Here is a 57,671-nt window from a genome sequence, read left to right as displayed (position 1 = left end):
TTTGAGGACGCCACATCACCTACATGGATGAATGTGATAAATGGACAAATTAATTTAAAGGATGCGATTCGCCGTCAAATTGATTTTCAAGGTGACAACGGAAAACAGTATTCATTGAACGAGCAAACAGCTGTTATTATTGTTCGTCCTAGAGGGTGGCATCTTGAAGAAAAAAACATCACGATTAACGGTAATTCGTTATCAGCTAGCTTAGTAGATTTTGGCCTTTATTTTTTTCATAATGTAAAAGAGTTGTTGGAACGTAGAACAGGACCATATTTTTATTTGCCCAAAATAGAGAATCATTTAGAAGCACGTCTATGGAATGATGTCTTTATTTTTGCCCAGAATGAACTTGGAATTTCTCAAGGAACAATTAAAGCCACTGTATTAATTGAAACTATAACAGCTGCATTTGAAATGGATGAAATTTTGTATGAGTTGCAAGACCACGCTGCAGGCCTAAATTGTGGGCGGTGGGACTATATTTTTAGTTATATAAAGAAGTTTCAGCAGCACCCTGAAGTGATATTGCCAGACAGGTCGGTGGTCACAATGGAAACCCCTTTTATGCGAGCATATTCATTACTGGCTATTCAAACGTGTCATAAACGGAATGCTTCAGCAATCGGTGGGATGGCTGCGCAAATTCCAGTTAAGAACGATGATGAGGCAAATCAGGAGGCTTTTCAAAAAGTTCGATCAGATAAGGAACGTGAGGCAAAAGATGGCCATGATGGAACATGGGTAGCACATCCGGGAATGGTTGACATAGTAAGGGAAATTTTTGATCAGCAAATGCCAACCTCCAATCAAATTTTTATGAAACGGGAGGATGTAAAAGTTATACAAGAAGATTTGCTGGAGATCCCTAAAGGAAAGATTACCGAGAAAGGCTTGCGGACAAATATCAATGTAGCCATCCAGTATATTGCTGCATGGCTACAAGGTAGGGGGGCTGTTCCACTAAATAATTTAATGGAAGATGCAGCAACAGCGGAGATTTCCCGTGCTCAAGTCTGGCAATGGGTGCGACATCCTAAGGGTATTTTGGAAGATGGACGAAATATAACGTATGACCTTGTTGAACAAATTACAAAAGAAGAGCTAGCTAAAATCCAACAAAATACAGATGATATAAAGAACATGAATCAAGCAGCTAAACTGTTTGATGATTTAATACACCAAAAGAGTTTCGCTGAGTTTTTAACCATACCTGCATATGAAAATTTAATTAGAGGGGGAAATGAATGATGGAACAAACTAGAATTAATCGGCTGAAAAATAATTGGGAAAATGAAATGCGTTGGGTTGGAGTTGAACGCCCATATTCTGCAGAAGATGTTATTCGTTTGCGGGGATCGATTGATATAGAGCATACATTAGCAAAAAATGGAGCAGAAAAGCTGTGGAAATTAGTGAATGAGGAAGAATTTGTCAATGCACTGGGAGCATTGACAGGTAATCAAGCGGTACAGCAGGTAAAAGCGGGATTAAAAGCTATTTATTTGAGTGGTTGGCAAGTTGCGGCTGATGCGAATTTGGCAGGACAAATGTATCCTGATCAGAGTTTATACCCGGTAAATAGTGTCCCAAATGTTGTGAAACGTATTAACCAAGCATTACATCGTGCGGATCAGATTCAGTATGCTGAAGGAAATGAAGAAACTGATTGGTTTGCTCCAATTGTCGCAGATGCGGAAGCGGGATTCGGTGGTCAATTGAATGTTTTTGAATTAATGAAGGCAATGATCGAAGCTGGTGCATCTGCCGTTCACTTTGAAGATCAGCTTTCTTCGGAGAAAAAATGTGGTCATTTAGGTGGTAAAGTTTTACTACCTACACAAACGGCTGTACGAAATTTAATTGCAGCACGGTTTGCAGCCGATGTGATGGGAACTTCAACATTAATTGTGGCGAGAACCGATGCCAATGCTGCTAATTTGATAACCAGTGATGTTGATCCATATGACACAGCCTTTATGACCGGTGAACGCACTGCTGAAGGATTTTATAAAACAAATGCTGGAATTGATCAAGCAATCAGTCGTGGAATTGCTTATGCGCCTTATGCTGATCTTGTATGGTGTGAGACCTCAGAACCTAATTTACAGGAAGCACAAAAATTTGCGGATGCGATTCATGAAAAATATCCAGCAAAATTGTTAGCATATAATTGTTCACCATCTTTTAATTGGAAACGGAAACTGTCGAATGATGAAATTGCCGCGTTTCAGCAGGAACTCGGAAAAATGGGCTACAAATTTCAGTTCGTTACGTTAGCAGGATTCCATGCATTGAATCATAGCATGTTTGAGTTAGCTAGAGATTATAAGGATAATGGGATGGCTGCCTATTCGAAATTACAACAAGCAGAGTTTGCGAGTGAACAATATGGTTATAGTGCAACACGTCACCAACGTGAGGTTGGGACAGGTTATTTTGATGAAGTTGCCCAAGTGATATCAGGAGGAACATCATCGACGGGTGCATTAAAAGGATCAACGGAGGAAGAACAGTTTACACGTTAATTTGGAATATACTTTTAAAGCGTATGGTTTCTTAGAAATCATGCGCTTTTTGGTGCTAGTACAGGATGCTGGATGAAATATACTTAATAAGACAGTTATATTAAGTAAAAGGGTTTTAAAAAGTAAGCAAAGCATGTATAATTGCTTCGGAACTTATTCCTTATAACAGTAGAGAGATTAGGAGGCGTCATCATGTACGAGGTAAAAGAGTTTCGTAAAGCATCACACGATATCGATCCAATTTTTGTAAAACGTTGGTCGCCAAGATCCTTTTTAAACAGGGAGGTACCTCGCGATGTTCTTCATAGTGTCTTTGAAGCGGCACGGTGGGCACCATCAGCAGCAAATATTCAACCATGGCGGTTTATTACCGCACGTTCACAAGAATATCGGGAAAAATTCCTTTCGTTTATATATGAAGGTAATGTTGCATGGTGTGACAAAGCACCAGTATTAGTAGCTGTTGTATCAAAAACGGATTCCGAATTTACTGGGGGAGACAATCCTACCCATGCATTTGACACAGGAGCTGCTTGGGGTTACTTGGCATTGGAAGCAGCAAGAAAAGGTCTAGCTACACATGCTATGGGTGGATTTGATCGTGATAAAGCAAAAGAAGTTTTAAATATCCCTGAAAATTATGCCGTTCATGCAATTGTTGCTTTAGGATATAAAGGGGAAAAGGATTTATTACTTGAACAATTTCAAGAACGAGAAAAACCTTCAAATCGTAATGAGGTTGAAGAATTTATGTTTGAAGGTACGTTTCGGGGAGAATAAACAAAAGATGACTTCTAATTTGGAAGTCATCTTTTGTTTATTTAGTCTCTTTTTGTAACGTTTGTTGTTTTTTAAATTCCGTAGTTGATATATAATGCGACGTAACTACAAAATTGCTATTCCGCCGTTCCGGAAATACACTACGCTTTCCGCGGGCGGCTGCTGAGCCTCCTCGAGCTGCCGCTCTGCGGGGTCTCACCTAGGCCTTTCCTCCCGCTGGAGTCTACGTGTATTTCCTCCACTGGTATTGCATTTACTAACATTAGCTGTAGTGGAAAGTGTTCTATAAGTATCCTACCACTTCACTAGTCCGGGTGAGTGGAGGGTAGTGACTCCTCGAAAAAGAAAAGCATTTTTTCTTCGTGCGATGCATCGCTGACGAAGCCTTCCTTGTCCTGCGGGAACAGTACGTGTCCGAAGACTCCGCAGAGTGGTTTTCTCGGGGATGCTGACGCGGAAAGCATCCACCCGGAGCGATCCCGGACGGCGGGTTATAGAAAAAGATCCCAGCAGTTACATCGCATTTTATATATATTGTGCAGAAAACAGCCTTTATTTAACAGGAATCGCAGGCGTATTTATCAGCAATATACCGCATAAAATTCTATTTTTTTCATAAAATATGTTTTATCTGACTTGAAAGCGGGTACATTTTATATGTTAAACTGTAACTACTCATACATAGAATAAAAAATTCAGCATTGGAAAGGACTTGTAATGAAAAAACACACATATAAAAATCCCGTATTTTTTGTATCCGCAATTATTGTTTTGCTCTTAGTTATTATTGGGGCAATAGTGCCGGAAAAATTTGGTGCTGTAGCGGAAAGACTTTTTAATTTCACAACGATAAATTTTGGCTGGTTTTACTTGTTGGCAGTATTTATTTTTGTTTTATTTTTAGTAGGGATCTCTATCAGTAAATATGGGAAAATTCGCTTGGGACCACAGAGTTCTCGACCAGAATATCCTTTCTTTACCTGGATTGGAATGTTATTTTCAGCTGGCTTCGGTGCAGGACTTGTTTTCTGGGGAGTTGCCGAACCAATGAGTCATTTCTTTAAGACGCCATTTCCAGGCTTAGAGGCTCAGACAGAAGAAGCGGCAAGAGTCGCAATGGGGTATGCCTTTTTTCACTGGGGCGTAAGTCAATGGTCCGTGTTTGCGATTGTTGGTTTAATTATTGCTTTCTTGCAATTTAAAAAAGAGAAGAAGGGGCTAATTTCTACTTCAATTAAACCGGTCGTTGGTAAGAACAGGGGTGTAAGCAATACCATAGATTCCCTAGCAGTTATCGCAACAGTAATGGGGGTTGCGACATCATTGGGATTAGGTATTTTGCAAATGAATGGTGGCCTTCACACTGTATTTGATGTACCAAACTCAATTTGGATTCAAATTGTGATTGCCGGTGTCATGTTAATTACGTATTTATTATCTTCAAGTACGGGTTTAAATAAAGGAATTAAATGGCTCAGTAACTTAAATTTGGGGCTATGTCTTTTGTTGCTTGTATTTGTCTTTTTTGCCGGACCTACTGTATTTATACTGAATACGTTTGTCTTAGGCTTGGGTGATTATCTAACCAATTTTGTCCAGTACAGTTTGCGATTGACACCTTATCAAGGTGGGACATGGGTTCGTGATTGGACAATTTTTTACTGGGCTTGGGCTATTGCTTGGTCACCATTTGTAGGTGCGTTTGTTGCTCGTGTTTCAAAAGGAAGAACGATTCGCGAATTTGTGTTTGGTGTGTTGATTGTCCCGCCAGTGATCGCTTGTCTGTGGATCGCTGCATTTGGCGGAACAGCGATTTTTAGTGATTTAAATAATGGCACACAAATTGCTGAAGCGGTGGATAAAGATATGGCTGTTGCGTTATTCCAAACATTTGGTAATATGCCATTCACAAATGTGCTGTCCATCTTATCGTTATTTTTGATCTTTACATTTTTAGTTACATCTGCAGATTCAGCAACTTATATTTTAGGCAGTATGACATCAAAAGGAAGCCTAAATCCAGCTTTATTCGTTAAGATCATATGGGGAGTACTTATTACAGCGATTGCCGTTGTGTTACTGCTTGCTGGTGGATTGGATGCTTTACAAACAGCATCACTCATTTCAGCTCTGCCATTTACAGTGATACTGCTGCTAATTCTAGTAGCCTTCATTCGAATGCTTAAGAAAGATCACAGTAGCAAAAAAGAAGATAAATAATAAAAAGCAGCTAACTCAGTTAGCTGCTTTCCTCTTCAAAGGTAAAACAACTTGTAATAACATAAGTCGTTAGCCCAACCATGAAAACAAGAATTGCCGAATATGTAATTGTTGCCTCCTGAATGACGATCCATCCAAACAAGATAACTAAACTGTCCATTAGAAGAATAAAAATACCAACGTTAAGTGATGTTAGTTTGGCTAGCATTAAAGCTAATAAATCTGTTCCACCAGTGCTTGTTTTTGTTAGCATCATGATCCCTATTCCTGTTCCAATCATCAATCCCCCAAATAGTGAGCTAATTAAAATTGGTGCTGTATGCATTTGCGATAATGGGTGAAAATAATCAATAAAAAATGATGAGACTAATAATCCATGCAACCCGTTGTAAAAATAAGTACGATAACGAAACCAAGCAATGATATACAAAGGGAGGCTCAAAACGATAATCGTTAATCCTGGTTTTAATCCTAAAGTATACTTGGAGATTAGCCCCAGGCCAATAATACCGCCATCTAACAAATGGTTAGGGATGAGAAAATAATTGATACCAATTGCTACAAAAATGCTGCCAGAAATGATGGAAATTATTTTTTGAATCATACGGAACAATCACCTACTTATACTTGTCCAATTGCTTCTTATTAAAAGATATGTTTTAAAAAGGTGAATTATCCGTGATGTTGTGTAGATGTTTAGTTTAAGAGGAGGTGAATACCTGCAAATAGAATGCAGGGAAACACATTGGAAATCATTAATGTAATTCTAATTATAATTTTAATTGTCTTAACTGCTTTTTTTGTAGCGACTGAATTTTCTATTGTCAAGGTTCGGGCAACAAGAATAGATCAATTAATTGCAGAAGGGAATAAAAATGCAGAACACGCAAAGAAAATCATTGACAATTTAGACGCGTATTTATCTGCTACACAATTAGGGATAACGGTTACGGCATTAGGGCTAGGTTGGTTAGGTGAGCCGACAGTTCAAACTTTGATAAAACCGATCTTTGAAAAATTAGAATTGAATACTGCTGTATCATCGTTTCTATCGTTTGCCATCGCATTTTTTATCATCACTTTTCTAAATGTTGTTGTTGGTGAATTGGCGCCAAAGTCTATTGCAATCCAACGTGCAGAAGCTGTTACATTGACACTCGCGAAACCACTGATATTGTTTTATAAAGTGTTGTTTCCATTTATTTGGCTACTTAACAGTTCTTCTCGTTTATTCATTCGTATGTTTGGTTTTCGACCAGTAAGTGAAAGTGAAGTAGCCCTATCCGAAGAAGAATTACGGCTCATACTATCGGAAAGTTATAAGAGTGGCGAAATTAATCAAGCTGAGATGATGTATGTTAATAATGTATTTGAATTTGATGATCGAGTAGCTAAAGAAATTATGGTGCCCAGGACAGAAATGATTTGTTTTTTTAAGGATAGTGATGTTAAGGAAAATATCACTGTTGTTCAAGAGGGACAATACACAAGATATCCTGTTGTTGAGGGGGATAAAGACCATGTAGTAGGATTAGTAAATATTAAGGAGCTTTTTACAAATCATCTTAACAATAAAGAAGAATCCATTGTTCCTTTAATTCGGCCTATTATCCATGTATCAGAGACAACCCCGATAAAACAGGTTCTTATTAAAATGCAAAAGGAACGGATTCATATGGCAATCGTCATTGATGAGTATGGTGGAACGGCTGGGTTAGTAACGGTTGAAGATATATTAGAGGAAATTGTTGGTGAAATTCGTGATGAGTTTGATTTTAATGAGAAGCCAATGGTTGAAAAGATCAATGACAAGGAGACAATCGTTGCGGGAAAAGTATTGTTAGATGAAATTAATGATTTATTTGGTACTGACTTAGAAGATGATGAAGTTGATACAATTGGCGGCTGGATTATTACGAACAATTTGGATGCAAAACAAGGTACAGTGATTGAATATGGTGGGTATCAATTTATTGTTGAAGAAATAGAAGGCTATCAGATTAAAAAAGTAAGGATCGTCAAAGGTAACAAGTAAAAAAGGTGCATTTCAATTTATGAAATGCACCTTCGTTATTATTTGACTTTATTTGGTGACTTTATGAACAGCATTAGTACAATGATGAACGTAAATGCTACAAATGCTAATAAAGGTATGGTCATAAAGCCAAGCCAATTAATATACTCAGAACTACATGGAACGCCATCTGCACATGGTTTGATTTTTGCAAACCCCGGAACTTTTTGCTCCAAATAGTGAAAGAGTGAAGTAAACCAGCCAATGATCGCGAGTGGGAGTACATATTTTTTGACAGAGTGATCATTTTGAAAAGTACCGATCCCTAGTATCAATGTTAAGGGATACATAAGAATTCGTTGATACCAACAAAGTTCACAGGGGATAAAACCGCGAATTTCACTGAAATAAAGGCTTCCAAGTGTTGCAACGATAGAAACGATCCAAGCAAAATAAAGGGAATACTGTTTAAAATCAGCTTTGCTCATATCTTATTTACCTTCTTCTAACGCATTTTCAATTGCATTTTTAATTTCATCATAATCAAACGGATCTTCAATGGTTGTCCCATTGACCATGATTGATGGTGTAAGTTTAACATCAAATTTATTTACTAATTTGGTGTCTCTGTTAACCTCATCCATTGCTGATTCATTATCCATACCCTCTTTTAATTGTTTTGTATCGATCTCCGGAATATCCTTTGCCACTTCCATTATTTTCTCTTGTGTTAACCATTCACTATCATGGTTTTCACTTGGTTGTTCGTTGAAAAGTGCGTGATGGAAATCCCAATATGCATCCGGATTTTGTTTATAAACAGATTCAGCAGCCAATGAACCTAACTCTGATTGTGCACCGTGAAATAATACATTTACAAATGAAATTTTTGCCTTCCCTGTATCAACATAATCACTAACTACTTGCGGGAAAAAGTTTTCTCCCCAAATCTTACAAGCGGGGCACATGAAGTCTCCGAATTCAACAATTGAAACGGGAGCATCTGTGTCTCCATATGTAGGCTGTCCCTCAATTGATGGCTGGTTATCAGATGGTTTGCCTTCCTCTGTATCAGAGTCAGAATTTTGGTTGCTGAGGACAATTAAAGCAACGATTATTGCAATAATAATTAACGTTATAATTACAATAAATTTAAATGGCGATTTTTTACTATTCATTGAAACACCTCACATTATTGTTAATGTTTATTTTATCATTAAAACTCGCCAAAGTTGACTTAATGATATTTTGTTCAAACAATTATCACAAACTAGGTTTGACTAATATGACAGTAACAAACTATCTATACGATGTCTACTGGGACACGTGGCCAGGATCTTTGTCCCAATAAATCTTTTTATCTGATAAAAAATATGCAATAATAGTAGTAATTATCTAAATTTTGAAAGGTTGACAGATGAATGGAAAAATTAAATCAAGCGAAAAAGAATTTAAACGGCGTAATTTTTGGGAAAGAAGAGGTTATTGATTTATTAGTTATTGCCTTGCTTGCACAGGGGCATGTTTTACTTGAAAGTGTTCCTGGTACGGGTAAAACCAAACTGGCGAAAAGTTTTGCAAAGGTGATAGATGGAGAATTTAGTCGGGTGCAATTTACCCCGGATGTTTTACCGAGTGATGTCACGGGGATTCGTTTCTTTAATCCTAAAACACAAGAATTTGAATTACGTGTCGGACCAGTTGTGACAAATATTTTACTGGCCGATGAAATTAACCGTGCTACTCCCAAAACACAGTCAAGTCTATTGGAAGTAATGGAAGAATATCAAACAACGATTGATGGGGAAACTGTACAAGTAAATACACCATTTCTAGTTATTGCGACGCAAAATCCGGTGGAAAGCAATTATGGTACATTTCCATTACCTGAAGCACAACTGGATCGTTTCTTATTTAAAATTGATTTAGGTTATCCAACGAACGAAGAAGAAAAACGTATTCTACATACATACCGGGCAAATGATCCTTTTGAAAAGCTGGAAGCATCCTTGTCATTAGAAGAGATTGGTTCATTGCAAGAAGAAATAAAGCATGTAACTGTATCAGAGGTGGTAGCTGATTATTTGTTAGCATTAGTACAGCATTCTCGTGACCATGCTGATGTCGAACTAGGAATTAGCCCGCGGGGGACACTTGCTTTTATGCGGGCAGCACAGGCTCGGGCATTTATACACTCCAGGGATTATGTCAGTCCAGATGATGTAAAAGTATTAGTCCCGTATGTGTTCGAACATCGTCTCATTTTATCGATGGAAGGCTCAATTAAAAAGACCCCCCTACAGGTTGTGGAAGAGATCATTGCCGAAGTAGAAGTTCCTGTTGAAGTTGGAGTCGATCAAACATGATGTGGCAAAAGGAATTCGGCTCGACAAATAGTAAAAATAATGACTATTTGTTAGCAGCAATAGTTGTGTTGATTGCGATTAGTTTCTTCTTTAAGAAGCCAGTACTGTTTCTGTTAGTTGGCTTGTTTACTGCTTTTCTCGTGTTAAACAAATGGTATGGTAAAAAAATTGGTGAAAAATTGGAATTAAATAACAAACGGCAAGTGATACGTCTATTTCCGGGTGATGAAACAAAGATGACCTTTGAATTTCAAAACCGTTCCATTTTTCCAATCGTTAATGGGGAATTTCAGTTTCAAACAGAACCAGCCATTCAAGCAACAAAATATGTTGAAGCAACTAGTAAGTATTGGAATCAATTTCACATGCCATTATCTGTAATTGGTAAAGGAAAAGTTACGATAACACTGCCGATTCAAGCGGAGAAACGGGGAACATCAAGGGTGAAAAATATCCAATATAGATTTCCTCATTTATTCAATTTTGATACAGTGACATTAAAATACAATCCGTTTTTTTATATGGAATATGTTGTTTTCCCAAAGCCGCTTCCAGTAAACGGATTAGAATTATTATCTTACGTGACACCAGGCTCACAACAGACGAACTTCTCCCCATTTGAAGATGTGCAAAGCCCTCGTGGAACAAGAGCGTATAGCTATAGTGACCCATTCCACCGGATTAACTGGAAGGCAAGTGCTAAAACGCAGGAGTTGCAAACGAATGTTTATGATAGGGTTGTAGATATGTCCTATGTATTTATCGTTAATATTGGGATCAAGCATGGACGTAATACAGGACAGCTGAATAAGGATTTGGAAAAATTACTCGCATATACTGCATACTTATGTCAATATGCGACCGAAAAGGGAATTCCGTATCAAATCGCGATTAATGCACGAAAGCCTGGTAAAACGCCGTATGTAGTCATGCCGGAAGGGGAAGGAAAGACACACTATGTACAGGCACTGGAGATGTTAGCACGCATTCATCCACAGGCAATGGTTGTCCCGTTTACGCAAATGTTATTTCGTGTTGGGCAGAATTTTTCCAAATCAAAAACAATTATTATCATTGGTGAACTGCCATTTGAAGCAAACCAGATTATCAATAAATGGAGGCAAAAGCATATCTTTCATGTAGAATCAGCAGAAGATGGTGCATTTATAAACCAATGGGCAAAGGATGGGTTTGATCATGCAAAATAAACATCCAATTATAACATATGCGTATCATTTTATGAGCGAAGCCATCATTTTATTTTTTATATGCCTACCTTTTATGAACTATTATTATCAGTGGGTCCCATACGGGCTTTATCTAGCTTTAGTTTTCGGGATTTGTTTTCTCTTTTCTGTTTATACACGATTTATGAATAATTATTTGCCGTATATCCTGACGGCACCAGGTCTAATCGCAATTTTTATTGTATGTGGTTTTCCAATCGGCTTAAGTATTGTTTTCCCTGCTGTTTTAACTTGGCGCTACATTAATATACGTGGTGAAACGATTTTAGAGCGGGAAAATACATATATAAGAATTACGTTAGTGTTAGGTACTGGATTTATGCTGTTACTAAATGACTATCAAATTATTGTGTATACTTTCTTGCAATTTTTAATGATGGTAGTTGGGTATATTAGTAGTCATTTGACTGTCATCACAAAAGAAGAAAGCCGGTTTGATAAAAAATTGTGGCTACTTATTCTCAGTGTGTTTGCAGCTGGAACAGTAATTATATTCTCTTTATTTGATACAGGTCGCTTTGTTTTTATAAAAATCGGTGAAGGACTTAGTTACGTTGCGGCAATAGTAGCAAGTAAGTCTGCGTTTCTCTTCCAATTTTTAGATTTTGATAAAGTGGAATTGCCAGATGATTCCTCACCAATGGGTCAGCAGCAAGAACAGTTGAACCAGATGGAGCAGGGAGATGCATCTTATTTAGAAAAAGTGTTACCTTTTATCTATTGGGGGATTGCGCTTATAATTGCGGCATTTGTGATTTTGCTAGTCGTCCGTAATTTGAAAAAGCAGTTTTTAGTGCAACATCAAACGGGAGTAACAGAAGCGGTTGCGTATGGTGATTTAGACGATGATCGACAAAAGGGACAATCATTCATGAATAAGCTGTTTGGAGGTTATTTTAATAAACCCCATCATCCCATTCGAAAAATGGTATATCAATTTGAGGAAAATGCTGTTAAAAATGGGTATGGCCGTAATGCTTCAGAAACAGTGGAAGATTGGTTTAAACGGGTTGGAATAGATGCCGATCTTGCTGTTTATCAACGGGTCCGCTATGGCGAGAAACGTGTCAGTGAAAAAGATGTTGCTGAATTAAAAGTTCAACTAAAAGAGATGGAGGCGAATTTTTCCAGCCATGATTGACTTTCAATTGGATGCAGGTTATACTACACTCATATGAGGTTTTCTAGGGTTCCGCAAACTTATTTGGTCTGGTCCGAGAGAAAACGCACGAACGTGTACACGGAGGGACAAAAGCCCGGGAGGATATCTGTAGATGGATATCGTCCCGGGCTTATTTTATTTTCTTAAGGTTGTTTTCTAAGAAATTGTTGTTTTTGTAACAATAGATATAAAATGCGCAGTAGTGAAAATTCTCTTTCATGACGTTTTTTCCGGTTCTAATGATGATTGTGCTTGAACTCCGCTTCGGCAGAATACTTCGCTTTCCGCGGGCACGGCTTCAGCCTTCGACGCACAGGACGTGCTAGTGCAGGTGTTGCGACAGGACGTCGCGTACTTAACCTGCCTCGCGGAAAAAACACCGCTGCGGGGTCTTCAGACACGTGCTGTTCCCGCAGGAGTCTGCGTATTCTGCCTACGCTGGTAGAGATTTTCTGATTATCAAGTGGTTATATCCCATAAAATTAACGTATCGAGGAGTTCTTATCACCTGAACAGAAAGCTATTCCAAGCTGCGGAAAAATGCAAGACTCCAATGGGAAAAGGAACAGTCTGAAGACACCAAAGGAAGTGGTTTTCTTCCGAGGAGGCTGAAGCGTTCCCCATGGAAAGCGAGTATTTTTCCGCAGCGCTGGATTAGCACTCATCTTATATAGAAGGGGTGAAAGTCACGCTAAAGTTACGTCGCAGTTTACATCAACTACGAAATCGAAAAGCAACAAACAATGTGAAAACAGAATTGGAGGTATGTAACAATGAAACAGGATTGGAATTTGGTGTTTATTGCCGGTTTGTTTGAAATTGGTTGGGTTGTTGGTTTAAAACATGCTTATAATGTTGGAACATGGATACTAACGGCGATTGCCATATATGCTAGTATGCATTTTTTAATTGTCGCTTCTAAAAAATTACCAGTAGGGACGACCTATGCGGTATTCACGGGAATGGGGACTGCTGGAACCGTTATTTTTGATTTTACTGTATTTGGTGAACCGTTTAGTAGTATGAAAGTATTTTTAATTCTATTGTTATTGTGCGGTGTAATTGGCCTTAAAATGATTACCGAAGAACCGGAGAATGAAGGTGAGCATGAATGATGGCATGGCTATTTTTGGTGATTGCCGGTGTGGGTGAAGTTATTGGTGTAACAGGAATCAATAAAGTAAATAAAGGAAAGAGATGGAATGCCTTCATAACACTGATTGGTGGATTTAGTATGAGTTTTATTTTTTTATCCGTTGCTATGGAATCATTACCAATGAGTACAGCCTACGCAGTTTGGACAGGCATGGGAACAATTGGTAGTGCACTCGTTGGCATGTTTGTTTATGGGGAGTCAAAAGACTGGCGCCGGATTTTATTTATTAGTATGATTCTTTCCGCAGCAGTAGGTTTGAAGCTAATCTCTTAATATATGTTTAAGATAAAGTAATTTCGGCTACACATAACTAACCAACTGTTAAAAGGAGTGCCGATATTATATGGAACTAATGGAAGAAATAGAAAAGTTGGAGAAAATAAGAAAAGATAATTCGAATAAAGTCTTCACAATGTATTTGAATACAGACCCGTCTGATCCAGAGCAACAGGGGGGGGAATGGAAAATACATCTTAAAAACGGATTGCGAAATTTCGAGCAGTATCTCGAGGAAGATGAAAATAAAGAGGAATTAAAAAACTTTCAGCAGATTAAGCAAAAAGTAGAAAGGTTTGTACGCGGTAATGAGCAAAACTACCGTAAAGGGATTATTCTCTTTGCGACTGCTGATGAAGAGGTATGGTTTGCCAACCGTGTACAAATGCGCTTAAAAACGGAATTCTTCTGGGAAAGCACCCCAGTATTAGATCAGTTTAAGCGTTTATACCAATCTTTTCCCAAATCAGGTCTTATCCTAGTACAACAAGATCAAGTAAAGGTCATCGAAACAGAGATTGGCGAAATCACAGATATTGCCTATTATGAACTAGACATTGAAACGGACCATTGGCGGCAATTTACTGGTCCCCATAAAGCAGATGCATCAATGGGAAAAGGCGGTAAAAGCTTGAAACAAGAAGATTTCCAGGATCGTTATGAAGCCAATAAGCAAAGATGGTATAAAAGTATTGCACCTAAATTGGACAAGCGTGCCAAGGATAATGAGTGGGAAGAAATTTATATTGTTGGTGGGTCAGATGCCTCCCAGGAAATAAAGGCACAAATGAACAAACGGGTTGATCAGGTTATTCAGAAAAATATGCTGGAGCATGAAGAAACCAGGGTACTGGAGGAAGTGGTTGGGTGAGATAAAGAGGATGTAAAGCCGATTTGGCTCTTACATCCTCTTTGTTCTCCTTATTTCAAAATGGTTTTCTCTTTCTCTAATATTCTACTAATTCCTTTAATAACCTCTTCTTTAATAGCCGGGTTACGGATTGCCATTTCGAGTGTTGTTAAGACAAATCCAAGCTTTTCTCCAACATCATAGCGATTCCCTTCAAAATTATATGCAAGAACACTGTGATACTTGTTCAGCATTTGTATGGCATCCGTAAGTTGAATTTCCCCCCCCGCGCCAATTTCATGTCGGTCTAAAAATTGGAAAATGTCAGGTGTCAACACATAGCGTCCTAGAATAGCTAAATTAGAAGGAGCATTGTCCTTTGGTTTTTCTACAAAAGTATTGACTTGGTATAATCTTCCTTTGCATCCTTTAGGGTCAATGATACCATAACGGTGGGTTTCATTTTTAGGAACTTCTTGAACACCAATTACAGATGATCCAGTTGCTTCATATTGAGTGATGATTTGCTTTATGCAAGGTGTATCTGCTTGCACAATATCGTCACCTAAAAGGACTGCAAATGGTTCGTCTCCGATGAACTTTCTTGCACACCAGATAGCATGCCCGAGTCCTTTTGGCTCTTTTTGCCGAATGTAATGAATATCAACACTGGCAGATTCGCGGACTTTTCGGAGTAAGTCAAATTTTTCTTTTTGAATCAGATTTTCTTCTAATTCAAAACTGTGATCAAAGTGGTCTTCAATTGCACGTTTACCTTTTCCAGTTACAATAATAATGTCTTCAATTCCTGCTTCAACGGCTTCTTCTACAATGTATTGAATGGTTGGCTTATCTACAATGGGTAACATTTCTTTGGGCATCGCTTTCGTTGCTGGTAAGAAGCGGGTGCCTAATCCTGCTGCCGGAATAATAGCTTTCCTGACTTTTTTCAATTCAATCCCCCTTATTGTGCTTGCTGAAATAAACCATGAATTGTGTATGATTTAAAGATTCTATGTTGGTATAGATGGATGAATGCCTCTTTGTACCTTTTAATAATAAATAACATGCCGTGTTTCATATAACGAACAATTAAATAATAATACGTTATGTCTAATTTGTAAACCCTTTTTGAACATTATTTTTGCGATGGTAAAACTCTGTTTCAAGTAAAAAAGGGAACTAAAGTCAGCTTGCTTTAGTTCCCAATTATTATCCTAGAAAAAACCCTGGTCCATATTTTGCTTTACTTGATCTTTAAAAGATTCCGCATAAATCCTTTCCGATTGACTGATGTTACTGTCGTCCCGTTTTTTGAAATCCAGTTTTTTGCCTCTTAATCTCGCAATTAAATCAACAATTACACCGAATATAATCAATCCACCGAACGTGATTAAGATGAAAACACCGGCACTCAAGGAGAACCCTCCTTATCGTAAGAATGTTTCTCTCTCTACTTATATGTACGAATGAAAGCAGAAAAAGGTTTCGGAAAAATCTGGACTTTATACTACAACTAGATATACAAAAAAGAATGATGTTGTTAGTGTACCAGCAATATAGCCAGTAGCTGACCAATATTTTTTATCATGAATCAGTTGTAATGTTTCATTGCCAAATGTGGAAAATGTTGTGTAGGCCCCACAAAACCCAGTACCGAGAAGAGCCCACATCCATTCAGTGAGTGAACCATTCATTTGGAAATAGACTGTAATAGCTAGCAAGATTGACCCGGAAATGTTTGCAATCCACGTACCAATCAAATGCTTATTAGCTTTTACCGAAACGTAAAATCGAAGCATACTGCCGAAAAAACCACCTAATGCTACAAAAAGAAAACTCATGATTGAACCTCTCTTTCCTTAGCGGACATAAAGCCAAGATAGCAGTAACCTAACCCACCAAATATACTGACAAGAATATAAATGAATGATTGAAATGGATTTGATTGCCATAACTTAATTGTTTCCACTGCAAAAGTAGAAAAAGTGGTGAATGCCCCAATCATACCGGTACCGAGTGCTGTAAAGAGTTCCGGCGACAACCTTTGTTTTATTCTTCGCTGGTTAAGTAAAAAGCTCAGCAAATAGCATCCGATCAAATTGGCAACTAATGTAGCATAAGGGAACCCGCCATTAGTAGGGATTAAAAGCGAAATACCGTACCTGCCAACAGCTCCAAACATACCACCAATGCCGACAGCTAGATAAAGCCGAATAGAATGGTCTGTCTTCAAGCTGTTCTACACTCCGGACATTGACCATAAATTTCAAATTTATGGTCCTCGATTCGATAATTTTCCAATGAATTTGTGACCTCTTCCATTGGACAAATATCAATTTCCTTTGTTTTGCCACAATCTTTACAAATAAAATGGTGGTGATGGTAGTGCGTGCAACTGATGCGGAATAACTTTTCACCGTTCAATTCGGTCGTTTCTAGGATACCAACGTCATTAAATAAATGGAGATTACGATATACGGTATCAAAACTGATCCCTGGATATGTCGGTTCCATATAAGTAATTAATTCCTTCGCAGTACGATAGCCGTCAGCCTTGGTGAAGAATGTAATGATATCTTCACGCTTTTTGGTCGTTTTATAGTTGTTCTCTTTTAGTTTCTGGATAGCTTCTTCACGTTTCATTTGAATACCCTCTTCCTTTAAAACTAAATTTTTTCATACTGATAGAAATGAGCAAAATGAAAATAGAGACAAGAACGATTGTACCACCAGGTGGAATGCTAAAATAATAGCCGGTTATTAATCCTAGAATAACACTTAATTCACCAAAAACAATTGATAAAATCATCGTTTGTTTGAACCCTTTTGCAATTCGTATGCTAGCGGCTACTGGCAACGTCATTAATGCAGAGACAAGTAACACACCGACAACCCGGATGGAAGCTGCGATAACAAGTGCTGTTAGGATGATAAAAAGTAAATGGATACTTTTTGCATGAATTCCCGATACTTTTGCGTGTTCTTCGTCAAATGATAATGTGAATAATTCTTTATAAAATAAAAAGATGATGATTAAGACAAAAATGGAAATTCCTAATATCGTATAGAAGTCCGTTTGACTAACTGCTGAGACGGAACCAAATAAATAGTTAAATAGTTCTGTATTAAAGCCATTTGCAAGCGAAATGAAAATGACGCTTAATCCAACCCCACCAGATAAAATAATTGGAATTGCCAGTTCTTGGTATGCTTTGTAAACACCACGTAGCTTCTCAATTAAAATAGAGCCAAACACGGAAAATGCCATACCTCCATAAAGTGGGGAGATAAGGGTTGTCGCAAATGTTTTTTCCATTAACAAGCCAAAAGCTATTCCGGCAAGTGTAACATGTGATAGTGCATCAGCAATCATGGACAGGCGTCTGACAACAATGAATGTACCAAGTAATGGAGCAATTACACCAATCAGGAGGCCGGTTAAAAAGGTGTTTCTAAGAAAATCGTATTCTAAAATATCTGCTAACATATTTTTTCCTCCATTATGAATGATCGTGTGTAACGATATTAATCGGGTACCCGTAAAATTGGGACAAATCCCGTTCTGTTAAAGATGCATATTCTTTGGGATTCCCGTGAAAATGCAGTGTTTTGTTTAGACAAACAATGTCTGTTGCATACTCTGTCATGATTCCTGTGTCATGTGTTACGAGTAATAATGTAATCCCTTGTTCTTGGTTTAACTGATGAAGAATTTCATAAAAACGTTTTACATTTTCTGCATCAACTCCAACAGTAGGTTCGTCCAATATAAGAAGCTCCGGATCATTTACAAGAGACCTAGCGATAAAGATACGTTGCTGTTGCCCACCGGATAAGTCGCCGATATTTTGGTGGACATAATCTCCCATGCCAACTTGATTTATTGCTTGCACAATTTTTTCTTTGTGATGTTTTTTGAAAAACTTTAAATACCCAATCTTGGCTGTAAGTCCCATTGATACAACTTCAAATACAGTAGCTGGAAAACCTTTATTAAATGAGTTGGATTTTTGGGAAACGAAACCAATTCGATCCCAATCATGAAATTTTTCAATTGGTTTTCCAAAAAGCGAGATTGAACCTGTATTAGGTCTTATCAATCCGAGGATTAATTTGATTAATGTCGATTTACCACCGCCGTTTGGACCAACTAACCCCATAAATGCGCCTTGTGGTAATTCGAAGTTAATATGATCTAATGCTTCTTGTTTGTCATATGTGTAATGAATGTTTTTCATTGCAATTACAGATTTTGACATATATTTCACCTTCCTCTTTAGTTTGTAGCTTGATCAAGTACATGTAAATTGTGTTTCATTAATGATAAATAATCATCGTTATTTTCGATATTACGTTCGGTTAAAACCGATAAATTGTGAATATAAAGTACGGTGGCATCTAGTTGTTGTTGCATAATGTTTGCGACCCGATCTGATGTGTTTTGTTCAAACAGAATATAGTTTAGCTTGTATCTTTCTGCTTGATTGATAATGGTGATTAGGTCTCTTTGTGAAGGCTCATCATTTGATGTTAACCCTTTTATGGCCAGTTGTTCGATGCCATAACGTTCTTCCCAATAGCCATAAGCGGCATGGGAAACAAGTATTTTTTTATTTCTTTTAGCCTTTAATGTTTTTTTAAAACTGTTATCTAATGCCAACAAGTCCTTTTTCAACTCGTTAAAGTTCTTTGTGTATTGATCTGCTTTGTTTGGATTTAATTGAATTAACTCCTCTTTAATTAACTTAGCCATATCCAACATTCTTAATGGATCAAGCCATATGTGCGGATTATGGTCACCATGGTGATGACCATCGTCTGTATGATGTTCCACCTTATTGCCGTCATTTGCCGAAAAAAGTTCCTCGTGCTTTCCAAGTTCGATTAATTGAACATCCTCGGGTTGCAAAGCATCGGCGGCACTTTCTGCCAAACCCTCCATACCAGCACCTAAATAAATGAACGCATTACTTGAAGCGATGGACGTCATCACTTTTGTAGTGGGTTCATATGTATGTGCATCGACACCGGGAGGGTAAACAGATTTTGCTTTAACAGTTTCGCCACCGATTCGTTCAACGGCATACTGAATCGGATAAATGGATGTATATATTGTTAATCCCTCATTACTATTCTCCTTGGAAGATTTACAACCGGCGATTATTAGGGAAAGTAGTATAAAGGAAATGATAATTGTGTATCGTTTCAACATTGTGTCCTCCTGAATTTTAATGCAAGAAATATCTTACCGTAATGATTCCGATTTGTAAATAGTAATGATTCCGATTTTGTTAATTAGGCTGTACAGACATAAGGTTGAATAACAAAGAGAGTGTTTTGTTAGTTATTAATTCCACTTTCGTAGCGTGAAATGGACAAATAAGCCTTGAAAGAATGAAGTAGGATGGAGATTCACTGCTCAAGTTGACTTTGGATTAATCGCATTTGATATAAAATGCGACGTAACTGCTGGGCTCTTTTCTATAAGTAGGTGCATTTCCCGCCGTCCGGGATCGCTCCGGGTGGATGCTTTCCGCGGGCACGGCCTCAGCCTCCTTGCCCCGGCGAGGGGTATGTCGACGTTGTCCGCAAAGGACGGTTTTAGTCGACCTTCCTTTCCAAATGCTTCCTGCGGGGTCTTCGGACACGTGCTGTTCCCGCCGGAGTCACCACCCTCCGCTCACCCGGACTAATGAAGTGATAGGATAACACTTACTACTACGGTTAATGGCAGTAAATGCAATACCAGCGGAGGAAATACACGGAGACTCCGGCGGGAGGAAAGGCCTAGGTGAGACCCCGCAGAGCGACAGGGGAACAAAGGCTAAGATCGCCACGTCCTGTGGCAACGCCTTCGTGACCAACGTCGTGTTGGCCTGAGGAGGCTCAGCAGCCGCCCGCGGAAAGCGTAGTGTATTTCCGGAGCGGGTAAACGCACCAACCATCATTTCAAGTTGTGTCGCATTTTATATCTATTGTGTATAAAACCCCCAATCTTTTTAAAAATAGCCCTTATGTTTACCAAGGTGTTAAGGCAATTATTAGAAACGTCCCAAGTTTGCCTCAGATAACTATATGATCTTATTTTTTATTGGTGTGAAAGCTGTGTAATAATAATAATTTTCCCAAACATTTTCGTTCTACACCTACAAACACACAAACATAAAACGTATAATTTAATACAATACTTAAAGGGTGCGAATACTCTATAATTCTGAAGTTTCCCAAAGTTGTGTGTCAGTAATATATGATGAAAAAAATGACCCCTTTTAGAGCGTTAAAGAACAAGCTGAAATAGTATCGATAAACACATACAAGAAATATCAATTTTTTTATTCATTTTTATTGCGAAATGTCAGAATTTAAATTATACTGATAAATAGATGGATAGGGAACTATCTTTTATGGACACTTGGAGAAAGTAAAATTTCGGCTAGAAAAGGATTCCTATTGCAGCCGTCATTTTTAGGAACTAGGTATAGCGCACGATGATAAATCGATTACGCTTACACTTGGCAGTCACCAAGTTTTCTTTTTCGCAATAAAATGAATGAGTATTCATTCAAATAAAGATAGGGGGACAAATCATGACTACAACGATCAAGCGTGCTGCAGTATTAGGATCGGGTGTAATGGGATCTGGAATTGCTGCCCACTTGGCTAACGTTGGAATTCCAACGATTATGCTCGATGTTGTACCAAGAGAATTGACAAAAGATGAAGTGAAGAAAGGCTTGACATTAGAGGATCGTGTGGTACGAAATCGTATAGCTGCACAGAGTAAAAAGGCATTGTTAAAGCAAAAACCATCCCCAATTACAACGAAAGAAAGCCTTGAATTAATTGAAGTTGGCAACATGGATGATGACATGGAAAAACTTGCTGACGTGGATTGGATCATTGAAGTTGTTGTAGAACGATTGGATATCAAAAAACAGGTTTTCGCGAACGTGGATAAATTCCGTAAACCAGGAACAATTGTTAGCTCCAACACATCTGGAATTTCAATTGAGGCAATGGCGGCTGATTGTTCAGAAGGTTTTCGTAAACATTTTCTTGGAACTCATTTTTTCAACCCGCCACGTTATTTGAAATTGCTTGAGATTACACCAACTAAAGATACGGACCCAGAAGTGTTGGCATTCATGAAAACATTTGGGGAGAATGTACTTGGTAAAGGTGTTGTTGAAGCAAAGGACACACCAAACTTTATTGCCAACCGGATTGGTACATATGGCCTCTTAATAACGGTGCAAAAAATGCTTGAAGGTGGCTATAGTGTTGGCGAAGTAGATTCTGTTACAGGACCAATGATTGGTCGTCCGAAGAGTGCAACTTTCCGCACATTGGATGTCGTGGGATTGGATACATTTATTCATGTAGCCAAAAACGTCTATGATCAAGTTGAGGGAGCAGAAAAAGAAGTGTTTGACGTACCGGATTTTATTTTGCAAATGCAAGAAAAAGGATGGATCGGTGCGAAAAGTGGTCAAGGATTTTTCTTGAAGAAGAAAGATAAAAACGGCAGTACGATCTATGAGTTAAATCCAGAAACACTAGAATACGAGGATCGCAAAAAATTGAAAACGGCTGCAACCGAAATGGCCAAACAAGAAAAAGGTTCTCGCCGCAAATTGAAAGCACTTGTATCAGCCAAAGGCGACAAAGCGGGTGACCTCGTTTGGTCCGTGATGAAGCCAGCATTGTTATATTCAGCAGAACTTGTTGGTGAAATCGCTGATGATATCGTATCAATTGATCAAGCAATGAAATGGGGCTTCGGTTGGGAACTTGGCCCATTTGAATCGTGGGATGCGATCGGTGTTCGTAAGTCAGTAGAATGCATGCAAAAAGAAGGTGAAACGGTACCAGAATGGGTACTTAAGCTACTGGAAAATGGTAATGAAACATTCTACAAAACAGAAAATGGTAATGTTTATTACTATGACAATGGCGAATATAAACAACAGCAATTTAATAAAAAAGAAATTAACGTAAAACGATTAAAAGATGCTAATGGGGTCATTAAAAAGAATGCGGGTGCTAGTTTAATAGATTTAGGTGATGGTGTTGCAGGACTGGAATTCCACTCACAAAGCAATGCAATCGGACTTGATATCATTCAAATGGTTAACTTTGCATTAGAAGAAGTTAGCAAAAACTATGAAGGGCTTGTGATTGGAAACCAAGGTAAAAACTTCTGTGTCGGCGCAAATCTTGGCATGATGCTAATGGAAGCACAGGATGATAACTTTTTTGAACTGGATATGGTAGTCCGCCAATTCCAAAACATGGGGCTAAATATTAAGTACTCCGATAAACCTGTCGTTACTGCGCCATTTAACATGACACTAGGTGGAGGTGCGGAGGTTTCATTACCGGCAGCTGCAATCCAAGCGTCACCAGAAACGTATATGGGGCTTGTTGAATTTGGTGTAGGTCTCATTCCGGGCGGTGGCGGTACGAAAGAGCTTTATCTGAAGGAACTTCGAAATCTGCCAAAAGGTGTTAAATTTGATTTATCAAAAGTAGCGAATGACGTTTTTGAAAAAGTTGCTACGGCTAAAGTGTCAACATCAGCTGCTGAAGCGCGTGAAAATGGATTTTTAAACAACAATGATGCAATTAGTATCAATCCGGATCATTTATTGCATGATGCAAAACAACGAGTACTCGCATTGGCAAATGCCGGTTATCAGGCACCAAAACGTGAGAAAGTGCCGGTCGTTGGTGATCCAGGGTATGCTGCAATGTTGCTTGGTGCAAAATCACTGCAGCTAAGCGGTTATGCATCAAATCATGACCTGAAAATCGCTGAAAAACTGGCCTATGTATTATCAGGTGGGCGAATTAAAGAAGGTACATTGATTGATGAACAAGTTATGCTTGATTTGGAACGTGAAGCCTTCTTAAGCTTAATTGGTGAACCGAAAACGCAAGCTAGGATGCAACACATGCTAGTAAAAGGAAAGCCTTTACGTAACTAAAGAAGAGGGGGATGAAAGGTGAAGGAAGCAGTAATTGTTGCAGGTGCAAGAACCCCTGTGGGAAAAGCGAATAAAGGATCGTTAGCTAACACAAGACCAGATGATCTAGCAGCATTAACGATCAAAGAAACGTTAAAACGTGCAGGAAATTATGATGGAAATATTGATGATGTCATTATCGGAACCGCAATGCCTGAAGCAGAGCAGGGAATGAACGTGGCACGAAATATAGCCGGACTCGCCGGTTTGCGGAATACTGTACCAGGAGTGACGATAAATCGTTACTGTTCCTCAGGATTACAAAGTATCGCATTTGCTGCAGAGCGAATTATGGTTGGTGCAAGTGATACGATGATTGCTGGCGGAACAGAATCTATGAGCTTGATTCCGATGGGTGGTCACGTTATCAAGCCGAATTCCAAGCTTGTCCAAGATGCACCAGGATATTATATGGGCATGGGACACACAGCAGAAGAAGTAGCCAATCGATTTGGAATTTCCCGAGAAGAACAGGATGCTTTTGCTGTTCAAAGCCATGAACGGGCGGCAAAAGCCATTCAGGAAGGGAAATTTAAGGATGAAATTGTTCCAGTAGAAGTAACGGAACGTGTCGTTGGCAAAAACAACAAAATAGAAGAAAAATCATCCTTATTTGAAATGGATGAAGGTGTCCGTCCAGGCACAACGTTGGAGGTGCTCGCAAAGCTTCGACCAGCTTTTAATGTGAAAGGGACTGTAACGGCGGGTAACTCATCGCAAATGAGTGATGGTGCTGCATCCGTTCTATTAATGGATAGAGAAAAAGCACAAGCAGAAGGATTAACACCACTCGTTAAATTCCGTTCCTTTGCAGTCGCTGGTGTAGAGCCGGAAATTATGGGTGTGGGTCCTATCGAGGCGGTTCCGAAAGCACTGAAAATTGCTGGCTTGGAGCTTTCAGATATTGGCCTTTTTGAACTGAATGAAGCATTTGCATCACAGTCTGTTCGGGTTATTCAGGCCTTAGACTTGGATCCGAATATCGTAAATGTAAATGGTGGCGCCATAGCACTTGGCCATCCACTTGGCATGACAGGCACGAAATTAACGTTAAGTCTCATTCATGAAATGAAGCGTCGTAACGTACAATATGGTGTTGTAACAATGTGTATCGGTGGCGGAATGGGTGCTGCTGGAGTATTTGAATTAATCTAATCTAGTTTTTTCCACCTCCAAGCATGGAAGTTTATGCTTGGAGAAAGCCTACATTATGAAAAAAGGGGATAGGAACGATGAGTGAAACAAAAGAAAAATTATTCAAAGGTGGAGCATTTTTAGTAGAGGATTTAACAGGCGAAGATATCATTACACCGGAAGATTTCACAGACGAACATCACATGATCGCCAAAACAACGGAAGATTTCGTGGAAAAAGAAGTACTTCCGGTTTTAGATAAACTAGAACATCATGAATTTGAGCATTCCGTAGATCTTCTTAAAAAAGCTGGGGAACTTGGCTTGTTGGGTGCTGATGTCCCGGAAGAATACGGTGGTTTGGCATTAGATAAAATCAGTTCATCATTAATCACGGAGAAATTTTCACCGGCTGGTGGATTCGCTGTAACACACGGCGGACATGTTGGGATTGGTTCCCTTCCAATCGTATTTTTTGGTAATGAAGAACAAAAGAAAAAATATTTACCAAAACTAGCATCAGGAGAATTGCTAGCAGCGTATGCGCTAACCGAGCCCTCATCTGGTTCAGACGCACTCGGAGCAAAAACAACTGCTAAATTGAACGAAGCAGGCACCCATTATATTTTAAACGGTGAAAAGCAATGGATTACCAACTCTGCTTTTGCTGATGTGTTTGTTGTTTATGCAAAAATTGACGGAGAACATTTCTCAGCATTTATCGTTGAGCGCGAATTCCCGGGAGTTTCTACGGGACAGGAAGAAAACAAAATGGGAATTAAAAGCTCTTCCACTCGTACATTGATTTTAGAAGATGCGGAAGTACCTGTAGAAAATCTATTAGGTGAAAAAGGAAAAGGACACAAAATTGCGTTTAATATTCTAAATGTTGGCCGCTATAAATTGGCTATTGGCGGTGTCGGTGGATCAAAACGCAGCCTCGAAGTAGCTACAAAATATGTAAACGAACGCAAACAGTTTGATACAGCCATTTCCAGCTTTTCGCTAACACAAGAAAAATTAGCTACTATGGCTGCAAGAACTTATGCAAATGAGAGTGCCGTTTATCGCACAGTCGGATTGTTCGAACAACGAATGGGAGCATTAACTGATGAGCAATTAAAAGATGGAAAAGAAGTAGCCAAAGCAATTGCTGAATACCAAATCGAATGCTCATTAACCAAATTCTCTGCAACAGAATGCCTTGACTATGTTACCGATGAGGCTGTTCAGCTGCACGGTGGATATGGTTTTATGGAAGAATATGAAGTTGCTCGTGCATATCGTGATGCGCGGATCCAACGTATTTTTGAAGGAACAAACGAAATTAATCGTTTGCTCGTACCTGGAACATTAGTGAAAAAGGCAATGAAAGGTGAATTGCCATTGTTCCAAAAAGCGCAGAGCCTGCAAGAAGAGCTTATGATGATGATGCCGGAAGAAGTTGGCGATGAGGCATTAGAACAAGAAAAATATCTATTGCGCAACGCCAAGAAAATGGTGTTGTTAGGTGCTGGTCTTGCTGCACAGAAATATGGGAAAAAACTTGAGAATGAGCAAGAAATCCTCGTGAACCTTGCAGATATGGTAAATGAAGTTTACAACATGGAATCAGCCATTCTTCGTACGGAAAAAGCAATCAACAAATCTGGTGAGGAGAAGAACAAACAAAAACTCCTTTACACACAAGTATATGTTCAAGAAGCTTTCAACCGGATCGAAGCAGATGCAAAGGAAACGTTGATTGCTGTTGAGTCTGGTGACACATTACGCATGATGCTCTCATCATTACGTAAATTAACTCGCCACACGCCAACAAATGTCATTGCCAAGAAACGCGAAATTGCAGCTGGCATTATTGAGGAAGAAAAATATTACGTTTAATAGAAGCAAGCACAACCCCACTGTTACAGAATGTAACAGTGGGGTTGTATACATACGTATTATGAATTTTACAAGGTCAACCAATACCAGTGCTAACATTAAATGAGCAAACTCTGTTCATTTCTCCATTACAGATACGATAGGCATGCTAAAGTTAGAAGGAAAATATTGATTAGCATAGCTATTGTTTCTATTGTATACATGAGTGAGTTTATCAATGATGCCTCTTAGTAAGGAGTGGATTATGTTAAAATATTTTTCACTAGTTTTTGCTGTAATATTTTGTGTTTTATTAATCGGTTGTGAAACCGGCAAGACTGATTCTAATGTGAAAGATACTGGTGATGAGATCTCAGTCTTTGATGAGCAGGTAAATTGGCTCAAAGGGAACACCCATAGTCTAACGTCACTTTACTCTGAGAATTACGAAGACCTTCATTTCTTAAAGCCTTTATTAGAGGATAAACGTATTCTGTTTTTTGGGTGAAAGCTCACATGGTGTAGCTGAATTTAATGCTATTAAAGTAAGATTAATAAAGTATTTACATGAGGAATTGGATTATGATGGAGTTATATTTGAAAGTGGATTTGTCGAAACTTCAAGAACATTTGCTATGATTAATGAACCTAGTCCTAAAGAAATGATGTATAGTTCCATATATGGTACGCAGGAAACTTTAGAATTATTCAAGTATATTCAGGACCAATACGGTACTAATAATCTACTTATTCTAACCGGCGTTGATATAAATAATCTTGCAAGTGTTCGTGAATATAAACGACCTGAAAAATTTGATTATGGAACTTTTTTGTTGGATTGGTTCGGTTCTATTGATTCCGAAGTCGGAGAACTAGCACTTAAATCTGAAACGGAATATGGCCTATTACTGGGGAATGTTTAAATATAAACTTGTTCCTAGTCAGCAATTTGATGGAGTGCTGATGATTGAGAAGGTAGAAGCAAATAAATGGGAACTTTCAATAAAATAGAATTGATAAAGTTAAACATAAGAAAAGAGAATGTTAAATGCTGAAAAATTATGAAGTGAAACATACTTTTATGGCAATCAGCATAATTGTTTCAATTGCATCACCGCTGTTTTTGGTCTTTGTTCCTTTAGTCATTGCAAATGAGCTGCATCATACTAAGGATATTTGGTTTGTGTTTATTTCTGGAAAAACCTATTTTGTATATGCAGTTGGTTTTCTGCTTTTGTTTGTAGCGACAATCCTTCCCTACATACTAAATGTAAGGAAAACCCCAATTTTATTTAGTATAGTCAGTGTGCTTTTAAGTATACTGGTGTTTTACGTAGCTTCTCAACATTATAAATCTATATCGGTAGACTTCATATCTTATCGTTCGCTTTTTTCTGTAAAAGAATATACATACTCTTGGAATGAAGTGGATTCGGTTATTTATAGGCAAGATCAAGATGGGGGTTCGGCAGAGTATGATATTTTGTTTCATGATGGAAACAGTTTAAAGTTTGGTGAAAATGGCTACTTCAAAGAAATAAAACTAAAATTTATAGGGAAACTAAGGGATATGAATATAAAAATAAAAAGAGAATGAAAACCCGTCTATTATAACCGCCTGAAACAATCGAACAAGCAAAGAATATAGTCCGAATTTACGGGAATCCAAATAGGCCACCATCCTATCTGTTTGTTGGTGGCCTTATATTTGTTAATCCAATTTTTGCTATAAAATACCCACTAATTACCCCAACAGTATTTAGAATTAGATCATCCACATCAAAACTTCTCGAAAGGAATCCTGCAATGGAAAGAACCAGTTGTGTACACTCTATTGCTAGGGTGCTCATAAACCCAATGGCAAACATTTTTATGAACGTCATGTTTCGATATAGCAAAGTGAACAATACGCCAAGCGGGACAAACACGATAACATTACCTACGAGATTAACAATGGCGGTTGATATATACCCGTTAGAAAACAAAAAAAGATAATCTCCTATTGTATGAAATGGTACGATGTTGATACCGACCCATTCTGGTATAATGAGATTGGTAGAAGGAAATACGGTTACATATAGTAAACTCTCAAAATAAATGATACATAGTACATAGATGAATTCTTTGGACAAAGAAAATAGTTGATTTTTTCGATTCAAAACCCGAAACCTTAAAGGTATATAAATAATAAGCGAGATAATAATAAAACGTATCGGTAGTTGGTGAATATAACTTAATGGAGACATTCGTTCAACCCTTAATTTCTGGAATATTGTCTAGAATGTTTGCCATTGTGAACGATACACATGGGATAGTGGGCGATGCGACCGGTTCATCTCCTTGAAATATATTAAATAGTTCGTAACGCCCCTCATTTAGAATATACTCTTCCAAAATGCCACTAATGGGCTCCACTGTCCAATATTCAGGAACTTTGTAGTGTTCATATGTTTTTAATTTATCGATTTTGTCCCGTTTTAATGATGAAGGGGAAAGGATCTCGACAACAAGATCTGGTGCACCTTCTACTCCACGATTACTTAATATATTTACCCGATTTCGGTGTATAAGAACAAGATCAGGCTGGCGGACCTCGTCGGTTTGAGACAAAATGACATCCACTGGTGCATTTAAAATAATGTAATCTGTCTCACAACTTTGTGCTATTGTCTTTTGCATTTCAAAGCTAACGAGCTGATGTGTAACAGTTGGGGCAGGACTCATTAATTCCAGCTGTCCTTTTACCAGTTCGTATCGGTTTCCGTCATCGACTGCAGCATAATCATCATAGGTGAGATTGCTTTCTTTGATAATATCTTTTCTTCCATTGTTATTATCTCCCAATTTATTCACCTGCCTTTCACAGTAACATTTTAATTAGTATATCATCGTTTATCATTGGATACTACGAAATTAAATTACAATCTGAAGGCTGATCAGGTGATTGATATGCGGGACGGTAGTGTGATTAGCAGTTAAGGATCCGTGAAGTGAATTTTTTAAAAAATTAGTGCAAAACCCAACAACAGAGATATAACACTGGTCCATCGTTAAGAATTGGATGAAAAATATAAAACGATTTTTTCTTTTACTAATTAAGTTAGTGTGAGGTTATGAATTAAATCATCTGAGGAAAATAAAGGTAAAATGGTTAACTCGATAAAAGAAGAATGAAAGTGTCACATAGCATCGTATACGCCCTTTGAAAAGGAAAAGAAAGTGTTACAGAAGAGAAGAATCTGATGGACCCCATTTTAAGTAAGCTTTTAGGAGTTATTTCTTTTTAGAGAAACTAAGGTGGTATCCATTCCTGGCTTATAAGTTTTTTAGAATATACAACAGCTTAGGATTTTCAACATAACAGTATATCATCGTTCGTTATTAGATACCATGAATGATGTATCCCAAGGTCCGAATGGGTAACAAGCCGTAAAAACAAAAAAACTGGGCAAAAGGCGCCCAGTTTATTCCTGCTCTACGTGAGACACTTCTTCTGTCCCTTTGCCCCTCTTTAGGAATAGTGCAAGTACCATGCCTGCAACGGATAAGAAAGAGGCGACTAGGAATGCCGTGTTATATCCGTTTATGGTAGCGGCATTCATTATTTGCTGTTGTGCTTCGGCTTGAGTTAAGCCTTGAAAATTTGCCATGTTTGGTTCGTAATTTTTTGCTGCTGTCGTCATCGTTGTTACGAGAATAGCAGTACCGATGGATGCGGATACTTGCTGCAACGTGTTGGCCATTGCTGAGCCGTGTGCATTCCATTTTTGTGGCAGCTGATTTAATCCACTTGTCATCACTGGCATCATTGCTAACGATAGACCGAACATACGAATAGCATAAATGATTGCTAAATAAGTAAATGATGTATCCATCGAAAGGTTTGTAAATAGGAACGTTGTAACACTGACAATTAGTAATCCAGGTATAGCTAATACTCTGGCTCCAACCTTATCAAAAAGAACCCCCGTAATCGGCGACATAATTCCCATAACAATCGCACCTGGCAATAGCATCAGACCAGATTCCAGTGGGGAAAATCCTCTTGCTGTTTGCATATATAATGGAAGCAATGTTTCAGCACCAATCAATGACATTAGGACAACCATTGTGATAATTAAGGATATAGAGAAAATCTTAAATTTGAAAACCCTGAACTCTAGTATCGGTGTCTTCAGACGAAGCTGACGCCAGATAAACAATGCTAAAATAATGGCTCCCCCAATTATGCAAGTAAGCACTTTGGTATCTGTCCATCCGTCTTCTCCAGCAGTGCTAAAGCCGAATAACAGGCCGCCAAACCCAAAGGAAGATAGCAAGATGGATAAAATATCCATTTTTGGATATGTTTGTTTTGTTACGTTTTTAACCGCGAAATAAGCGATTATTAATGTCAAAATGCTGATTGGCAAAACAACTAAAAACAATGAACGCCAAGAGAAATGTTCTAACAACCAACCGGATAACGTTGGCCCAATTGCCGGGGCAAATGCAATGACAAGTCCAGCTGCCCCCATAGCTCCTCCTCTTTTTTCGACAGGGATGATGGTTAACACAACCGTCATCATTAATGGCAACATAATTCCGGACCCTGCTGCTTGAATGACCCTTGCTGTTAGCAATAATGGAAACGTATGTGAAATTCCTGCAACCAATGTTCCTGCGCTGAATACACTGATCGCTGTTAAAAAGATTTGTCTCGTCGTGAATCGTTCAATTAAAAATGCGGAAATCGGGATCATGACCCCATTTGTAAGTAAAAATGCGGTTGTCAGCCATTGCGCTTTATTCTCCGTGATGCCGAAATCATTGATTATCGTTGGTAGTGCAGTCGCCAGTAATGTTTCATTCAGTAATGCAAAGAATGCGCCGAGAAGCATTACGGCAATCATGGGTCCCTTTTTTATTTGATCTAGATTAACTTCAGATGACATGTAAATCAAACCTCTCTAATAAATTTTTCTAATAAACTTTTGAGCAGAAGAATATCTTCTTCTAACGTTTTTTCTTGTTTTAAGTAAACAACTAATGCTTCGATAAGAAATTTTTGTGGATCCTTCTTTACAATTTCTTCTTTTAGTAGTTGAACAGAAGATAATAGTTTTTGTTTTTCGTATTGCTGTCTGGTAGAATTACTTATTTTTTGTTCTAGCACCTTTAATCGTTTCCTCATTTTTTCCAACAAAGCATCAGGACTTAATTCAAATAGCTTTTCGTCTAGAGCAGGTTCCATTTGATCCAGAGATTGAACAATGGAATCGATACTCGAAGCAATGAATGTAGCTAATTTATATACAACAACATTTTTATTTTCAAAAATGATTGTGAAAATATACTCCTTTAGCATTCCTTCAAAAATAATAACAAGGTCAGACATAAACGGTTTAATTTTTTCCCCGTACGCGTCTAATAAACTGTCCTTGTGCAGTTCAATCATGGATGTTCTTAACGTCTTCATAATGTCAGCTACTCGTTCATTCTCATTTGGTGGAAATTCGTTAAACATTACAGTGAAAAATGGACGGTTCTCCATCCATTGGCTTAATTCTATTTGGATTTTTTGGGTGAAGGCCTCTTTTCCTGTCAAGTCACTTGATACGTTTAGCAGATTTGCTTCTGTAATGATCCGTTCATGATTTTGCTTCAGGATTTCGATAAAGATGCTTTCTTTGGAATCGAAATATTTATAGAATGCGCCTTTAGAAATACCAACAGCCTGAGCAACCTCTTGGACAGATGTTTGATGAAATCCTTTTTCTGAAAACAAGCGAATGGCATGGGTCATTAATTCGCTTCTTTTACTCACAAAATACCTCCTTGTAACCACTCAGTCATAATTAGTAACCGTATAGTCATGTTGTTCAATTTAAAAGATTTCATGTAAAATGTCAACATAAAAATAAACGTCAGCAATTCCTTCGACCATTGCAATAGTATTTTGCTATAATAAATGTAATTATAAAAAGGTTAGGAGGGATGCATATGGCATTGACATTCTACTGGTACCCAAATTGTGGTACGTGTAAAAAAGCAAAGAAATGGTTAGACGATCATGAAAAAGCATATTCTAGCATACATATTGTGGACAATCCACCGACAAAGGAAGAACTATTGGATTTTATCGAGAAAAGTGGACTACCAGCCAAAAAGTTTTTTAATACAAGCGGGAAGAAGTATCGGGAATTAAACATCAAGGATAAAATTAAAGAAGCGACAACAGAAGAAATGGCGACAATACTCGCATCTGATGGGATGTTAATAAAACGACCAATTGTTACGGATGGGCAAAACGTAACGGTTGGATTTAAGGAAGAAACGTTTGCTGAAATTTGGCTATAGAAAATAAGCTGAAATACTAGAAATAAAAGCTGTTACCTTGTATAGTAATAGTGCAATTAATTAACGGAGGGATTTCAATGAGCTTACCAAAAGACTTATTATATTCAGAAGAACATGAATGGGTAAAAAAAGAAGATGACAAAGTACGTATTGGAATTACAGATTTTGCACAAGATGAACTCGGCGATATTGTCTTTGTTGAGCTACCAGAAGTAGGGGACGATATCGAAGCCGATGAGCCTTTCGGAAGCGTCGAATCTGTTAAAACTGTTTCGGAATTGTACGCACCAATCAGTGGAAAAGTGGTTGAAGTGAATGAAGAGCTAGATGATAGTCCAGAATTTGTAAATGAATCTCCATACGAAAAAGCATGGATGATCGTTGTTGAGCCATCTAATCAATCAGAACTTGACGAACTATTATCAGCTGAAAAATATGAAGAAGTTATTCAAGAAGACTAATCACATAATCATTCAATAATTTTAGGCTGGCTTGCATCTTTGAAAAAGGATGTAAAGTCAGCCTTATTCGCATCATAGTATTGTTATATAGGGCTGTTCAAAAGGTGCAATAATAAGTATCTATGCGATCGTAAAGGAAACTTTGCTAGATCTAGGACAATTTGGAGAAGTCAATTTTAGCTTTCAGACCTGCCAGTCTATGCTGTGGCGATCTTACTTGTGATTTGTTACTTTTTGTACATATACTTACGAATCATATTGCTTGATTCCTTAAGGAGTGCTATGTGATGATGACACATGAATCGGAAAAGGTTATTATTGTCGAAGGTCTTACGGACAAAAAGCAAATCAAAAAAGTAATCACGGACGATGTGGAGATCATTTGTACAAATGGTACACTCGGTGTGGAACGATTTGACGAGCTTTTATATACGTACGATTTAGACAATAAGGATGTTTTTATCTTAGTTGATGAAGACAATTCAGGGATTAAATTACGCAAACAGTTAGCGCGCGAGTTGCCACATGCCGAACATATTTATGTTAGCAGTGAATATCGTGAAGTTGCAACAACACCTGAGCAAGTACTCGCAACTGTCTTAGTAGCTAAGTCTATTGCGGTTAATCCGATATTTTTGATTTAGGGTGATTCCTTTGCAAGAGATAACAGCGGAAGTGTTACAGCAAGATCATTATTTATTATTTGTTCATACTCCTTTTTGTGGAACTTGTGCATTAGCTAGAACAATGCTGGATAAAATTGAATCTGTTCATCATGAGCATATTTTTTATGACATGAATGCGTCGTTTCATCCTGAATTTATGCAGGAAAATCAGATTGAAAGTGTACCATGTCTGCTAGTTAAAAATGGCAATGAAGTGCAAGAAAAAGTATATGCTTTTCATTCGATTGCCAATATTTATAGCTATTTAGTGAAGTATAAGCCGGAGCTATTCGTTGGGAACTGACGATTATGAACTAACGAAAGAATGTTTTATATTGACATAGAGAAATAAGCGTGCTATCATCAATTTTATCAATTTAAACGAATTTAAATCTCTTATCTTGAGCGGTGGAGGGACTGGCCCTGTGAAACCGCGGCAACCTTCAAACTTAAATGTTTGAAAGGTGCCAATTCCTGCAAAGTAACACTTTGACAGATGAGGGAACGAAAAGGCATATATTACGTCTTTCTGTTCTCTTACAGAAAGACGTTTTTCTTTTTATGAACAACTTGGAAAGTATAAAATTTGAAGCGCTATTTTAGTTTTGTGACTTGGTAGGCCTTGTCCAGCTCCAGCGCCCAGCGACTAGCAGATCTTTTTGGTGGGGCGAACGGAGTGCAAACGGTTTTCGGTGGGACGAATGAAATGCAGTCCCAGAGTGCTCCAGTTTGTACATCGCTACCGGGCGTTTGCGCTTTTCTGAATTAGGAGGAATACTTGTGATTTCGATAGAGAATTTAAGTAAAGTTTTTACATCCAATAAAAAGCAAATCACGGCTGTTGATGATTTAACGCTTGATATAAAAGAAGGGGATATATTCGGTGTTATTGGCTACAGTGGAGCGGGAAAAAGTACGTTTGTCAGGCTGTTAAACCGCTTGGAGGATCCAACACATGGCCGTGTGACCATTGATGGGCAAGAAATTACCACACTAAATTCAAACCAATTGCGTATAGCTCGGCAAGAAATAGGAATGATTTTTCAACATTTTAATTTACTATGGTCGCGGACAGTAAAGGATAATATTGCATTTCCTTTGGAGATTGCAGGTGTTCCAAAGGCTGAACGGGAGAGCAGGGTTAATGAGTTAATTCAACTGGTGGGCCTTTCTGAACGGGGTAATGCTTATCCATCACAATTAAGTGGTGGACAGAAGCAACGTGTCGGAATTGCTAGAGCGCTTGCCAATAATCCGAAAGTTCTACTCTGTGATGAGGCGACATCTGCACTTGATCCGGAAACGACAAATTCTATTTTAGATTTATTAGTGGATATTAATCAAAAGCTTGGATTAACGATTATTTTAATAACCCATGAAATGCACGTTATTCGTAAAATTTGCAAACAAGTTGCTGTAATGGAAAACGGTAAAATTGTGGAACAGGGTGATGTTCTTGACGTATTTTTACGACCAAAACAGCAAGTGACGAAAAAATTTGTGGAGCAAGTAATGGGGACTCAAGATGAAAATGAAGGTGTAAATGAGCTGGTAAATACCTACGAACACGGAAAAATAGTTCGACTTCATTTTATCGGTGAAACAACCAATCAAGCATTAATAAGCCAAGTGGCTAAAAAATTTGCTATTGATATAAATATTTTACAAGGGAAGATTACACAAACACAGGCAGGAGCCTATGGAACCTTGTTTGTACAAATGGAAGGGAAAGCAGAGGAAATGGATAAGGCGATTGATTTCATCACCCAAACCTCAGTAGAAGTGGAGGTTGTCCGTGATGCTAACTAATTTATTTCCAAATCTTGACGTGCAGGATTTTTGGACAGCAACATATGAAACCTTTTATATGACGTTACTTTCGTTAGTTGGAACATTTATATTAGGGATTCTACTTGGATTACTTTTGTACCTAACAGCGAAAGACGGTATTTGGCAGAACAAGTTTCTTAATCTTATTGTCGCAACGATTGTGAACGTATTCCGCGCGATTCCTTTTATCATTTTAATACTATTGTTATTCCCGTTTACTGATTTTCTTATAGGTACGATCCGTGGCCCAAACGCTGCATTACCAGCACTAATTATCGGGTCAGCACCATTTTATGGACGACTTGTTGAAATTGCTTTAAAAGAAGTGGATAAAGGTGTTCTAGAAGCAGCCAAAGCGATGGGAGCCAAAACACGCACGATCATTTTCCGAGTATTATTACCGGAATCGATGCCAGCACTTATTTCAGGTATCACGGTTACCGCGATTGCCTTAATTGGTTACACCGCAATGGCTGGTGTTATCGGAGCTGGCGGTTTAGGAGATTACGCGTACTTTTACGGATTCCAACGACGTGACTTTGACGTTGTATTCGTTTGTACCATATTAATTGTTATCATTGTATTTATTTTTCAATTCATTGGCGACTTTGTTTCCAATAAATTAGATAAAAGATAAAAAGGAGAGAATTATCATGAAAAAGATTTTAGCTATTGTTTCTGTATTAACGATTCTTGTATTAGCAGCATGTGGTGGAGATTCGGACGAAGGCAGTTCAGATAATAAGACAATAAAAGTCGGTGCCTCTAGTATACCGCACGCAGAAATTTTAGAAGAAGCAAAACCATTACTTAAAGAAAAAGGCATTACACTCGAAATAGAGGAATACCAAGATTATGTTCTACCTAATGATGATTTGGAAAGTGGCGAATTAGATGCCAACTACTTTCAGCATATTCCTTATTTAGAACAACAAATTTCGGAGATTGGTTATGATTTCACGCAAATAGGTGGCATTCATATTGAACCAATGGGAGTTTATTCAAAAACAATATCCAGTATCGATGAAATAAAAGATGGTACAGAAGTTATTTTAAGCCGTTCTGTTGCGGACCATGGGCGTATCTTGGCATTGTTTGAACGAGAAGGATTGATCAAACTTGATGACAGTGTGGATACAGTGGATGCAACGGTTGATGATATCGTGGATAATCCAAAAAACCTTAAATTCTCTGCCGATGTGGATGCAGCGCTTTTACCTGAATTGTACAACTCAGAGGAAAATGCATTAGTTGCGATTAATACAAACTATGCAATTGAGGCAGGATTGAACCCATTGGAGGATGCTATTATATTAGAGGGTGATGAATCTCCGTATGTGAATGTTGTCGCTGTTCGTACAGAGGATAAAGATAATGAAGCATTGAATACATTAGTTGATGTATTACATTCAAAGGAAATTCAAGACTTTATTTTGGAAAAATATGATGGTGCAGTGGTACCTGTAAATGGAGAAGAGTAACTTTTTCGCAAATCTTGAGTAAATGGTAGTAATACGTTGCAATAAGATAAATATGATGAAGAAAGATGGCTATGTTGAGTTTAGTGGAGAATATCCGATTCAATGCGCCAACCTACGTTTATATCCATTTTGTAATGGGAATTGTCCTTATGGTAGTATTAAAACTGTTAAATAAATTGAAAGGATGATTCACTATCCATAGTGGAATAAGGATCAATCACACTCCCGAAATGGAGAAAGCAATGCAACAGTCGCACGGGATGGGCTATGCAGAATACGGGAGGAAGTTAGACAAACGTATCGTTGTTGAAAAGAGAAGACAACAGGAATACGAAGAATGTAAACATAAAATTGCCGAAATCGATAGTCAATTGCATAAATGATATAATAATTGAATGCTGGTAGCGCCTTAAAGGGTGTTACTGGCATTTTTGTTTAGTATATGTAAAAGTATGGATTTAGTGATTCGTTTGACTATACTTCACCTTTGTTTGGAAAAAGCAAGCCTTTATTATATGCTGTAAGAAACTCAATCTTAAATTTTGTGTTAAACTAGAGATATATCATGAAAAACGTGATATTTATCAATCTTTAAGAGTTGAATATACATTTGAAATGATATAAGATTGTAATGAGAATAAATTGAGAATGGATGTAAGTCCATTTGATAAATAAACATATAATAGTATTTGGAGGTATCGATATGGCAGGATCAACACTAGAAATAAAAAATCTTCATGTATCTATTGAAGGAAAAGAGATATTAAAAGGTGTAGACCTTACGATAAAAGGTGGCGAATTCCACGCGGTCATGGGACCAAACGGAACAGGTAAATCAACGCTTGCTTCTGCAATTATGGGTCACCCGAAATATGAAGTAACAGAAGGATCTGTACTTCTAGATGGGGAAGACGTTCTAGAAATGGAAGTTGACGAACGTGCACGGGCTGGATTGTTCCTAGGCATGCAATACCCAAGTGAAATTAGCGGTGTAACTACTTCTGATTTCTTACGTTCTTCCATTAACGCTCGACGTGAAGAAGGCGATGAAATCCCATTGATGAAGTTCATCAAGGAAATGGATAACGCACTCGATTATTTAGAAATCGATAAAAATATGGCACAACGTTACTTAAATGAAGGATTTTCTGGCGGTGAGAAAAAACGTAATGAAATTCTTCAATTAATGATGATTAAGCCGGAAATCGCTATTTTGGATGAGATTGATTCAGGCTTGGATATTGATGCATTGAAAGTAGTTTCAAAAGGTATTAATAAATTGCGTGATGAGAACTTTGGTTGCTTAATCATTACACACTATCAACGCCTATTAAATTATATTACACCAGATGTTGTTCATGTTATGATGCAAGGCCGTGTTGTTAAATCTGGTGGACCTGAGCTTGCACAACGGCTAGAAGCAGAAGGTTACGACTGGATTAAAGAAGAATTAGGTATTGAAGACGAACCTGCAGAGCAAAACGCGTAAAAGTTAGGAGGGGTAAAATGACTGTTGAAACAAAGCTGCCATACGATCAGGATTATATCAATCAGTTTTCACAAGACAGAAATGAACCAGAATGGATGCGGAATTTACGCCTTCAAGCTTTAGAGCAAGCTGATACAATTGAAATGCCTAAACCTGACAAAACACGAATAGGTAAATGGAATTTTAGTCAGTTTAAACATAATGCGCAAGGTGAAAAAATCGCATCATTGGATGAATTACCAACGGAAATTCAGGATTTCCTAGACAATGAAAATAAATCGGAAAACCTATTAATACAACGAAATCACACTGTAGCATATGCAGCATTAAGTGAAGAACTAAAGAAAAAAGGTGTTATTTTCACAGATATTTTTACTGCATTAAGCGAATATGAAGATTTAGTGAAACGCTATTATATGAAAGATGCAGTGTCAATTGATGAACATCGTTTAACAGCATTACATGCAGCACTAATGAACGGTGGGATTTTCGTATATGTACCGAAAAATGTTCAATTAGATGTTCCTTTACATGCTATCTTTTGGCAGGAGGATCCGGAAGCCGCAATGTTTAACCATGTGTTGGTTGTAGCTGACGATAATAGTTCATTAACATACGTGGAAAATTACGTCTCGCATAACCAAGCAGAACAGACAGTAGCAAACATTGTTACAGAAGTCGTTGCCCACAATAATGCAAAAGTATCATTTGGAGCAGTGGATAACTTTGCCGAAGGAACGACAACATACGTGAATCGTCGTGGTGTTGCATATCGAGATGCTACAATTGATTGGGCTTTAGGTCAAATGAATGAAGGAAATACCGTTTCGGAGAATGTTACCCATTTAGTTGGCGACAATTCAAATGCTAACGCGAAAGCTGTAACAGTTGGACGCGGTAAGCAAACACAGAATTTCACATCTAAAATCGTTCACTTTGGTAAACAATCAGAAGGTTATATTTTACAACATGGTGTTATGAAAGAAAGTGCAACAACTATTTTTAATGGTATTGGGAAAATCGAACATGGTGCATCAAAATCAAATGCTGAGCAAGAATCACGCGTGTTAATGTTAAGTGAAAAGGCACGTGGAGATGCAAACCCGATATTATTAATTGAAGAAGATGATGTAATGGCTGGTCACGCTGCATCAGTTGGCCGTGTCGATCCGTTACAAATGTACTATTTGATGAGTCGTGGAATCTCAAAAGTTGAAGCTGAGCGCTTGATTATACATGGCTTCTTAGCTCCGGTTGTAAATCAATTGCCGATTGCCTCTGTAAAAGAGCAACTTACACGAGTAATTGAAAGGAAGGTTTACTAATGGATGTAAAAGCCATAAGGCAGCAGTTTCCTATTTTAAATCAGGAAGTGAATGGACATCCATTAGTCTACCTAGATTCATCAGCAACTTCACAAAAGCCAGTATCCGTTATTGAATCGCTTGAGGCTTATTACAAACAGGATAATTCCAATGTTCACCGCGGCGTTCATACACTTGGCACAAGGGCAACAGAAAAATATGAAGGGGCCCGAGAAAAAGTTCGTCGTTTTATTAACGCGTCAAGTACAGCTGAAGTGATCTTCACTCGCGGAACAACAACATCAATTAATACGGTTGCTTATAGTTATGCTCGCAGTAATTTAAGTGCTGGGGATGAAATATTGATCACACCAATGGAACACCATAGTAATATTATTCCATGGCAACAAGCGGCAAAGGCAACTGGGGCAACATTGAAGTATTTGCCATTACAGGCAGATGGTACAATTGATTTGGCTGATGTTCGGGAAGAAATAACAGACAACACAAAAATAGTTGCTGTTGCACATGTATCGAATGTACTAGGAACAATAAATCCCGTAAAAGATATTGCGCAAATTGCCCATCAACATGGTGCTGTTATTCTTGTTGATGGTGCACAGGGCGCTCCACATATGAAAGTTGATGTACAGGACATGGATTGTGATTTCTACGCATTTTCTGGTCATAAAATGTGTGGGCCAACAGGTATTGGGGTGTTGTACGGGAAACGTGAACTTCTTGAAAACATGGAACCAGTTGAATTCGGTGGTGAAATGATTGATTTCGTTAACCTTTACGATTCTACTTGGAAAGAGCTCCCATGGAAATTCGAAGGTGGTACACCGATTATTGCAGGCGCTATCGGTCTTGGGGCTGCGATCGACTTTTTAAATGAAGTTGGCATGGAAAATATAACAGCCCACGAACACAAATTGGCTGATTACGCGTTGGAAAAACTTCGGACAATCGATGGTATTTCGATCTACGGTCCAGAAAAACGTGCAGCACTTGTAACGTTTAACCTAGATGATGTACACCCACATGATGCATCTACTGCACTTGATGCTGAGGGGATCGCAGTGCGCGCTGGTCATCATTGTGCCCAACCGCTGATGAAATGGTTAAATGTAACTGCAACGGCGAGGGCTAGCTTTTATTTATACAACACCGAAGAAGATATCGATCATTTGGTAGATGGACTTTTGAAAACGAAGGAGTATTTTGGTGATGTCTTTTAGTAACCTTGATACACTATACAGAAAAGTAATTATGGATCATTATAAAAATCCACGGAATAAGGGCGCTGTAGAAGGTGACGCATTAACAGTCGATATGAATAATCCGACTTGTGGTGATCGAATTCAGCTTCAATTGCAAGTTGAAGATGGAGTCGTCAAGGATGCTAAATTCGATGGAGAGGGTTGCTCAATCAGTATGGCATCTGCATCTATGATGACACAGGCAATTAAAGGGAAACATATCCATGATGCATTAAACATGTCGAAAACGTTCTCCAACATGATGCTCGGCGAAGACATTGATGCAGAAGAAGTGGATTTTGGCGATATAGAAGCATTGCAAGGTGTTTCACAATTTCCTGCTCGGATTAAATGTGCCACCCTTGCATGGAAAGCAATGGAAAAAGGTGTTCATGAAGAATAGCCGGTAATAATCTTATGCACTGTGGATAAGTTAGTAGGAATTCCTGGTGCTGTATGTTACCAAAGGATGATGGGATAATATTATAAGGAGGTTTTTAACATGGCTAAAGAAGTACCAGAAATGGAAGAATATAAATATGGATTTCATGATAAAGACGTCTCTATTTTCCGTACAGAACGTGGTTTGACACCTGCCGTAGTAAAAGAAATTTCCAGGATGAAAAATGAACCGCAATGGATGTTGGACTACCGTCTTAAAGCATTGGATCACTTTTATAAGCGACCAATGCCACAATGGGGTGGAGATCTTTCTGAATTGAATTTTGATGAAATAGTTTACTACGTTAAGCCGTCTGAACGACAAGGAAAGTCTTGGGATGAAGTACCAGATGAAATAAAACAAACTTTTGATAAATTGGGTATTCCAGAAGCAGAACAAAAATATCTAGCTGGTGTTTCTGCGCAATATGAGTCAGAAGTTGTTTACCAGAGTTTGAAAGAAGATCTTGCTGAACTAGGGATTGTTTTTAAGGATACAGACAGAGCATTGCAGGAAAACGAAGAACTTTTCAAAGAGTATTTCGGTAAAGTTATTCCAGCAACAGATAATAAGTTTGCTGCACTGAACTCAGCAGTATGGTCTGGAGGATCATTTATCTATGTTCCAAAAGGTGTCGAAACAACAACACCATTACAAGCATATTTCCGGATTAACTCGGAAAATATGGGCCAATTTGAACGTACACTAATTATTGTTGATGAAGGTGCATCTGTCCATTATGTGGAAGGCTGTACAGCACCAACGTATACAACGAATAGTTTACACAGTGCGGTTGTTGAAATCTTTGTTCATAAAGATGCTTATTGCCGTTATACAACGATTCAAAACTGGGCTAATAATGTCTATAATCTTGTTACAAAACGTGCAACATGTGATGCAAATGCAACAATGGAATGGATCGATGGTAATATTGGATCTAAATTAACGATGAAGTATCCTGCTGTTCTCTTAAAAGGTGAAGGTGCTCGCGGGAATACACTATCCATCGCAATTGCAGGTCGTGGTCAAGTTCAAGATGCCGGATCAAAAATGCACCATCTGGCACCAAACACGTCATCGACAATTGTTTCAAAATCTATCTCTAAGCATGGTGGTAAAGTAAACTATCGCGGGCTAGTTCATTTTGGACGTAAAGCAGAAAATGCTCGAGCAAATGTTGAGTGTGATACATTAATTATGGATAATGAGTCAACTTCAGATACAATCCCTTACAATGAAGTGTATAATAATAATATTTCACTAGAACATGAGGCAAAGGTATCGAAAGTTTCTGAAGAACAATTATTCTACTTGATGAGCAGAGGGCTTACCGAAGAGGAAGCAACAGAAATGATCGTAATGGGCTTCATCGAGCCATTTACAAAAGAGCTACCAATGGAATATGCAGTTGAAATGAACCGACTTATCAAATTTGAAATGGAAGGTTCAATTGGTTAAAAAACACGAAAAAGGGTGGTCCCTAATTAGGACCACCCTTTTTGTTTCTATCCAAATGATTAACTCACATTATCCTTTTTCAATTGAATCAATAATTGCTGATAAATATAGGCTTCCTCTTCATTTCCGGCCTGTTTATAGACATTCGCCAACAACTTAACCGGTTCTGGGTTCTCGGGAGTTAGTTCCATTTCCCATTTAAAACAATCAATTGCCTTTCCTACTTGATTGAATTCTAAATATATTTTCCCTAATGGAAGCTGCTGGTCGGGGTCATTTTCTAATGCCTTTAGTTTTGTTATCTTTTGTTCGATTGGAAGGTGAATATTCGCCTCATGGAATGGGATAAACCAGTTTTGGATTTGTTCCAGTGAGTAATGCGCTAGAAAAGTTGATACGAATCTTGTGCAGGCATTATCTAACAGTTTATGGTCAGTGGCAAATAATTGAATTAAGCTGCTGTTCGACTGATGAAACAAGTCAGGAAAGATCGCGTTATCAGCTTTTTTCATACTGGCTGCGATTTTTGATAGTTGATCTGGTTGTGGTCTGTAATCATGGGTGATGACAAATCGAACAATTTCGTTAGCATTTTTTGCGTCAACTAAGCTCGCGAATAGAACATCCTGCAAATTTGTGTGTTTATTATTTTCACTATCCAGTGATTTTAAAATGTAAAGCTGTTCTTCATTATTAAATTCCTCTAATAGCTCTTGTATGTTTGCAAAATTCTCTGAGGTAAATTGATTGGTTAGCAAGTGGATTCGAATAATGAGCTCATCCAACCAACGATTTTGGTCTTTATACATTTGAATTAGTAATGAAAATACATCAGTCTGAAAGAAGTGGTCGAAATAATATATTTCAGAATTGGTTGGATCCTTGACGTAATTTGTGTGTTCATCATCATTTTGTGGTTGATGTGAATGAAACTGTGCGATATTGTGTAACATATCATTGGCAAAATTATATGTATCATCATAGTGCTGATACATGGTCAGCAATTGGTATGCGGCATTCATTTTTCCATCCCGGCGATAGTGATTATAGACTTGTTTTAATAATTCTTGAATGGTTTCTTGTGATAGAAAAGAATCAAAGAATGTGAAGATATAGACGGTTTCAATTGGAGAGTACTTATGCTGGACCTTATTATAAAGTTGCTTAAGGCTGATACATGTGATTGTTTTTTGCCTTTTAATTAGCTTCGTAGTAATGGGGTGAAATCCATCAAAAACAATTCCCTTTGAAAAGGCACGATGGATGAAAGAATCATCATTTATGTTGTTGGCTTTGGCTCCAGTAAGAAAATTATTTTTATAGAAGAACAAATAAAAATGATTTTGTTGGACATCAGTTGCTATGATAATTTTAGCTTGCCGGTACATCGCCATTTTATATGGAGTTAAATCCAAATTTTTCTTGTTTAGCCGTATTGGAAATTGGTTTGTCATGTTTTGCCTCCTCGTCTCATTCCCATGATAACATATATATAGCTATTCTACACGGATGATTAATTAGAATAACCAAGTCGTGAGTATAAGGTTGGGATTCGTTGTAAATCAATGCTAGTATTGTGTAAGGGAGTTTTTGCTTCGATTGTAGCTAGTGTTTTAGAGATGAGGTTTTATTATTGGTTTACATTATTTGTATATTAATCGGTGTGATCACAGCTTTTGTTGGAAGTTTAATTGGCCTCGGTGGTGGCATTATATTAATTCCGAGTTTATTATTTTTATATCATTATTCGGACATGTTCGCCTGGGCAACACCGCAAATAATTGTTGGCATTTCTTTAGTTGTGATGGTTGTTACGGCATTATCCTCATCCATTTCTTATTTCAAAAAGGGGCGCGTTGATTATAAAACAGGTCTGTTATTTTTAGCAGGCAGTATCCCAGGTGGCATTTTTGGCTCTTGGTTAAATCAGTACATTAATGCAGAACATTTTTCTGTATATTTCGGAATTCTAATGGTAGCTTTGTCCCTATTATTTTTAATAAAACGAAGGCCAAAATCAACAGTAGATGGGAATAACAAAAACAAGCGAACATTCAAGGTAGATGGAGAAACATATCAATATACTGTTTCATTTTGGTCTGCATTTATACTTTCGTTGATCGTTGGAATGTTATCCGGTTTATTTGGCATTGGTGGCGGATCCATTATGGTACCAGCCATGATCATATTGTTTGGCATACCAATGCATATCGCAACTGCTACATCGATGTTTATGATCGTGTTTATAAGTATAATTAGTGCAAGCACCCATATCGTACTTGGACATGTTTCCTGGGAGCATGTTTTCTTCTTCATACCAGGTGCATGGATTGGTGGAATGATCGGGGCTTGGGCAAATCAGCGATTAAAAGGAAATATACTGGAGTGGATATTACGTATATTACTTGTTATCATTGGATTTCGCTTGATATTAGAAGGTTTATCTTAAGGGGAATGAAACATGGAGGAAAAAATCTATTTTTACTATACAAATGATTTACATAGCAATTTTGAACAATGGCCGAGAGTTGCTGGTTTTCTAAAAAAGGCTAAAGCGTCAAAAATAGCGGATCATGAATCTTGCTGGCTGTTTGATATTGGGGATCATGTGGACCGTGTTCATCCGATTGCCGAGGCGTTTATGGGAAAGGCGAATGTAGCATTAATGAATGAAGTGGGTTATGATGTTGCAACGATTGGTAATAACGAAGGAATCACTTTAGCGCATGACGACTTATCTGAACTTTATGATGAAGCCGATTTTCAAGTGGTTTGTGCTAATTTACATAACACAATGGAGTCGGAAAAAGAACCTGAATGGCTTAAGCCTGCTGTTCACTTTCAATCGATCAATGGTGTGAGGATCGGGTTAATTGGACTTACTGCACCGTTTAATGCTTATTATGAATTGCTACAATGGCATGTTTCTGATCCATATGAAACGTTAGAAGCATATATTCAATCAGTAAAACAATCAGCAGATGTTATTGTTTTGTTATCGCATTTAGGAATTAGTGAAGATCAAGAAATAGCAAGGCGCTTCAATGATATTGATGTTATTATCGGTGGACATACCCATCACTTATTACGTACAGGTGAAACGATTAATAACACAATTATTACAGCTGCAGGAAAGCACTGCGCTTTTGTTGGTGAGGTAATCCTAACCTGGGACCACACAAACAATAAGCTGGTTGCAAAAGAGGCTTACACGGCGGATGTTACGCATTTGGAGAAGGACCATTCAACTGAAAAAATGGTGCATGAACTGTCTGAAAGAGCGGACATTCTCTTAGGTCAGACAGTTATATCGTTGAACGAAACAATAGAGGTTAAGTGGTTTCAGGAAACGGAAATGATGCAGAAACTAACGGATACAATGAAAAACTGGACAGAGGCAGATTGTGCCATGTTAAACGCAGGTGTTTTACTTGATCGCCTTGAAAAAGGAGACATTACGTATCAAGACATCCATCGTATATGTCCACATCCAATTAATCCTTGTGTTGTAGAATTAAATGGTGATGAACTTATAGAAGTGGTTCGCGCTTCTTTTACGAAGGAATTAATGGAGCTAAAATTAAAAGGTTTTGGTTTCCGTGGTGAAGTAATTGGGAGGATGATTTTTTCGGGGTTAGAAATTGATACGACTATGCACAAAGATGGTCACGAATCTGTAAAAGAAGTTACCTTTAACCATGAGCAACTTGATCCTGATCGAATTTATTCGGTAGCTGTTGCTGATACATTTACGTTTGGCCGATTATTGCCAGAAGTAGCAAAATCGGAAACGAAGAAATATTTCTTGCCGGAGTTTTTGCGTGATTTGCTCGCTTATACATTGCGCCATGACTTTGCTAACTAATAATGGCTTAACCAATTCTTTTGGCCGATGGAACGTCCATGTAATCAAGTGACATTGCCCAAGCCCCGTGAATACGATGTAGTGTGAGGCAAGAAGGAGGCATGGGTGAATGATTACGGTTAATCCATTAGAGATTGATGGTATGTTTTTTACAGCAATAACAGTAGAACTACCAAAGACGAACTTGTTAATGATTTCAAATGAGATTGGTTACATTATGTGTGGAGCCCTAGATGTGGATGTATTAAATGATGTATTGGCAGAACGGAAAGTAATCGCAGCACGGGCTGTAGGTGTCAAAACAATTGATGATTTGCTACATGCACCACTCGAGAAAATAACGGATGCATCAAAAGCTTATGGCTGGAAATCGGGCATGATTGGAAGAGATGCACTGATGAAAATATCATAAACAAACATGTCTTCCAGGTTGGAAGGCATGTTTTATATGGGATCATTGTGATAAAGTTAACGTCTTTCTAGAAATATTACCAAAAGTTTGTTATTCTTTTTTTATATACATATGTCGAATCGAGGCGGAATTTGCCGAATAGTCAAAAGTTAGGAGATCATGATGAGACTTACTAGTACGAAATCGGTTAAACCTAGAACAATACTTGGACAAACAATTTATAATGATAATGGACAAGTGTTGATTCAAAAAGGATTAGCTTTAACGGAAAGAATGATTAATCGTCTTCTAAATCAAGGAATCACCTATATTTATATAGAAGATGATATAACTGCCGATGTACAAGTTGAACCAGTTATTTCGGAAACTCTTCGGAAAGAAGCCTCGGACACTATTAAAACGATATTTTCTGAGGTTAAGCAGGATGGAGTTAAGAATCGCTCATTTATTTTTGAAAAACAGGGAACACAATTAACATCAATTGTTGATAAGATCATGAACGAAATTCTAAATCGCAAAGAAACATTATCATTACTTGCAGATATTTTTATTACAGATGATTATATTTTTCAGCATTCCTTAAATGTTACAATTTACTCATTGGCTATTGGTACGGAACTTAATCTCACCAAAAAAGAATTATCTGAAATAGGTACTGGTGCGATGTTACATGATATAGGTAAAATATTTATTGATCAGGATATTTTGCAAAAGCCAGGCAAATTAACCGATGAAGAATTTGAAATGATTAAACAACATACTGAATTAGGTTTTGATTTTTTACGGAAACAAACGGATCTTCCTTCTATTATTGCTCATTGTGCGTATCAGCACCATGAACGGTTAGATGGTTCTGGGTATCCGCGAGGACTTATTGGTGATGCCATTCATAAATATGCAAAATTAATCGGTATTGCTGATGTTTTCGATGCTGTTACAAGTAATCGTGTGTACCGTGACGCGATGCTACCACATGAAGGACTAGAAATTCTTTATGCAGGTGCAACTTGCTTATTTGATAAACAAATGGTGGAAGCTTTTAAAAAGAGTGTCGCGGTTTATCCAAACGGATTGTCTGTTCAATTAAGCGATGGTCGAAAGGGTGTTGTTGTCAGACAAAATAAAAGTCTATGTGACCGCCCAATCGTTCGAATTGTTGAAGAAAATAATACCAAACTTGAAACTCCTTATGAAATGGATTTGGCTTCCGTTGTTAATGTTACGATTTCAGCTTGTCAGAAATAATATAAAATCGGGAATTCTAACCCCCCTAAAACAAGCATAAGTTGTTTTAGGGGGGTTTTCATATTGAGAAAACGGCTAGCTTTTAGAAAAAGACGATCACCACCTCCAGTAAAGAACATCTTTGTCATTACCATGATTTTATTTGTATTAATGATTTGGTTAAGTTTTGTAATAGTTGATAAAGGAATTAAACCAACATTAATGGATGTTGCAGAAACAAAAACAACTGCATTTGCAACAAGGGCGATAAACGCAGCTGTTAAATTTGCCGAAAGTTATGAATTTCAAGATGTAACGGATGTTACGCAGAATGAAAATGGTGATATCACTTCCTGGAAATTTAATTCTGCTGCAGTCAATGAAATTAATCGTTATGCAACGGATCGAGTGGAGGAATTCTTTAAACGAATGAACAGTGGCGAAATACCACCGGAGGAGCAAGAAAATTTAGATCTAGACTATGGTGATACAGCTGAAGAAAAGAGTACCGAGGATCCAACGGTAGTGGAAATTCCTTTAGGTCAGGCAACGGGTAATACCATTTTTGCCAACTTAGGACCAAAAATTCCCGTTAATTTAGAACTCGTTGGTAATGTAAAGACCGATGTTGTTCATGATATAGAGGGATTTGGGATTAATAGTGCGCTAATTAAAGTATATATTCATGTTGAAGCGGAAGTTCAAATTGTTATACCATTTTCAACAGGTGTAAAAAAAGTCAGTACAGATGTATATGCAACTTCAGGAGTGATTAATTTGGGTGTTCCAGATTTTTATGGTGAGGGAGGAAATAATAATCCGTCCATATCAATCCCGAAAGATGACTTTGAAAAGGACTTGCAAGACGATAAATAATCTAGTATAGTTAAGATAATAATTAAATAATTTAACCTTATCAGATCGGTGAGGTAGAGGTGCAAATGAGATTAGTAGTCAATTGGAGAATGACAACGATGATGATTGACCAAAGGATTGTTTGCCGAAGTGTAATAAGGGTCAGACTTATTATTGCTGGTATATCTTTGAACAAAGGATGTACTGTCATGCTTATCGGAATGCATGGAGAACTACTGATCGAAATGGAGGATAACGTATACTTTTTAGAGCAATGGTAGGTTATTTTCTATCGTTGCTTTTTTGTGTTTTTTGGCTGGAATTAGTTGCCAAAAGGGACATGAAGCTAAGTTCCTCTTATTTTGTGGCGTATCTCTATGTGCGAGTTATTATAAATGGAGGTAGCAATTATGGAAGGAACAATTTACTCATTAATTCCCGCACTACTTATGCTCGTTTTAGTCTTACTTACAAGAAAAGTCCTACTATCATTGGGAGTAGGAATTGTTGTTGGAGCATTATTTATTCATGATTTTAATATCATGGCTTCGATTGAAGAAATTTGGCAAACTTTTTACGCGATTTTTGTTGTAGATGGCTCGTTAAATACGGGAAACATATTGTTATTATGTTTCTTGTTATTTTTAGGAATTATGACCGCTTTTTTAACAGCGTCTGGTGGTAGTCGGGCCTTTGGTGAATGGATGATTAAGCGTGTGAAAACAAGAACTGGTGCTCAAGTGATGACCGCTATCTTTGGAATTATTGTTTTTATTGATGATTATTTTAATGCATTAGCCGTCGGACAAATTGCTCGACCGTTAACAGATAGACACAAAATATCCCGGGCTAAATTGGCCTATTTTATCGATTCAACGTCTGCTCCTGTAACCGTTATTTCTCCAATCTCCAGTTGGGGGGCCTATATCATCGGTTTACTTGGAAGCTTGTTGGCGGCAAATGAAATAACAGATATACAACCGTTAGAAGCTTTTGTGAAAATGATTCCTTATAATTTCTATGCATTAGCAGCACTACTTTTTGTATTTCTGACAGCATACATGAGAATCGATTTTGGCCCAATGCGTAAACATGAAAAACGTGCAATTGATACAGGAGAGGTTGTTAATCCAGACGTAAAAGTACCTGGAGATTTGAAGGAAACATTCGAACCACATAAAAATGGAAGAATATATCATTTACTTGTCCCTATCCTCATTTTGGTTGTGGGAACTGTTGGAATGATGATAATCACCGGAATACAGGCCAGTGATAATGCTACAATATTGACTATTTTTGCTAATACAAACGTTAACTTATCCCTGTTTGTTGGTGGACTAATATCAGTTGCATCTGCTTTTATCTTCCACATACGGCAAAGTGAACCGAGGGCAAATTTGATTAACGTTATTTTTGAAGGAATAAAGACAATGCTTCCAGCTATTTATATCTTAATAATGGCTTGGATGATTGGTTCGGTAATTGGAACATTGGAAACAGGGGATTATTTAGCACAGCTTGTAAATGATGCTTCCATCAGTCCGACATTGCTTCCATTTTTATTCTTTATTATTTCTGGATTTATGGCCTTAGCAACAGGTACTTCCTGGGGAACATTTGGCATTATGCTTCCGATTGCAGCAGAGGTTGCTGTGCTGACTGATGCAAGTATGTTACTCCCTGCCTTAGCAGCCGTTCTAGCTGGATCTGTGTTTGGTGATCATTGTTCACCTATTTCAGATACAACGATTTTATCCTCAACAGGAGCAGGTGTGAATCATATTGATCACGTGTTAACGCAATTGCCATATGCACTAGTTGTTGCTTTAGCTGCTGGTATAGGATATTTACTTGTTGGATGGACAAATCAAATTTGGTTAGCATTATTGGCCACTATAATTGTCATCATTGCGATTGGGTTACTTTTCCAATTTATGGTGAAAACCAAGGCAAACAATTAAGAAATAACCCCTTCATTCTAAAAGGATGAAGGGGTTATTTCTTAAAGGCTGTTTTCTAAAATTGGGACGTTTGTGCTTTTTGTTTTGTAAAATACTTTCAATACAGAAAAATAAAATATTTCTTTGACATAGTCAAAAAGTACCGTTATAATACAAGTATAAATATCAGAAAATATTAAAGATTTTAATTTCCTTTCTTGCATATAATACAAGCAGAAGGAAAATAAAGGGGAGGTCTTTAAAGTGGAAACTCGATCACAGTGGGGAACAAGAGCTGGTTTTATTATGGCAGCTGTAGGTTCTGCAGTTGGACTAGGTAATATTTGGCGGTTTCCGTCAGTAGCGTATGAAAATGGTGGGGGAGCATTTTTCATTCCATATTTATTCGCATTATTAACAGCGGGTATTCCTATTCTTATTATGGAATTTACAATGGGACACAAGTATCGCGGCTCAGCACCATTAACGTACAAAAGAATGAATAAAAAGTCGGAATGGGTTGGCTGGTGGGCTGTATTAGTCGCTTTTGTTATTTCAACGTATTATTCCGTGATTATTGCCTGGGCAATATCATATTCTATCTTCTCATTTAATTTAAACTGGGGTGAAGATACAGAGGGATTTTTGTTTGGCGATTATTTAGAATTGGCTGATCCAGGGCAGTTTGGTGGCTTGGTTCCAGGAGTACTTATTCCATTAATCATCGTTTGGATCCTAGTTTTAGGTATATTGTTTAAGGGTGTTAAAAAAGGTATAGAAATGGCAAACCGAATTTTTATTCCGGCATTAGTAATTATATTTCTTATTATCGTTATTCGGGCGGTTACATTACCTGGTGCATTGGAAGGACTGGAAGCATTCTTTGCACCTGACTTTGATAAAATTTTAGAACCGAGTGTTTGGGTAGCAGCATACGGACAGATATTCTTTAGTATGTCAATTGCATTTGCGATTATGATTACGTATTCCAGTTATTTGCCGAAAAAGTCTGATATTACTAATAATGCATTTATTACTGGTTTTGGAAACTCCAGCTTCGAATTGCTAGCTGGTATCGGGGTATTTTCGGTACTTGGATTTATGGCTACACAGCAAGGAGTTCCGATTGATGAAGTGGTAGCTGGCGGTGTAGGATTAGCTTTTGTTGTATTTCCGCAGATCATTAATCAGTTCCCGGCGCTTAATGAGCTGTTTGGGTTCTTATTCTTTGCTTCACTTGTTTTAGCGGGGTTAACTTCCCTGATGTCGATCACTGAAACTTATGTTGCAGGATTGGTTGATAAATTTAAAATTTCCAGAGGGAAAGCTGTATTGTTTGGTGGTGGATTAGCAGCAATCATTTCCATGTTATTTGCAACAAGAGGTGGATTGAATTTCTTAGATGCTACCGATTACTTTATCAATCAATTTGGTGTAGCGTTCCTGGGACTAGTAGAAGTCATCTTTGTTGCGTGGGGCTTACGCAAACTTAACGAATTTAAGACACATGCAAATGAAATTTCCGATATTCGCTTAGGTTCGTGGTGGACGATTAGTTTGAGTGTTATTACACCAATTGTATTGGGGTATATGATGTTCGGATTGTTTAAAGATAATTTGTTAAAAGAGTTTGATACAGCGAACGGGAACTATGAAGGATATCCTGACTTCTTTATTCTTTATAGTGGATGGTTTGTTGCAGCAGCAGCATTAATTATTGGAATCTTAATGTCATTAAGTAAATGGCGGGCATCATCGGAAAGTGAAATGGAAATTGAATCTAAGGAGGCAAAATAATATGAGTGGTGGAGCTATCTTTGTTATGATCCTTGGTATGGTAATTATTTGGGGCGGCCTTGCAGCAAGTATTACAAATGCTGTGAAAAAGTCGAAAGCTTCTAAATCTAATTAAATTCTATATAAAAGAGCCTTTGCTATTTAGCAAAGGCTCTAAATTTGTATTATTGTTTAGCCATTTGCTCCCATTTTCTTAAATAAGGGTACGGATCAAATGACCATTCACTGTAACCATTGTCTTTATACATTCCATAATGCAAATGGGGCGGAAACTTTCCAGATGTTCCTGGTGGTCCATAACCAGTAGAACCAACACTTCCAAGTAAATCACCTGGTTTAACAACTTGGCCAACTTGAATATCATCCTCATACCCACTCAAATGGCCGTAATAATGGTAAATATTATTGATATCCCTTATTCCAATACGCCAGCCGCCATATAAATTCCAACCTTTCATTTCGATTACACCATATGTTGTTGATTTAACAGGTGTACCATATCCAGCAAAAATATCTGTACCTTCGTGGATACGTACACCACCGAATCCCCGTCTGTCTCCCCAAGTACTGCGGTAACTATAATTGTACTTAATGGAGACCGGAAAATCTCGTGTTTTCAATTCAAGCTTGCCGAACTTTTTAAATACCTTGGCAGTATTCATGATAGTTTGAACTGTTAAATCACGTTTGTAATAATTCCATAATCCAATCTTTATATCGTCTTTTGTTGGGCCATAGTGCAAAAGCCAATTGGCCATTGTAAACAGGGTATCCTCCGGGTTGTTTGGGTTAGCTTTACTATCTCCATTTCCATCTTTGCCAACCCCACTAAAAAATTCGATTGTGGATTCATCTTTTATCATGGCACTATTTCCTAATCCATACCATAATTCAGTTGGAAAAGAAATGGAGACCAGTTTTTCTGAAGCTGAATCATCTTCCATATTGCGTTCGTACTGATCAATGGCGGCAATATAGTACCAAGGAATTTGTGTTAACGCCTCTGTCTTCTCATATAAGGCCATTCTTTTTTTATAGATCGATTCCGCGGAATGAATGTGATCAATAGGCAATATCAGAAAAAATAAACAAAAAACAGATAGAAAATAAGTTCGTTTCATAAACAAGTATTGTCACCTCAAAATCCTATGTGTGGTATTTTTGGAAAAACACAGCATTGCCCGTCTATAGCAGATCCCGAAGTTTTTTCTCCCAAAACTTTTTTATGCTTTCTTAAAGAATAAAAAGGGTGTCCCCACATTAGGGACCCCCTTTTATTGTTGTTCCGTATTGTCGCGGGATCCTTGCGGGGATTTTTTCATTTCATCTATAATCTTGTCAATCGTGTTATCATAATTTTTATTTCGTGTACTTGAGTTATGCAGGCTTTGGATATCATTCATTAGTGTTGTGTTATCTGATACATATACATCAAAGAAACCAGGCATTGTTGATTTAGCTGTTTTACTTGCGATATCAGCTGCAGTTTGTTCATCAAGCTCATCTTCTTTTTGATAAGCAATTAGCACTTCTTCATCGGTAACAAGTGTTGCTACTTCATCAAAGCCATCGTTTCGCAAAATCAATCGCGTAATCGTATTAGCCATTTGTGTTCGATCCAGGCGAACAGAATGATTTTGTTCTGTATCGTTATTAAGTTGATCCTTGTTGTAGCGAACATAACCTAATTTATTATCCATCTCTTCATTCGTTGGTGCTTGCTCTTTTGCTGGATCCAATTCATTCACAATTTGCTGTTGTTCACTGGCAGCATCATCGGTCCCATTGCATCCAGTTATAACGCCCAATGCTAAAGCAGATGGTAGTAAAACTTTCCACTTCATGATTATCCTCCTCAAGCAAAATGATTTCTCCCCTTATCTAATAGTTTGTGGTGTCATGAAAAAATCATACAGGTAATATGAAGAGTTGACTTTGAAATTTCTGGTTATGGATTGGCTGAATGTGATAAACTATAAATAGTGTAAGTGGGGTGAAATCTGTGATAGAGATACAAGGAAAAAATTATGAAATCATCGAGAATATCAAGAATGCTTTTCAAGAGTCTGTACTGAACGATCGTTATTCAGAAATTTTAGCAAAGTACGATTTTATTGTAGGGGATTGGGGATATGATCAGCTACGTTTAAAAGGGTTTTATGACGATCAAAACAGCAAAGCTTCTTTTGATACAAAGATTAGTGCCTTGGATGATTATCTTTATGAATACTGCAATTTTGGCTGTGCTTATTTTGTAATGAGAAAAGTGGATAAATAAAGCCCTTTATAAAAAAGAAATCGGCTGTCATGCCGATTTCCATCATATAAAATTACTGTTCTTCCTGTTGTGGATTAACATCGTCTGGTTCATCGTGGATCGGGTGGGCACCAGGCGTTTGTCGTGGTAAGTCCTCATGCATTTCCTTATAAGGATATACAAATGCACTCTGACGGCGTTGGTGTTCCGTCCACGGTGTTGATTTACTTGTAGTTACGGGCTTGTCCTCATTAATAGGCGAACCAACTGGACCCTCAGGAAATTCTTCAGGAATTAAATGGTTTTTTATATTATTTACATTTGAGAAATTCGAATATTTCTTTTTATCCTTTTCTCCCATTAACATTCACCCCTTCTGTTTATAGCCTTTGCTAAAAAAGAAAGGTTCATCATGCCAATTGCTGGTATCTTTTCACCTTAACACCTAATTCTTCGTTTGAAATATCTCCATTAAAAAGATTCGAAGTTCATCTGCCTCCATTTCAGTAACATTAAAAACGTGCTCTATTTCACCAGGCTTCTCAATATCTTGTCTGCTTAAGATGGAGAAGTGATTTTTGCGTAAGTCGATAACGATTTTTTTCTTTGGATCATCCTTATCATCGATAAAAGCAAAATCGTAGCGGTGAAACTTTCCCATAAAACTAACATATCGGACTTGCTTTTTAACTGTTTCATCTCTTAAATAATCAAAATTTGTACCCAATAAAATTCACCTCCATATATTCCTGCATGCTTAGATATTTTTCGAAAACAAAAATCTTTTAGAAAACAGCCTAGATTTAAAAGCATTTGTTTCACTATATCACGTTTTGTTTAATCGTTCATTTGAAATATGATATAGTATTCTTACATGCACAATTGGAGGTTAGGGAAAATGTATTTTGTTGATCGTAGTAAAATTGAGCAGACACTTACATATATGGAAAGTTTATTGGAAGAAGTAAAACACCATTCTTTTGCTTCTTTTATGGAAAAGCTTGGTTTGGAACGTATTGCTCATATGATCATTGAGTCAATGCTTGATGTTGGAAATATGATGATTGATGGTTTTATCATGCGCGATCCAGGGAGTTTTGATGACATCATTGATATTTTAATTGATGAAAAAGTAATACCTAAAGAAGATGAAGCTGCATATAAGAAAATGATTCAACTACGGAAAATGGTTGTGAAAGAATATACAACCATCAACCATGAACAATTAAGTAACACCGTTTTGGATAATGTACCTGTTTTAGAGCAATTTGGTTCATATGTAAGACATTACCTTGATAATGAATTAGGTGTGGCAAATGCATTTTCCAACGAGCAATGAAACAGAAAGAAAAGAGGCACATATGTGAGTAATTATAACGCTTATTTGATTGATTTGGATGGGACAATGTACCGTGGAAACGAGCGGATAGAAGCAGCTGCTGAATTTATTGAAGCGTTATATCAAAAAGAAATCCCTCACTTATTTTTAACTAATAATTCAGCTAAGACACAGATACAGGTTGCGGAAAAGTTACAGAATATGGGGATTAAGGCGGTTCCAGAGCGCATTTTCACCTCCAGTATGGCTACAGCAAGGTACATTAAACGACAAAAAGAGGCTGCTCACTGTTTTGTTATTGGTGAAGAAGGCCTGTGTGATGCATTAGAAAAAGAAAATATGACGATAACAGATGAAGCAGTTGATTTTGTTGTTGTAGGAATTGATCGGAACGTTAATTATGAAAAGTTGGCAAAAGCGTGTTTGGCAATTCGTAATGGGGCACAGTTTATTTCAACGAATAGCGATGTAGCAATTCCTACTGAGCGTGGTCTAGTTCCGGGAAATGGTGCCATTACTTCTGTTATAACAGTAAGTACTGGTAAGGAGCCGGTTTTTATTGGCAAGCCCGAAAACATTATAATGGATGAGGCACTAACCTCGCTTGGGAGTTCAAAAGATCAA

General features: G+C 37.7%; 61 protein-coding genes and 3 riboswitches (2 of these 64 cut by a window edge). Of the genes, 41 read left to right on the top strand and 20 right to left on the bottom strand.

All coding sequences use genetic code 11. The features are described 5' to 3' along the window. The 4 genes from aceB to ACW2QC_RS11015 all read left to right on the top strand — a co-directional run. A protein-coding gene (gene aceB, locus ACW2QC_RS11030; RefSeq protein WP_457544022.1) for a malate synthase A crosses the window boundary here: on the top strand, nt 1-1,254 show its 3' portion. It extends 342 nt beyond the left edge of the window; only the last 1,254 of its 1,596 coding nucleotides appear in the window; its start codon lies beyond the left edge, outside the window; the stop codon is at nt 1,252-1,254. Next, nucleotides 1,254-2,531 carry an isocitrate lyase gene (gene aceA, locus ACW2QC_RS11025; RefSeq protein WP_457544042.1) on the top strand — a complete coding sequence of 426 codons (1,278 nt, stop codon included), beginning with the start codon at nt 1,254-1,256 and terminating at the stop codon, nt 2,529-2,531. The genes aceB and aceA overlap by 1 nt, the downstream gene beginning before the upstream one ends. Before the next feature lie 192 nt (nt 2,532-2,723). Next, complete coding sequence (locus ACW2QC_RS11020) at nt 2,724-3,311, top strand: nitroreductase family protein (RefSeq protein WP_457544021.1); 588 nt, start codon at nt 2,724-2,726, stop codon at nt 3,309-3,311. 717 nt (nt 3,312-4,028) lie between these two features. Then, on the top strand, nt 4,029-5,531 hold the full coding sequence (locus ACW2QC_RS11015; protein WP_457544020.1) for a BCCT family transporter: 1,503 nt from the start codon (nt 4,029-4,031) through the stop codon (nt 5,529-5,531). Between the two features lie 19 nt (nt 5,532-5,550). Here the strand turns inward: ACW2QC_RS11015 and ACW2QC_RS11010 are convergent, their stop codons facing one another. Next, nucleotides 5,551-6,135, bottom strand: coding sequence for a YitT family protein (locus ACW2QC_RS11010; RefSeq protein ID WP_457544019.1), 585 nt, complete (start codon nt 6,133-6,135; stop codon nt 5,551-5,553). 141 nt (nt 6,136-6,276) lie between these two features. Here ACW2QC_RS11010 and ACW2QC_RS11005 point away from each other — a divergent pair, with 141 nt between their 5' ends. Beyond that, entirely contained in the window at nt 6,277-7,566 is a 1,290-nt protein-coding gene (locus ACW2QC_RS11005) for a hemolysin family protein (protein WP_457544018.1), read from the top strand. Nucleotides 7,567-7,604: 38 nt separating this feature from the next. On the opposite strand, the gene ACW2QC_RS11000 is transcribed toward ACW2QC_RS11005, so the two are convergent. Further along, nucleotides 7,605-8,033, bottom strand: a complete 429-nt coding sequence (locus tag ACW2QC_RS11000; protein WP_457544017.1) for a disulfide oxidoreductase — start codon at nt 8,031-8,033, stop codon at nt 7,605-7,607. A 3-nt stretch (nt 8,034-8,036) separates the two neighbouring features. Further along, nucleotides 8,037-8,723, bottom strand: a complete 687-nt coding sequence (locus ACW2QC_RS10995) for a DsbA family protein (protein WP_457544016.1) — start codon at nt 8,721-8,723, stop codon at nt 8,037-8,039. Between the two features lie 243 nt (nt 8,724-8,966). Here ACW2QC_RS10995 and ACW2QC_RS10990 point away from each other — a divergent pair, with 243 nt between their 5' ends. The 6 genes from ACW2QC_RS10990 to ACW2QC_RS10965 all read left to right on the top strand — a co-directional run bounded on the left by ACW2QC_RS10990 (nt 8,967) and on the right by ACW2QC_RS10965 (nt 14,623). Beyond that, nucleotides 8,967-9,911, top strand: coding sequence for an AAA family ATPase (locus tag ACW2QC_RS10990; protein ID WP_457544015.1), 945 nt, complete (start codon nt 8,967-8,969; stop codon nt 9,909-9,911). Then, nucleotides 9,908-11,119 (top strand): DUF58 domain-containing protein, encoded by a 1,212-nt coding sequence (locus tag ACW2QC_RS10985; RefSeq protein ID WP_457544014.1) that lies wholly within the window; start codon nt 9,908-9,910, stop codon nt 11,117-11,119. The genes ACW2QC_RS10990 and ACW2QC_RS10985 overlap by 4 nt, the downstream gene beginning before the upstream one ends. Next, entirely contained in the window at nt 11,109-12,299 is a 1,191-nt protein-coding gene (locus ACW2QC_RS10980) for a hypothetical protein (RefSeq protein ID WP_457544013.1), read from the top strand. Before ACW2QC_RS10985 ends, ACW2QC_RS10980 begins: the two co-directional genes overlap by 11 nt. Nucleotides 12,300-12,331: 32 nt before the next feature. Next, nucleotides 12,332-12,423: riboswitch (guanidine-I (ykkC/yxkD leader) on the top strand. 670 nt (nt 12,424-13,093) lie between these two features. Continuing rightward, on the top strand, nt 13,094-13,435 hold the full coding sequence (locus tag ACW2QC_RS10975; protein ID WP_457544012.1) for a DMT family transporter: 342 nt from the start codon (nt 13,094-13,096) through the stop codon (nt 13,433-13,435). Continuing rightward, a complete protein-coding gene (locus ACW2QC_RS10970) occupies nt 13,435-13,749 on the top strand; it encodes a DMT family transporter (RefSeq protein ID WP_457544041.1) in 315 nt (104 codons plus the stop codon). Before ACW2QC_RS10975 ends, ACW2QC_RS10970 begins: the two co-directional genes overlap by 1 nt. A 70-nt stretch (nt 13,750-13,819) precedes the next feature. Next, entirely contained in the window at nt 13,820-14,623 is an 804-nt protein-coding gene (locus tag ACW2QC_RS10965) for a VLRF1 family aeRF1-type release factor (protein WP_457544011.1), read from the top strand. Nucleotides 14,624-14,673: 50 nt separating this feature from the next. On the opposite strand, the gene galU is transcribed toward ACW2QC_RS10965, so the two are convergent. The 8 genes from galU to ACW2QC_RS10925 form a co-directional block, all read right to left on the bottom strand. Next, nucleotides 14,674-15,555, bottom strand: coding sequence for a UTP--glucose-1-phosphate uridylyltransferase GalU (galU, locus tag ACW2QC_RS10960; protein ID WP_457544010.1), 882 nt, complete (start codon nt 15,553-15,555; stop codon nt 14,674-14,676). Nucleotides 15,556-15,819: 264 nt separating this feature from the next. Next, nucleotides 15,820-16,020 (bottom strand): hypothetical protein, encoded by a 201-nt coding sequence (locus ACW2QC_RS10955; protein ID WP_457544009.1) that lies wholly within the window; start codon nt 16,018-16,020, stop codon nt 15,820-15,822. 87 nt (nt 16,021-16,107) lie between these two features. Next, on the bottom strand, nt 16,108-16,446 hold the full coding sequence (locus ACW2QC_RS10950) for a fluoride efflux transporter FluC (protein WP_457544008.1): 339 nt from the start codon (nt 16,444-16,446) through the stop codon (nt 16,108-16,110). Continuing rightward, nucleotides 16,443-16,838, bottom strand: coding sequence for a fluoride efflux transporter CrcB (gene crcB, locus ACW2QC_RS10945; RefSeq protein WP_457544007.1), 396 nt, complete (start codon nt 16,836-16,838; stop codon nt 16,443-16,445). Before crcB ends, ACW2QC_RS10950 begins: the two co-directional genes overlap by 4 nt. After that, a complete protein-coding gene (locus ACW2QC_RS10940) occupies nt 16,835-17,248 on the bottom strand; it encodes a Fur family transcriptional regulator (RefSeq protein WP_457544006.1) in 414 nt (137 codons plus the stop codon). Before ACW2QC_RS10940 ends, crcB begins: the two co-directional genes overlap by 4 nt. Further along, entirely contained in the window at nt 17,238-18,092 is an 855-nt protein-coding gene (locus tag ACW2QC_RS10935) for a metal ABC transporter permease (protein ID WP_457544005.1), read from the bottom strand. The genes ACW2QC_RS10940 and ACW2QC_RS10935 overlap by 11 nt, the downstream gene beginning before the upstream one ends. 13 nt (nt 18,093-18,105) lie before the next feature. Further along, nucleotides 18,106-18,864, bottom strand: a complete 759-nt coding sequence (locus ACW2QC_RS10930) for a metal ABC transporter ATP-binding protein (RefSeq protein ID WP_457544004.1) — start codon at nt 18,862-18,864, stop codon at nt 18,106-18,108. 17 nt (nt 18,865-18,881) lie between these two features. Then, nucleotides 18,882-19,817, bottom strand: a complete 936-nt coding sequence (locus ACW2QC_RS10925; protein WP_457544003.1) for a metal ABC transporter substrate-binding protein — start codon at nt 19,815-19,817, stop codon at nt 18,882-18,884. 1,375 nt (nt 19,818-21,192) lie between these two features. Here ACW2QC_RS10925 and ACW2QC_RS10920 point away from each other — a divergent pair. From ACW2QC_RS10920 to ACW2QC_RS10895, 6 genes are all read left to right on the top strand, one after another. Further along, the gene (locus ACW2QC_RS10920) at nt 21,193-23,592 is read left to right on the top strand and encodes a 3-hydroxyacyl-CoA dehydrogenase/enoyl-CoA hydratase family protein (RefSeq protein WP_457544002.1); all 2,400 of its coding nucleotides are present in this window, start codon (nt 21,193-21,195) and stop codon (nt 23,590-23,592) included. An 18-nt stretch (nt 23,593-23,610) separates the two neighbouring features. Then, nucleotides 23,611-24,786, top strand: a complete 1,176-nt coding sequence (locus tag ACW2QC_RS10915; RefSeq protein WP_457544001.1) for an acetyl-CoA C-acetyltransferase — start codon at nt 23,611-23,613, stop codon at nt 24,784-24,786. Nucleotides 24,787-24,863: 77 nt separating this feature from the next. Then, entirely contained in the window at nt 24,864-26,648 is a 1,785-nt protein-coding gene (locus tag ACW2QC_RS10910) for an acyl-CoA dehydrogenase family protein (RefSeq protein ID WP_457544000.1), read from the top strand. A 244-nt stretch (nt 26,649-26,892) separates the two neighbouring features. Beyond that, nucleotides 26,893-27,135, top strand: a complete 243-nt coding sequence (locus tag ACW2QC_RS10905) for a hypothetical protein (RefSeq protein WP_457543999.1) — start codon at nt 26,893-26,895, stop codon at nt 27,133-27,135. Further along, nucleotides 27,128-27,550, top strand: a complete 423-nt coding sequence (locus ACW2QC_RS10900; protein WP_457543998.1) for a hypothetical protein — start codon at nt 27,128-27,130, stop codon at nt 27,548-27,550. The genes ACW2QC_RS10905 and ACW2QC_RS10900 overlap by 8 nt, the downstream gene beginning before the upstream one ends. Nucleotides 27,551-27,675: 125 nt before the next feature. After that, nucleotides 27,676-28,224 (top strand): hypothetical protein, encoded by a 549-nt coding sequence (locus ACW2QC_RS10895; RefSeq protein WP_457543997.1) that lies wholly within the window; start codon nt 27,676-27,678, stop codon nt 28,222-28,224. An 85-nt stretch (nt 28,225-28,309) separates the two neighbouring features. Here the strand turns inward: ACW2QC_RS10895 and ACW2QC_RS10890 are convergent, their stop codons facing one another. From ACW2QC_RS10890 to ACW2QC_RS10875, 4 genes are all read right to left on the bottom strand, one after another. After that, complete coding sequence (locus ACW2QC_RS10890; protein ID WP_457543996.1) at nt 28,310-28,873, bottom strand: VanZ family protein; 564 nt, start codon at nt 28,871-28,873, stop codon at nt 28,310-28,312. A 4-nt stretch (nt 28,874-28,877) separates the two neighbouring features. Beyond that, a complete protein-coding gene (locus ACW2QC_RS10885) occupies nt 28,878-29,480 on the bottom strand; it encodes a Uma2 family endonuclease (RefSeq protein ID WP_457543995.1) in 603 nt (200 codons plus the stop codon). 611 nt (nt 29,481-30,091) lie between these two features. Further along, entirely contained in the window at nt 30,092-31,561 is a 1,470-nt protein-coding gene (locus ACW2QC_RS10880) for an MDR family MFS transporter (protein ID WP_457543994.1), read from the bottom strand. A gap of 5 nt (nt 31,562-31,566) precedes the next feature. Then, complete coding sequence (locus tag ACW2QC_RS10875; RefSeq protein WP_457543993.1) at nt 31,567-32,433, bottom strand: TetR/AcrR family transcriptional regulator; 867 nt, start codon at nt 32,431-32,433, stop codon at nt 31,567-31,569. A 176-nt stretch (nt 32,434-32,609) separates the two neighbouring features. On the opposite strand from ACW2QC_RS10875, the gene ACW2QC_RS10870 reads away from it, so the two are divergent. The 13 genes from ACW2QC_RS10870 (at nt 32,610) to sufB (ending at nt 43,358) form a co-directional block, all read left to right on the top strand. Beyond that, nucleotides 32,610-32,966 (top strand): arsenate reductase family protein, encoded by a 357-nt coding sequence (locus tag ACW2QC_RS10870; RefSeq protein ID WP_457543992.1) that lies wholly within the window; start codon nt 32,610-32,612, stop codon nt 32,964-32,966. Between the two features lie 77 nt (nt 32,967-33,043). Next, nucleotides 33,044-33,427 carry a glycine cleavage system protein GcvH gene (gcvH, locus tag ACW2QC_RS10865; protein ID WP_106496774.1) on the top strand — a complete coding sequence of 128 codons (384 nt, stop codon included), beginning with the start codon at nt 33,044-33,046 and terminating at the stop codon, nt 33,425-33,427. 290 nt (nt 33,428-33,717) lie between these two features. Continuing rightward, a complete protein-coding gene (locus tag ACW2QC_RS10860) occupies nt 33,718-34,071 on the top strand; it encodes a toprim domain-containing protein (RefSeq protein ID WP_457544040.1) in 354 nt (117 codons plus the stop codon). A 10-nt stretch (nt 34,072-34,081) separates the two neighbouring features. Next, on the top strand, nt 34,082-34,396 hold the full coding sequence (locus ACW2QC_RS10855; RefSeq protein ID WP_457543991.1) for a thioredoxin family protein: 315 nt from the start codon (nt 34,082-34,084) through the stop codon (nt 34,394-34,396). A gap of 89 nt (nt 34,397-34,485) precedes the next feature. Further along, nucleotides 34,486-34,595, top strand: a riboswitch (SAM riboswitch). Between the two features lie 277 nt (nt 34,596-34,872). Further along, a complete protein-coding gene (locus tag ACW2QC_RS10850) occupies nt 34,873-35,901 on the top strand; it encodes a methionine ABC transporter ATP-binding protein (RefSeq protein ID WP_457543990.1) in 1,029 nt (342 codons plus the stop codon). Further along, nucleotides 35,891-36,559 (top strand): methionine ABC transporter permease, encoded by a 669-nt coding sequence (locus ACW2QC_RS10845; RefSeq protein ID WP_457543989.1) that lies wholly within the window; start codon nt 35,891-35,893, stop codon nt 36,557-36,559. The genes ACW2QC_RS10850 and ACW2QC_RS10845 overlap by 11 nt, the downstream gene beginning before the upstream one ends. A 16-nt stretch (nt 36,560-36,575) precedes the next feature. Further along, nucleotides 36,576-37,403, top strand: a complete 828-nt coding sequence (locus ACW2QC_RS10840) for a MetQ/NlpA family ABC transporter substrate-binding protein (protein WP_457543988.1) — start codon at nt 36,576-36,578, stop codon at nt 37,401-37,403. Between the two features lie 242 nt (nt 37,404-37,645). Continuing rightward, nucleotides 37,646-37,786 carry a hypothetical protein gene (locus tag ACW2QC_RS10835; protein ID WP_457543987.1) on the top strand — a complete coding sequence of 47 codons (141 nt, stop codon included), beginning with the start codon at nt 37,646-37,648 and terminating at the stop codon, nt 37,784-37,786. A gap of 320 nt (nt 37,787-38,106) precedes the next feature. Next, nucleotides 38,107-38,892, top strand: a complete 786-nt coding sequence (sufC, locus tag ACW2QC_RS10830) for a Fe-S cluster assembly ATPase SufC (protein WP_457543986.1) — start codon at nt 38,107-38,109, stop codon at nt 38,890-38,892. 17 nt (nt 38,893-38,909) lie between these two features. Beyond that, nucleotides 38,910-40,217: a Fe-S cluster assembly protein SufD gene (gene sufD / locus ACW2QC_RS10825; RefSeq protein ID WP_457543985.1), complete on the top strand. Its 1,308-nt coding sequence runs from the start codon at nt 38,910-38,912 to the stop codon at nt 40,215-40,217. Continuing rightward, on the top strand, nt 40,217-41,437 hold the full coding sequence (locus ACW2QC_RS10820; RefSeq protein ID WP_457543984.1) for a cysteine desulfurase: 1,221 nt from the start codon (nt 40,217-40,219) through the stop codon (nt 41,435-41,437). Before sufD ends, ACW2QC_RS10820 begins: the two co-directional genes overlap by 1 nt. After that, nucleotides 41,427-41,861, top strand: a complete 435-nt coding sequence (sufU, locus tag ACW2QC_RS10815; protein WP_457543983.1) for a Fe-S cluster assembly sulfur transfer protein SufU — start codon at nt 41,427-41,429, stop codon at nt 41,859-41,861. The genes ACW2QC_RS10820 and sufU overlap by 11 nt, the downstream gene beginning before the upstream one ends. A gap of 99 nt (nt 41,862-41,960) precedes the next feature. Beyond that, the gene (gene sufB, locus ACW2QC_RS10810; RefSeq protein WP_457543982.1) at nt 41,961-43,358 is read left to right on the top strand and encodes a Fe-S cluster assembly protein SufB; all 1,398 of its coding nucleotides are present in this window, start codon (nt 41,961-41,963) and stop codon (nt 43,356-43,358) included. 59 nt (nt 43,359-43,417) lie between these two features. Here sufB and ACW2QC_RS10805 read toward each other — a convergent pair whose 3' ends face one another. Next, on the bottom strand, nt 43,418-44,812 hold the full coding sequence (locus tag ACW2QC_RS10805) for a hypothetical protein (RefSeq protein ID WP_457543981.1): 1,395 nt from the start codon (nt 44,810-44,812) through the stop codon (nt 43,418-43,420). 179 nt (nt 44,813-44,991) lie between these two features. Here ACW2QC_RS10805 and ACW2QC_RS10800 point away from each other — a divergent pair, with 179 nt between their 5' ends. The 8 genes from ACW2QC_RS10800 (at nt 44,992) to ACW2QC_RS10765 (ending at nt 53,566) form a co-directional block, all read left to right on the top strand. Beyond that, a complete protein-coding gene (locus ACW2QC_RS10800; RefSeq protein WP_457543980.1) occupies nt 44,992-45,807 on the top strand; it encodes a sulfite exporter TauE/SafE family protein in 816 nt (271 codons plus the stop codon). 12 nt (nt 45,808-45,819) lie between these two features. After that, a complete protein-coding gene (locus ACW2QC_RS10795) occupies nt 45,820-47,223 on the top strand; it encodes a bifunctional metallophosphatase/5'-nucleotidase (protein ID WP_457543979.1) in 1,404 nt (467 codons plus the stop codon). A 109-nt stretch (nt 47,224-47,332) separates the two neighbouring features. Next, the gene (locus ACW2QC_RS10790; RefSeq protein WP_457543978.1) at nt 47,333-47,635 is read left to right on the top strand and encodes a YunC family protein; all 303 of its coding nucleotides are present in this window, start codon (nt 47,333-47,335) and stop codon (nt 47,633-47,635) included. Nucleotides 47,636-47,794: 159 nt separating this feature from the next. Next, nucleotides 47,795-48,880 (top strand): HD-GYP domain-containing protein, encoded by a 1,086-nt coding sequence (locus ACW2QC_RS10785; protein ID WP_457543977.1) that lies wholly within the window; start codon nt 47,795-47,797, stop codon nt 48,878-48,880. Nucleotides 48,881-48,943: 63 nt separating this feature from the next. After that, nucleotides 48,944-49,735, top strand: coding sequence for a sporulation protein YunB (yunB, locus tag ACW2QC_RS10780; RefSeq protein WP_457543976.1), 792 nt, complete (start codon nt 48,944-48,946; stop codon nt 49,733-49,735). Nucleotides 49,736-49,781: 46 nt separating this feature from the next. Then, a riboswitch (Lysine riboswitch) is annotated at nt 49,782-49,958 on the top strand. Nucleotides 49,959-50,124: 166 nt separating this feature from the next. Continuing rightward, the gene (locus ACW2QC_RS10775; protein ID WP_457543975.1) at nt 50,125-51,675 is read left to right on the top strand and encodes a Na+/H+ antiporter NhaC family protein; all 1,551 of its coding nucleotides are present in this window, start codon (nt 50,125-50,127) and stop codon (nt 51,673-51,675) included. Nucleotides 51,676-51,918: 243 nt separating this feature from the next. After that, entirely contained in the window at nt 51,919-53,451 is a 1,533-nt protein-coding gene (locus tag ACW2QC_RS10770) for a sodium-dependent transporter (RefSeq protein ID WP_457543974.1), read from the top strand. A 1-nt stretch (nt 53,452) separates the two neighbouring features. Beyond that, nucleotides 53,453-53,566, top strand: a complete 114-nt coding sequence (locus ACW2QC_RS10765; protein WP_457543973.1) for a methionine/alanine import family NSS transporter small subunit — start codon at nt 53,453-53,455, stop codon at nt 53,564-53,566. A 49-nt stretch (nt 53,567-53,615) separates the two neighbouring features. Here the strand turns inward: ACW2QC_RS10765 and ACW2QC_RS10760 are convergent, their stop codons facing one another. Beyond that, the gene (locus ACW2QC_RS10760; protein WP_457543972.1) at nt 53,616-54,572 is read right to left on the bottom strand and encodes a M23 family metallopeptidase; all 957 of its coding nucleotides are present in this window, start codon (nt 54,570-54,572) and stop codon (nt 53,616-53,618) included. Between the two features lie 153 nt (nt 54,573-54,725). After that, complete coding sequence (locus ACW2QC_RS10755; protein WP_457543971.1) at nt 54,726-55,295, bottom strand: YhcN/YlaJ family sporulation lipoprotein; 570 nt, start codon at nt 55,293-55,295, stop codon at nt 54,726-54,728. A gap of 158 nt (nt 55,296-55,453) precedes the next feature. On the opposite strand from ACW2QC_RS10755, the gene ACW2QC_RS10750 reads away from it, so the two are divergent. After that, on the top strand, nt 55,454-55,729 hold the full coding sequence (locus ACW2QC_RS10750) for a YutD family protein (RefSeq protein WP_457543970.1): 276 nt from the start codon (nt 55,454-55,456) through the stop codon (nt 55,727-55,729). 52 nt (nt 55,730-55,781) lie between these two features. Here the strand turns inward: ACW2QC_RS10750 and ACW2QC_RS10745 are convergent, their stop codons facing one another. Continuing rightward, nucleotides 55,782-56,069: a hypothetical protein gene (locus ACW2QC_RS10745; RefSeq protein WP_457543969.1), complete on the bottom strand. Its 288-nt coding sequence runs from the start codon at nt 56,067-56,069 to the stop codon at nt 55,782-55,784. Between the two features lie 84 nt (nt 56,070-56,153). Next, entirely contained in the window at nt 56,154-56,435 is a 282-nt protein-coding gene (locus tag ACW2QC_RS10740; RefSeq protein WP_457543968.1) for an SAV0927 family protein, read from the bottom strand. Nucleotides 56,436-56,606: 171 nt separating this feature from the next. On the opposite strand from ACW2QC_RS10740, the gene ACW2QC_RS10735 reads away from it, so the two are divergent. Together ACW2QC_RS10735 and ACW2QC_RS10730 are read left to right on the top strand one after the other, a co-directional pair. Next, a complete protein-coding gene (locus tag ACW2QC_RS10735) occupies nt 56,607-57,047 on the top strand; it encodes a DUF86 domain-containing protein (protein ID WP_457543967.1) in 441 nt (146 codons plus the stop codon). Nucleotides 57,048-57,071: 24 nt separating this feature from the next. Beyond that, nucleotides 57,072-57,671, top strand: partial view of a TIGR01457 family HAD-type hydrolase gene (locus ACW2QC_RS10730; protein WP_457543966.1) — the 5' portion only. 171 nt of this gene lie beyond the right edge of the window; only the first 600 of its 771 coding nucleotides appear in the window; it begins with the start codon at nt 57,072-57,074; the stop codon falls past the right edge of the window.

The sequence above is a fragment of the Virgibacillus sp. FSP13 genome (assembly GCF_054048505.1).
Note: the sequence above shows the minus strand (reverse complement) of the source record. Positions and strands in the feature narration are given on the sequence as shown.

Bases quoted from the DNA above. Each gene is read 5' to 3' on its own strand.
- aceA (WP_457544042.1), top strand. From the start codon at position 1,254: ATGGAACAAACTAGAATTAATCGGCTGAAAAATAATTGGGAAAATGAA.
- ACW2QC_RS11020 (WP_457544021.1), top strand. From the start codon at position 2,724: ATGTACGAGGTAAAAGAGTTTCGTAAAGCATCACACGATATCGATCCA.
- ACW2QC_RS11015 (WP_457544020.1), top strand. From the start codon at position 4,029: ATGAAAAAACACACATATAAAAATCCCGTATTTTTTGTATCCGCAATT.
- ACW2QC_RS11010 (WP_457544019.1), bottom strand. From the start codon at position 6,135: ATGATTCAAAAAATAATTTCCATCATTTCTGGCAGCATTTTTGTAGCA.
- ACW2QC_RS11000 (WP_457544017.1), bottom strand. From the start codon at position 8,033: ATGAGCAAAGCTGATTTTAAACAGTATTCCCTTTATTTTGCTTGGATC.
- ACW2QC_RS10995 (WP_457544016.1), bottom strand. From the start codon at position 8,723: ATGAATAGTAAAAAATCGCCATTTAAATTTATTGTAATTATAACGTTA.
- ACW2QC_RS10990 (WP_457544015.1), top strand. From the start codon at position 8,967: ATGGAAAAATTAAATCAAGCGAAAAAGAATTTAAACGGCGTAATTTTT.
- ACW2QC_RS10985 (WP_457544014.1), top strand. From the start codon at position 9,908: ATGATGTGGCAAAAGGAATTCGGCTCGACAAATAGTAAAAATAATGAC.
- ACW2QC_RS10980 (WP_457544013.1), top strand. From the start codon at position 11,109: ATGCAAAATAAACATCCAATTATAACATATGCGTATCATTTTATGAGC.
- ACW2QC_RS10975 (WP_457544012.1), top strand. From the start codon at position 13,094: ATGAAACAGGATTGGAATTTGGTGTTTATTGCCGGTTTGTTTGAAATT.
- ACW2QC_RS10970 (WP_457544041.1), top strand. From the start codon at position 13,435: ATGGCATGGCTATTTTTGGTGATTGCCGGTGTGGGTGAAGTTATTGGT.
- ACW2QC_RS10965 (WP_457544011.1), top strand. From the start codon at position 13,820: ATGGAACTAATGGAAGAAATAGAAAAGTTGGAGAAAATAAGAAAAGAT.
- ACW2QC_RS10950 (WP_457544008.1), bottom strand. From the start codon at position 16,446: ATGAGTTTTCTTTTTGTAGCATTAGGTGGTTTTTTCGGCAGTATGCTT.
- ACW2QC_RS10940 (WP_457544006.1), bottom strand. From the start codon at position 17,248: ATGAAACGTGAAGAAGCTATCCAGAAACTAAAAGAGAACAACTATAAA.
- ACW2QC_RS10935 (WP_457544005.1), bottom strand. From the start codon at position 18,092: ATGTTAGCAGATATTTTAGAATACGATTTTCTTAGAAACACCTTTTTA.
- ACW2QC_RS10930 (WP_457544004.1), bottom strand. From the start codon at position 18,864: ATGTCAAAATCTGTAATTGCAATGAAAAACATTCATTACACATATGAC.
- ACW2QC_RS10925 (WP_457544003.1), bottom strand. From the start codon at position 19,817: ATGTTGAAACGATACACAATTATCATTTCCTTTATACTACTTTCCCTA.
- ACW2QC_RS10920 (WP_457544002.1), top strand. From the start codon at position 21,193: ATGACTACAACGATCAAGCGTGCTGCAGTATTAGGATCGGGTGTAATG.
- ACW2QC_RS10910 (WP_457544000.1), top strand. From the start codon at position 24,864: ATGAGTGAAACAAAAGAAAAATTATTCAAAGGTGGAGCATTTTTAGTA.
- ACW2QC_RS10905 (WP_457543999.1), top strand. From the start codon at position 26,893: ATGTTAAAATATTTTTCACTAGTTTTTGCTGTAATATTTTGTGTTTTA.
- ACW2QC_RS10895 (WP_457543997.1), top strand. From the start codon at position 27,676: ATGCTGAAAAATTATGAAGTGAAACATACTTTTATGGCAATCAGCATA.
- ACW2QC_RS10890 (WP_457543996.1), bottom strand. From the start codon at position 28,873: ATGTCTCCATTAAGTTATATTCACCAACTACCGATACGTTTTATTATT.
- ACW2QC_RS10880 (WP_457543994.1), bottom strand. From the start codon at position 31,561: ATGTCATCTGAAGTTAATCTAGATCAAATAAAAAAGGGACCCATGATT.
- ACW2QC_RS10870 (WP_457543992.1), top strand. From the start codon at position 32,610: ATGGCATTGACATTCTACTGGTACCCAAATTGTGGTACGTGTAAAAAA.
- gcvH (WP_106496774.1), top strand. From the start codon at position 33,044: ATGAGCTTACCAAAAGACTTATTATATTCAGAAGAACATGAATGGGTA.
- ACW2QC_RS10860 (WP_457544040.1), top strand. From the start codon at position 33,718: ATGACACATGAATCGGAAAAGGTTATTATTGTCGAAGGTCTTACGGAC.
- ACW2QC_RS10845 (WP_457543989.1), top strand. From the start codon at position 35,891: ATGCTAACTAATTTATTTCCAAATCTTGACGTGCAGGATTTTTGGACA.
- ACW2QC_RS10840 (WP_457543988.1), top strand. From the start codon at position 36,576: ATGAAAAAGATTTTAGCTATTGTTTCTGTATTAACGATTCTTGTATTA.
- ACW2QC_RS10835 (WP_457543987.1), top strand. From the start codon at position 37,646: ATGCAACAGTCGCACGGGATGGGCTATGCAGAATACGGGAGGAAGTTA.
- sufC (WP_457543986.1), top strand. From the start codon at position 38,107: ATGGCAGGATCAACACTAGAAATAAAAAATCTTCATGTATCTATTGAA.
- sufD (WP_457543985.1), top strand. From the start codon at position 38,910: ATGACTGTTGAAACAAAGCTGCCATACGATCAGGATTATATCAATCAG.
- ACW2QC_RS10820 (WP_457543984.1), top strand. From the start codon at position 40,217: ATGGATGTAAAAGCCATAAGGCAGCAGTTTCCTATTTTAAATCAGGAA.
- sufU (WP_457543983.1), top strand. From the start codon at position 41,427: ATGTCTTTTAGTAACCTTGATACACTATACAGAAAAGTAATTATGGAT.
- sufB (WP_457543982.1), top strand. From the start codon at position 41,961: ATGGCTAAAGAAGTACCAGAAATGGAAGAATATAAATATGGATTTCAT.
- ACW2QC_RS10805 (WP_457543981.1), bottom strand. From the start codon at position 44,812: ATGACAAACCAATTTCCAATACGGCTAAACAAGAAAAATTTGGATTTA.
- ACW2QC_RS10795 (WP_457543979.1), top strand. From the start codon at position 45,820: ATGGAGGAAAAAATCTATTTTTACTATACAAATGATTTACATAGCAAT.
- ACW2QC_RS10790 (WP_457543978.1), top strand. From the start codon at position 47,333: ATGATTACGGTTAATCCATTAGAGATTGATGGTATGTTTTTTACAGCA.
- ACW2QC_RS10785 (WP_457543977.1), top strand. From the start codon at position 47,795: ATGATGAGACTTACTAGTACGAAATCGGTTAAACCTAGAACAATACTT.
- ACW2QC_RS10775 (WP_457543975.1), top strand. From the start codon at position 50,125: ATGGAAGGAACAATTTACTCATTAATTCCCGCACTACTTATGCTCGTT.
- ACW2QC_RS10765 (WP_457543973.1), top strand. From the start codon at position 53,453: ATGAGTGGTGGAGCTATCTTTGTTATGATCCTTGGTATGGTAATTATT.
- ACW2QC_RS10760 (WP_457543972.1), bottom strand. From the start codon at position 54,572: ATGAAACGAACTTATTTTCTATCTGTTTTTTGTTTATTTTTTCTGATA.
- ACW2QC_RS10755 (WP_457543971.1), bottom strand. From the start codon at position 55,295: ATGAAGTGGAAAGTTTTACTACCATCTGCTTTAGCATTGGGCGTTATA.
- ACW2QC_RS10745 (WP_457543969.1), bottom strand. From the start codon at position 56,069: ATGGGAGAAAAGGATAAAAAGAAATATTCGAATTTCTCAAATGTAAAT.
- ACW2QC_RS10735 (WP_457543967.1), top strand. From the start codon at position 56,607: ATGTATTTTGTTGATCGTAGTAAAATTGAGCAGACACTTACATATATG.